Below are 55,855 nucleotides of genomic sequence, written 5' to 3' on the forward strand. Positions count from 1 at the left end.
CGTTGACTTGCTTGAAATGGTCCAGGTCCAGCGCGATGACCGCGAACGGCGTGCCAGCGGCCGCCAGTTCCTCGAATCGCAGTTCAAGGGCGCGCCGGTTCATCAGGCCGGTCATCGGGTCGGTCATGGTCTGGGTGTTCAGGCGTCCGACTTCGTTTCGGTGCTGCGCCAGCGTGGCGATCAGCGCCTCGCGCAGCTTATCGGCTTCGAAATACCAGGTTTTCAGCAGACTGGCCCGCGGGCCTTGCCGGTCGACCGCTTCGGGGCTGCCCATGGCGCTTGTCAGTCGGGCCAAGGGTCGGGCGATGGCGTAAGCCAGCCCGCACACCAGTATCAGCGTGACGATCACGGCGGGAACGGCAAAGCGCAAGGACTCTGCCAATAACGTCTTCAAGGGCGACAAGGCCTGTTCCAGCGGCCGTTGGATGACAACCGCCCATTTTCCTTTCGTGATGGGCGCGTAGCCCGCCAGCACCGGATGGCCCGACGCGTCGCGGACTTGCGCCGAACCCGGCCCGGATGTGGGTGACACATCCGCCTTGACCAGGCTCAACACGCTTTCGTCCGGACCGCCCGCGCCGTGGCTGTACAGCACCCCGCCCTGCACGTTGACCAGGTAGACGGCCGCGCCGTCGTCATAAGGGTGTTCACCAATCAGCCGGTCCAGCCGGCTGCCGCGTTCCAGGACCACGACCGCCGCGACGAAACCGCCCGGCGCGCCGTCCTTGCCAGGCACCGGCTCCACCAGCATCAGCGCGGCCCGTTGGCCGTCGTGCTGGCAACACGGCACGACCCAGTCCGCCGGGCGTCGTTCTTTCATGCCGAGTTCGGCCAGCGTGTTGAAACCAGACAGTTGCGCGGGCGCCTGGTCGGAACGGGCGATGATGACGCCGGCGGCATCCGCGAGCAGCACGGCGGAAACGCCTTGCGCCTGGGCTGCGACGCGGGACAACTCGGCCGTGAGTGCCTGCGGGGTATCGCCGGCGTCGGGCAGGCGGCCGGCGCTGGTCTTCAGTTGGCGATGCAGCGCGTCGATATATAGATTGATGAACTCGGCCAGTTTTTCCGCATAGGCCACATTGGAGGCCAGGGAATTCTTGACGACCTGCGCCTTCTGCACCTGATAGCCGGCGTAGAGGGCGTTGAAAAAGCCGATCGCCACGCTTAACACCGCCAGGGCGATGAGCACCGTGAACAAGCTGACTTTTCTTTTCATCGTTGAAGATCCCGCCCGCTATCGGTCTGCAAAGCAGCATACAGAATCATGCAAAACGGGTCCACACTCGCGGCAACCGCTTACTTGCCGGGTTTGAAGTCCATTGCTGCCATGGCCGGTCCGATGGCCTGGGCCGCATACCCCTCCCAGGGCGTGTTGCCCGCGTCTAGCCGGGAATGGATATTGGCGATGGTCCAGTGCGCACCGCTGCTCAGTTTCGCCAGTTCTTCCCATGCCACGGGCACCGAGACCCCCAGCCCCGGGCGCGCCCGGGCCGACCAGGCGGCGACCGTCGTGGCGCCGAAGCCGTTGCGCAGATAGTCCACGAATACCTTGCCGACCCGGTTTTTCGGGCCGCTCTTGGCTACGAAGATCTGCGGCAGCGTAGCCGCCAGATGCGCGACGATCGTCTGTGAGAACGCCTTGACGGTGTCCCAATCATGTTGCCGTCGTAGCGGAACCACCACATGCAGTCCCTTGCCGCCGCTGGTTTTCAGCCAGGTCGTCAGGCCGATCTCGCTCAGCATCGTCTGTACCAGCTGGGCCGCCTGCTGCAGGGTCGGCCATGCCACGCCTTCCCCCGGATCCAGGTCGAACAACATGCGGTCCGGTTTACCGATGGCCGTCTTGACGGCGTTCCAGGTGTGGAATTCCACCACGTTCATCTGCACGGCGGACATGATGGCCTGGGGCGTCGGCACTTCCAGCAACGGCGGATGGCCGGGGTCCAGGCGGGCGGGCAAGGGCTTGACGCCGGGCATCGCGGCTTCCAGGTGCTTCTGGAAGAACAACTCCCCCTGGATCCCGCCCGGCGCGCGCAGGAACGACACGGGGCGTCCCGTCAGGTGTTCCAGCAATAGCGGCGCGATCAGGCCGTAATAGCGCGCCAGGTCCAGCTTGGTCAAGCCTGTCGACGGGTCGATGACACGCTCGGGGTGGGTCAGCCTGCCGATCTTGCCGGCGGCCTTGGGCGCGCCCGGGATGGCCTTGGTCTGTGTCGCAGCCGCCTTGGAGCGGTCGGCCGCAGCCGAGGCGCGAGGCGCCTGCACTGCCTTTTCGCGTGTGATGTCGCGCGCTGGCTTGTCGGCGCGCAAGCCCCGGAAGACCGAATGGCGGATGTGGCCGCCGGTGGTCCAGCCGGAGAACGACACTTCGGCGATCAATTGCGGCTTTACCCACCGCACGCCCTTGCCCTGCCCGCCTGTCACCGGTTTATCGTCGGTCTCGATGCGGGCGAGCGTTTCCTGAAGCGAAATCAATCCTTCGTTGTCGAACCCGGTGCCCACCTTGCCGGCGTAACGCAATGCCCCGTCGTCCTCGTGGACGGCCAGCAACAGGGCTCCCAGCCCAGCGCGGGCGCCTTGCGGCGCGGTATAGCCCACGATGACGAATTCCTGCCGGCGGCCGCACTTGATCTTCAGCCAGGTATCGGACCGGCGCGCCACGTAGGGCGCGGACTGGCGTTTGGCGATGATGCCTTCCAGCCCCATCTTGCAGGCGGACGCGACCAGGTCGGACGGCGCCTGTTCGAACGTTTCGCTAAAGCGCAGGCGATCGTCGTCGGCCGTCGCCATCAACTGTGCCAGCAAGGCCCGGCGCACGCGCAACGGTTCCCGGCGCAGATCTCGTCCCCCGATGAACGGCAGGTCGAACGCATAGAACACGATGCCGCTGGTCGCATCGCCGTCGAAGGCGTTCTGCAGCGCCTGGAAATCGGGCACGCCGTGCTTGTCCAGCACGACGACCTCGCCGTCCACCCAGGCGCATTTCGCCGGCAACCGGCCAAAGGCCTTGACCAGATGCGGCAGTTTCGTGCTCCAGTCGTGCCCGTTGCGGGTATGAAGGCTGACCCTGTCGCCGTCCAGCCGTGCCAGCAACCGGTAGCCGTCGAACTTCAATTCGTAAAGCCAGTCCGCCGAGTCGGACGGCATGCCGTCCGCCAGCGTGGCCAACTGAGGCGTCAGCGACGCGGGCAATTCGGCCGCTTGCCCCGGCAGTGGCGCTTCCTTCGGTGTGGGCTTGGCTGGCGCGCGTTTTGCGGCTTGCTTGTCGCGCAGAGGCACGACGCTGTCGGGCATTTCATCCACGACGCTGAAATCGCGTTCGGACCTTGCAAACTCATCCTTGTCTTTGATCAGCAGCCAGGGGGGCTGCTTGTCGGACGCCTTGCCCTTCATCCGCACCAGCGCCCATCGGCCTTGCATCTTTCTGCCCTGCAAGTCGAATTTCAGGTGCCCTTCCCGGTAGCCCTTGCGCGCATCCCCAACCGGCATCCAGCGGCCTTCGTCCCAGATGATGACCTTGCCGGCGCCATACTGTCCCGCCGGGATCTGGCCTTCAAACTGGTTGTACGCAATGGGGTGGTCCTCTACCTGCACCGCCATGCGCTTGACGCTGGGATCGTAGCTGGGGCCCTTGGGCACCGCCCAGCTCTTCATCGCCCCGTCCAGCTCCAGCCGAAAGTCATAGTGCAGCCGGCTTGCCCAGTGTTTCTGGATGACGAAGGCCCGGGCCTGTTCGTTGGCTTCGCCGCCTTCGGCGGGTTCTGGCGTGACGGTGAAGTCGCGCTTCTTCCGATAGGTCTTAAGGGTGTCCGCCATGTCACGCCGCCTTGCGGGCGCGCGCCGCCTTGGTGGCCTTGGCCGTTTTCGCCGCCTTTGCCGGGGCCTTTTTTTCCGCAGCTTTCTTTGCAGGGGCCTTGCCGGACGCGGCCTTTTTCGCCGCCGCGGGCGCCTTCCTGTTTCCCTTCAAGCTGCGTTGCAGCAACTCCGTCAGGTCGATCACGTTGTCCGCATAAGCAGGAGTTTCCTCTTGCGGCTCAAAGACGGTTTCGGTCTTGCCCGCCTTCACCTTCCTGGCCACCAGGTCCATCACGGCGGCCTTGAACTCGTCCTTGTACAGCGCCGGGTCCCACTTGCCGGACATGTCTTCCACCAGCATCTTGGCCATCTTCAGTTCGCTGGCGCTTGGCGCCGTGGCTCGGGCGCCGGACTTGGGCAGGTCCAGTTCGTCTTGCGGCTTGACGTCGTCGCCCCACCGCATCAAGTCCAGCACCAGCGCGTCGCCGGACGGAATCAGCGCCGCCAGATGCTGCTTGGTCTGGATGACGACCTTGGCAATGCCGATCTTGCCCGTCTTTGCCAAGGTGTCGCGCAGCAATGCGTAGACCTTCTGGCCCTTGTTGATGGGCGCCACGTAGTAAGGCCGTTCCAGATACACGAACGAGACATCCGCCGCGTCCACGAACTGTTGTATTTCAATGGTTTGCGTGGTGCGGGGATAGGCCTCGGCAATCTCTTCCGGTGAAATGATGACGTACTGGCCGTCTTCATATTCCACGCCCTTGACGATATTGTCCTTATCGATTTCCTTGCCGGTGCGCTTGTTGATGCGCTTGTACCCGACTGGATCCATGGAACGCTTGTCCAGCCAATCGAAGTCCACCCCGGACTCCGTGGTTGCCGTGTGCAGGCCGACGGGGATATGGACCAGACCGAAGGAGATGGCCCCCTTCCAGATGGTTCGTGTTGCCATGATCAGCTCCTCTAGACCGGGAAGTGATCAGCAAATAGTATTCCCGCGCGGGGCAAGGCGTCACCCGCCGGGCCTTGCCGTGTCGGGCGTCAACCGGCGCGCGCCTTCGCGGCGGCCGCTTGCTTGATGGAGCGCCTGCGCCACCATAGCCACACGCCGCTGATTCCCAGGCCGGCCAGCGACAGCCCGCCGAGCGCCACGGCGGTTTCCAGCGCGACGCCGCCCAGCCCGCCGGTATGCAAGGGATAGATCACGACCGTCGCCCGGACGCCCGGATCCAGCGCGTTCCAGCGCTGCACCGCCAGGACGTCGGCGGTGCGGGGATCTATCCAGACGGAGGTCATGCCGTTGGGATGCGGATCGTCGGCCAGCATCATGCGGAAACGCGTGGGCGCGGCGGCATGCGGCGGTACCACGATGTACCCGATGGGCGCGGGTTCCTGGAATTGCGCCACGGCCTTCGCGGCCAATTCGTCCAGCGTCAGCGCAGGCGCAAGGGTGGCGACTTGCCCGGCACCCTTGGCGTTGATCGCGGGCAATGCCGGCGCCTTGACCGGCGTGGCGCCGCTTAACCAGGTTACGGCCTGGCCCAGCGGGCGCCATGCCATATACGCGCCGGTGGCCACCGATACGGCGATCAGCAGGCCCAGCGTAGCGCCGCCGACGCGGTGCAGGTCGAACAGCGAACGCAGCAGGCCGCGGTCCAGCGCCATGTTCCAGCCTTTTGACCAGTGCCGTGGCCACCACAGGATCAAACCCGTGATCAGCAAGAACAGGTAGGTCAGCGCCACCCACGCCAGGATGGCCTTGCCGGTGCCGTCCAGGTAAAGCGCGCTATGCAGTTTGAACAGCACATTCGCCGCCCCCTCGGTTTCACCGCGCCGGCCTTGTTCGACGCCGGTGACGGGGTCCAGGTATAGGGTGCCGCGCCAGGCGGCGCGCACCCGGACTTCAAGCGTTTCGCCGGGAACGCGGGCGGGCCGGAACACTAGGTTCGCGCCGTCGCCGAATTCCTTTCTGGCCGACTGCAGCACGGACTCCAGCGCGACGCCCGCCTGGCCGGGGGCCAGGTCGGAACGGGCCTGGAACAGCTGCGGATTCGCCCACCGGTCCAGCGCCGGCGTGACGACAAGCGCCGCACCGGACAGCCCCGAGAAAATCAGGACCCAGCCGGCGCTGAGCGCCAGCCAGCGGTGCACCCGCAGCCACACGCCGCGCAGGCCTTTCACGAGGTTGATCCGGTAGATGCGAAGCCCACGCGTAGTACATCAGCACTTCGAAATTATTGACGCCGCCATTGTATTTCAACGATCCGCCACGACGCTGGGCGTCGCCCTCACGTTGCCGCACACTCCTTCAATATGCGCACGAAACGCTGCGCGTGGCGGCTGGGGGCATCGAAGCGGGAGCGCACCAGGCTCAATGCCAGTGGAATCGATTCGCGCAGCGGCCGCACTTCCAGGCCGGGCCACCCCTCCTGCCCTACCGAGAACTGGTCCACGATTGCCACGCCCGCGCCGGCCCGTACCAGCGCGCACGCCAGTTCGGCGCGCACGATATCGACTGACGCCGTCCAGGACACGCCCGCCCGTTGGAATGCCGCCGCCACCAATTGGCCGAACGGGATGTTGCGGCTGTACAGCACCAGCCGGTACGCGGCCAATTCGGCCAGCCCCACATCCGCCTGGCCCGCCAATGGATGGCCCGCAGGCAGGATGCAAACCATTTTTCCGGTGGCGAACGGTTCGACGATCAGATTGGGGTGGTCGATGGGCAGCACCGATACCGCCAACTCCGCCTTGCGCCCCAAGAGCTCGTGCGCCATGTCCGCCAGCAGCGTCGTGTGATATTTCAGGCGTACATTCGGATAGCGTTCCAGATAGCGCGCCATGACGGGCGGCAGGAAATTCAGCCCCAGGCTGGGGCTGGAGCAAAGCGTCAGCGCCCCTTCCGGCCGCGCCGCCAGATCCCGGGCGAAGTCGTCGATGCGCAACGCCTCTTCGAACAACGGGCCCACCTCTTCGAACAGCCGATGCGCTTCGGGCGTGGGCGTCAGTTTGCCCTTGTCCCGGTCAAACAAGGTCAGGCCCAGGCTTTGTTCCGTGTGGGCGATCAACCGGCTGACGGCGGGTTGCGACACGAACAGCAGCTTGGCCGCCCCGTTCATCGACCCGGTCAGCATCACCGCCCGAAAGACCTCCATCTGCCTGAGTTTGAAGCGCATCTTGCCGTTCCGATAATCATTGGTTATATCCCCTGGCCAACTTAGCATAAGAGGAAATTCCGCCATATCGGTAGCATCCAGAGTCGTCGCCGGACGCCATTCCGGCTGCTTCGATAAAGGGATTGCATGACGCTGAAATTGGGATTCATCGGCCTGGGCATGATGGGCCTGCCGATGTTGGAGAACCTGGCCCGCGAGGAAACGTTTCACCTCCGTGCTTACGACCGGGATCCGCAGCGGCTGGAGCGCCTGCAGGCGCATCCCGCCTGGGGTCAAACGCTGCGACCCGCCGCGCGCCTGGCCGACCTGGCGGACTGCGACGTGATCATCACGATGCTGCCCAACAGCGCCGTCACCAACTCGGTCATCGAAGGCGAGCCAGGCACGCCCGGCCTGGCCGCGCTGCTGCCGCGCGGCGCCACGCTGATAGACATGGGGTCGTCCAACCCGGCGGACACGCTGCGGCTGGCCCCGCTGCTACACGAGGCCGGCATCACGCTGATTGACGCCCCGGTGTCCGGCGCGGTCGCCAAGGCCGCCAGCGGCACGCTCGCCATCATGGCGGGCGGCGCGGCCGAAGACCTGGCGCGCGTCCAGCCGATCTTGTCCCGCATGGGCGCCACCTTGATCCACACCGGCATGGTCGGTTCGGCCCATGCGATGAAGGCGCTGAACAACTATGTGTACGCAGCGGGCCTGCTCGCGGCCAGCGAAGCCATGCTGATTGCCCAGGCCATGAACCTGGACCCCACGGTCTTCACGCAGGTGCTTAACGCGTCCAGCGGCCGCAACGTCGCCACCGAAACAAAGCTGGCCCAGTTCATCGTGCCGGGTACGTTCAATGGCGGCTTTGCGCTGGCGTTGATGGCGAAAGACCTGCGCACCGCCAACAGCCTGCAGCAATTGACCTGCGTGCCAGCGCCGCAGCTGTCCCTGTGCGCGGGCCTATGGCAAGAAGCGGTGGAAACGCTGCCCGCGACTGCCGACAACACGGAGATCTACCGCTATCTGCAAACGCGGCACAGCGCCGGCTAAGCCCGCATCAAGACACCTATAACAAAGACAAAGGCATACCCGCCATAAGGGAGACAACATCATGCAAAGAACTGCCATTTCCATCGCCTTGACCCTGGGCCTGACCAGCGCGGCGCCGGCGTGGGCGGCATCCCCCTATCCCGAACATCCAATCCGGATGGTCGTGCCCTTCCCGCCCGGCAGCATCACCGACGTGGTGGCGCGCAGCCTGGGCAAGCACATGGCGGCCGACCTGGGGCAACCCGTCGTTGTCGAGAACAAGCCCGGCGCCAACGGCATCATCGGCACCCATGACGTGGCCAGGGCAAAGCCCGACGGCTATACGCTGGTGGTGGTCGGCGTGTCCACGGCGGCCAGCGGTGTCAGCTTGTTCAAGGACCTGCCTTACGACCCGGCGAAAGACCTGTCGCCCATCGGCGCCGTCGCGGAAACGCCGTATCTGCTGGTGGGCTCGCCGAAAACCGCGGGCGCCAACGTCGGCGAACTGTTTGCCTACGGCCGCAAGCACCCCGGAAAACTCACCTACGCCTACGGATCGGGTAGCGCCCAGGTCTTCGGCGCCAAGCTGGCCGCGATGGGCGATATCACCGTCACCGCCGTGCCGTACCGTGGCGGGCCGCAAGCCTTGACAGACGTCATCGGCGGCACCGTCGACCTGACCTTCACGGACCTGGCCAACGGCTTGCAGCAAGCCCGCGCCGGCAAGGTCAAGACGTATGGCGTCAGCACGCCCGACCGCTTCCCGCTGGCGCCAGACATTCCCACGCTGAACGAAACCGGCGCGCCGGGGTTCAACCTGACCGTCTGGTTCGGCCTGATGGGGCCCGCAGGCTTGCCCCAGCCCGTCGCCGACCGGCTGGCCCGCGCGTTGGACGTTGCCTTGGCCAACAAGGAACTGCAAGAAGCCTATGCGCGCCAAGGGCTCAGCGTGAAAACGCAAAGTCCCGCCGAGTTCGGCGCCTTCGTCGTGGCCGAAATCGGCAAATGGGCCGCGATCGTCAAGGAAACCGGTATTGCTCCGCAGTGATTCCGGATCTTGATCCCCGCTCCTGGCTCCATCGTCGAGCCTGTCGTTGATGCCCTCCCAATACGCCTCCTTCCCCTGAAGAGACTTCCATGTCGTTGATTGAAATCCGCAAACGCTGCCTGATCGTTGAAACCACGTTCCACGAAAATGGGCCCGCCCCCGCGCAGCCGTTGAAGCTCGCCGCGTCGTGCGCCGTCGTCAAGAATCCCTACGCGGGCCGCTACGAACCCGATCTGATGCCGTTCATGGCCGAGCTGCGCACATTGGGCACCTTACTGGCGACCGAACTGGTCGACACGTTGGGCAAGGACAAAATCGAGGTCTACAGCAAAGCCGCCATCGTGGGCCTGGACGGCGAAATGGAACACGGCGCCGTTTGGCATGAAGCCGGCGGCTGGGCGATGCGCACGGTGCTGGGCGAACCCAAGGCGATGGTGCCCGCAGTGAAGGCGGTGGCTGTCGCGGGGTACCGGATCATGGTTCCGGTGCATTACATCCACGCCTCTTATGTGCGCAGCCACTTCAATAGCATCGAGATCGGCATTCAGGACGCGCCACGCCCCGGCGAAATCCTGTTCGCCTTGGTTATGGGCACGGGCGGACGAGTCCACTCGAGGCTGGGCGGTTTGACCAAGGACGCCGTGGCGGTTCATGACGGCCAACGCTAGTTGGAAACCGTCATTTCAATGCTTAGAATCTACTTTAACTAATCTACTTTAAGATCGTGCTTAATTACTTGTAAATCAACAGGATAACTCCATGACTTAAAGTCGATTGGCGGTAAAGGTCTGGCGTCGACCCCGCACCGATCCGCATTTTTCGGGAAAACCCGGAGAAACTTTTTCGCTTTCGTATCGGTCGCAAATTGTTCAGGTTGACGTCAGGCGCCCTCTCCGGCACGCGCCGCGCCTGTGACCCGCCGCCCCTGCGAGAGCCCCATGACATCGATCCCTCCGCGCGCCGCCGCATTACCGACCCGTATGCGGCAAGACGAGAAACCGGGGTTATCGGTGATGGACGCCACGGTCGTGCTGGTGGGCGTGGTCATCGGCATCGGCATCTTCGGTTTCCCGCCGCTGGTCGCGCAGCACGCCGCGTCGGACGCCATATACATCGCGCTGTGGTGCGCGGGCGGTCTGGTGATGCTGGTCGGCGCGCTGTGTTATGCGGAGCTGGGCTCGGCCTACCCCGGCGCCGGCGGCGAATACCTGTACCTGACGCGGGCCTGGGGGCCGCGCGTGGGCCTGATGTTCGCGTGGGCGCGTTGCACCGTGATCCAGACCGGCGCCATCGCGGTCGTCGCCTACATCTACGGCGACTATGCGCAACGCCTGATGCCGCTGGGCGCCTACGGCACGGCGGCGCATGCCGCGATCTCGGTCGTGGCGCTGACCGCGCTGAACATGGTGGGCACGCGCTATTCCAAACGCCTGCAATGGGCCTTCACTTTGCTCACCCTGGTGGCGTTGGGAGCAGTCCTGGTGGCCAGCCTGACCGCAACGGGTGACACGGCGGCTCCCCCCGCCGCGCCCTCGCCCCTTGCCGGCAACCCCGCGGGCCTGATGGGAATGGGCATGGTGTTCGTGCTGTTGACCTACGGGGGCTGGAACGAAGCCGCCTATCTCAGCGGCGAACTGCGCGACCCGGGCCGCAATATGAGCCGGGTGCTGCTGATCGGCACAGCGATCGTGACGGGCGCCTATGTGCTGACCAATTTGGCGCTACTGGAGCTGTTCGGCCTGCAAGGCCTGCGCGACACGCCGGCGCTGGGCGCCGACGTCATGCAGACGGCGGCAGGCCCTTACGCCGCCGCCCTGCTCAGCCTGACCATCTGCGCGACCGCGCTCAGCACCATCAACGGCACCATCATCACCGGCGCCCGCGTCTACTACGCCCTGGGCCGCGACGTGCCGCGGCTGCACGCGCTGGCCGGCTGGAGCGCCCGCAGCGAAACGCCGGTCGCCGCCCTATTGGTCCAAGGCGTGATCACCCTGCTTCTGGTGGGCCTGGGCGCCGTCAGCCAGAACAGCGTACAGACGCTGGTCGCCTACACCGCCCCGGTATTCTGGCTATTCATGTTGCTGGTGGCGGCGTCGGTATGGCGCTTGCGGCAACGCGATCCGGATCGGCCCCGGCCGTTTCGCGTGCCCCTCTATCCCCTGCCGCCGCTGCTGCTGGGCCTGACCTGCGCCGGGCTGGTGTATTCCAGCGCCGTCTACGCGGGGGCCGGCGCCCTGATCGGGCTGGCGGTTCTGGCGGCGGGTATTCCCATGCTGCGCTGGGTGAAGCCCGCCCGGATGCCCGACTAGCGCGCGTTGTTCCCGGCGGGCGGCGCTGCGCCCGCGGTTCGTTCCCTGTTGTTGACCTACATGGAGAGCCCATCATGCACCCTTCGACTCAACCCCTTGCCGCCGGCCGCATGCGCCGGTCTTTGGCCCGGACCGCTGCGGCATCCACGGCCCTGGCACTGTGCCTGTCGTTCGCCGCCACGGCCACCGCCCAGCTGGCGACGGCGCCGGGCGCCAAGCCTGAAACTCAGAAAGAGTACGTCCCGGACGTTGGCCAGCAAGGCAAGGACGTGATCTGGGTGCCAACGCCGCAAACATTGGTGGACAAGATGCTGGACATGGCCAAGGTCACGCCAAAAGACCGGCTGATGGACCTGGGATCCGGCGACGGCCGCACTGTCATTACCGCTGCGCAGCGCGGCCTGACCGCGCAAGGTATCGAATACAACCCCGATCTGGTCGAATTGTCGCGCCGCAATGCGCAACGGGCCGGTGTGGCAGACCGTGCCACCTTCGTGGCGGCCGATCTGTTCCAGACCGACCTGTCCAAAGCCGATGTCATCACCATGTTCTTGCTGACGACCATCAACGAAAAGCTGCGCCCCACGCTGCTGCAGCTGCCGCCGGGCACGCGGGTGGTATCCAACACCTTCCGCATGGGCGATTGGGAGCCCGACCAGACCGAGACGGTCACCCAGGACTGCTCCACCTACTGCACGGCGTTGCTGTGGATCGTGCCGGCGAAGGTCGAGGGCAAATGGGACGTGGACGGCCAGACGCTGCATCTGACGCAGAAGTACCAGATGCTGTCGGGCAAGCTGGGCGGCGCCGATATTTCACAGGGACGCGTCAATGGCAAGACGATCTCGTTCAGCGCCAACGGCGTGCGCTACACCGGCGAAATCAACGGCAAGACCATCAGCGGCACGGCAGCGGGCAAAGGCAACTGGACCGCCAAGCGGGTTTGACCCGCCGGGTTCTCATGCAATAGCATGCGTTGCATGAGAAGAGACAGCAAACTATCCGGCGTGCTTCATGTTCTGCTGCATATGGCCGAGGCGCCGGGCCCCATGACGTCCGATGACTTGGGCCGGGTCATGCAGACCAATCCTGTCGTCATTCGCCGCATCATGGCCGGCCTGCGCGACCAAGGGCTGGTGCGTTCCGAAAAAGGCCATGGCGGCGGCTGGACGATCTCGTGCGATTTCAATCGCGTGACGCTGCGCGACATCTACGAAGCGCTGGGCTCGCCCGAGATCTTCGCCATGGGCAACCGCAGCGATGCACCCGGTTGCCTGGTCGAAGCCGCCGTGAACAAGGCGCTGACCGGCGCGTTCGAAGACGCCGAGGCCCTGCTGATGGACCGGTTTGGGGCGGTAACCCTGGCCGCGCTCAGCAAAGACTTCCATGCCGGCATGCTGCGCCAGGGCCGGGGGTTCAACCCCGCCATGGCGCATGCCGAATAGGCTTAGCGCGGCGGGCGCTGCGGAAAGCTGCGTTCGAAGATGCCTTCGGCGATGCGGTTCTTCAGGATTTCGATAGAGCCGCCGGCGATCATCCAGCCGCGGCACCGGCGCACGCAGTACTCCACCAGCGATTCCCGGCTGTAACCCAGGCCCCCCAACACCTGTAGCGCATCGTTGGCCACGTCAAAGCCCACCTGATTGCAATAGGCCTTGGCGATCGCCGTATCCGTGGCCGAGGGGAACCCGGTGTCCGCGCCGCTGGCCGCCCGGTACAGCAACAATTGGGCGGCATCCAGCTTGATCCGCATATCCGCGAATTTCCACTGCAAACCCTGGAATTCGCATAGCAGGCGGCCGAACTGCTTGCGCTGCATCGCCCAGTTGCGCGCTTCTTCATACGCATAGCGGCCCAGCGCCAGCGACCGCGCCGTGTTGCCGATGCGTTCGACGTTGAAACCGGCGATCTGCTTCTTGAAACCGCCCTCGCCCAGGACGACCATGTCGTCCGCCACCAACACGTTGTCGAAGAAGATCTCGACCCATTCCTCGCCGGACATGAATGCAGAGCGCTTGCCCAGCTTCACGCCGGGGGCCTGGGTATCGATCAGCACCGACCCGATGCCGCCCGTGCCCGGGCCGAAGCGCACATAGGTCAGGATCACGCTGGCGTGCGGGCCGTGCGTCGTGAAGATCTTGGTCCCGTTGATGCGCCAGCCCCCCTCGGCGCGGGTCGCGCTGGTCTTGAGTTCGGTCACCGCGGAGCCCGCATCGGGTTCGGTCATGCCGACCGAGATCAGCCCTTCGCCGGCCAATAACGCCGTCAGGTACTTCTGCTTTTGCAATGCGCTGCCGTATTCGGCCAGCACGCGGATGGCGCCGAAGTTGCCTGCCTGCACCACGTCGGCGCTGCGCGGGCATACGGACGCCACGGTTTCGATGGCGATGACGGCGTCCATCAACGAACCGCCGACGCCGCCGTCCTGCTCGGCGATGGTGATGCCCAGCAAGCCTTGTCCGGCCATCTTGCGGGCGACGTCCCAGGGGTAATCGTCGGAATGGGCGCGTTCAACGGCGCCGTCGCGCAATTCGCGGTCCGCGAAACGGCGCACGGCGGTCTGGAAGTCCTGTTGTTCCGGAGTCAGTGTGAAGTCCATCTAGGGTGTTCCCGATGCAAAGGTGAAGGAATGAGGTGAAGGCATGCGCGGGCTCAGGCCAGGCGCACCAGGCCATCGACGGCGACCACGCCATCGGCGCGGACGAACAGTGGGTTGATTTCGGCTTCTTCGACCCGCGCGTCCGACAGGCACGCCAGCCGCGAAAAGGCGGCGACGGCGCGGGCCAACGCGTCGCAATCGCCTTCGGGCAGGCCGCGGAAGCCGCGTATCAGGCGGGTTTGCCGCACTTCAAGAATCATCCGCCGGGCCTCGTCCACGTCCACCGGCGCCAGCCGCAGCGCAAAGTCCGGCGCCAACTCGGCGGCGATGCCGCCCGCGCCCAACAGCACCGTGGGGCCCACCAGGGGGTCATGGCGGTAACCCAGGATCAGTTCGATCAGCCGGCTTTCCATGGGCTGGACCAGGATGCCGTCGATCCGCGCGTCCGGCGCGTGGCGGCTCACCGCCTGCAGCATCTGGCGCACGGCCTCCGCCAATGCCTCGGCATCCGGAATGCCTACCCGAACAGCGCCCAGTTCCGTCTTGTGCGCAAGATCCGGCGAACACACTTTCGCGACCAGCGGGTACGGCACGGCGTGCTGCAGCGCATCCGGGGCCAGCAGCTGGCCGGCCGCCACGGGCACGCCCAGGTGGCGGAACAAGGTTCCCGCCTGGTGTTCGCTAAGCATGCCGTGCCCTGCCAGGCCCTCCGGCCACGGCACGGGGTCGCCCTGGGCGGGCGGCTGGCCCGCGTCGGCGAAGAACACCGACAGCGCGTCGGCGCAGGCTTCCGGCGTGCGGAAGGCGGCAATGCCGCCTGCGCGCAGCAACGCCAGCGATTCCGGAGCCTCGGGCGCCAGGAACACCACCAGCGGTTTATTCGCGGGCTTGTCGGCTTCCAGCAACGGCTTGACCGCCAGCCCCGGATGGAATTGCGCGGAGGATCCCACCACGCTCAGGACCGCATCGCACCAATCGGCGCGCAACAGGTGTTCAAGCAGCATCTTGTATTGCGCGCTGGAAGCCGCCAGGGTCAGGTCGATGACCGGCGTTTCGCGGATGTTCAAGCCCGCCTGCGCGACCATCCGGACGAAATCAGGAGGTGGCGGCACGGCCGCCAAGCCGTGCAGCCCCAGGTTGTCGACCACGGTGGCGGCGCCACCGCCGGTCGTCGTGATCACCGCCACCCGGGCGGCGGCCGCGGCCAAGCCGGCCGACGCGCGCCGCGGCCTGGCATGACGCGAGGCCAGCGGCGCAATCTCGAACAGCGTCTCCAGATGCTGGACGCGCATGACCCCGTGCGCCGTCAAGAATGCGTCGACCGCCGCGTCGTTGCCCGCCATCGCGCCGGTATGGGATTGCGCCAGTGCGTCGCCTTGCTGGGATCGGCCCAGCTTGTAGGCGATCACCGGCTTGCCTTGGCCCCGGGCACGCGTCAGCGCCCGGCTCAGCGCAGGCGCGTCGCGCAAGGTTTCCAGGAAAAGCAGAATGACCTTGCTGCGCGGATCGTCCACCAGCGCCTCGACCACCTCGCCGACCGAAATATCGCTTTCATTGCCGACCGACACCGATTTGGCGAAGCCGAACCCACGGGCGGCGGCGCGCGACAGCAGCGACCCCATCATCGATCCGCTCTGCGACACCATGCTGATGTCGCCGGGCAACAGCGTATCGGCCTCGAACGCGGCGTTCACGGACAGGATTCCGCCGGTATGCAGGTCGGCCAGACCGATGCTGTTCGGCCCCAGCAGGCGCAAACCCAGCGCCCGGGCTTGCGCCACCAGCGCGGCCTGGCGCGCCTGGCCGTCTGGCCCGGTTTCACCGAACCCGTCCGAATAGACCGTCACGACACGGGCGCCCGCCTGGGCGCAAGCCGGCAACAGCGCAGCGACCTCGCTGCCGGGAATCATCACGAAGACGTGGTCCACCGGCCCGGGCAGGCCGGCCAGTGACGGATAGGCCCGTTCGCCCAGGATCTCGGCGCGCGCGGCATTGATGGGGTAGACGGCGCCGGTGTAGCCGTGCTTGCGCATGAACCGCAAGGGGCGAGCGGTGTTCTTGCGCACGTCGCCCGAGGCCCCGACCAACGCAATGGCACGGGGGGAAAGCAGCGCGTCGGCGAAGGACGGCGATAAGGAGGAAGAAGACATGGATGCGGCTAAGGTCATGGGTTCCGGAAAGCGAATAAGGGGTTCAAAGCCGCGGCATGTCGGCGGCCAGGCGCAGCGCGCGCACCGGCATCGCGTCCAGCCGCCAGACGGCGTCGCGCAGCGCACGGACACGCTCGCGGCCCAGCACGGGGCCGGCCAATTCGTCGAACTTGTCATTAAGATCCGCGTCGGACAGCGGCGACTCGGGGTCGCCCTTGCGGTGCGGGGAATGGTGTTCAAGCACCTGTCCACCCGTTGTCGTGACCGACAGCCGTGCGGCGCGCAGGGAAGGAAAGCCCGCGGTGAATGCGGGATCGGCCTGTAGCGTCAACCGTTGCATCAACCCGCGCACCTGCGGGTCTTGCAGGCGTTCGGCGCCGAAGGCGTCCAAGCGAACCGAGCCATGGACCAGCGCGTGCGCCACCACGTAGGGCAAGCTGAACTTCGCTTCGAAGGCGGTGGCGGGGGTGAAGTTGCCCGTGACGTCCAGGGCCGTCTGATAGGCGTCCACGCGCCAGGACGCGACGTCATCCGCGCGCAACCCCTGCTGGCGTAGCGCCAGCGCGGCGTCGATCGCGGCGAAGGTGTGGCCGCAGCAGCCGTGGTTCTTCTGCGTGATCGACAGGATGTTGTAGCGCTGGCCCAGGCCATCGACCGCGGCGGCCCAGTCCGGATCTTGCGCCAACGCTGCGCCGAATCCCACTTTGCCTTCCAGGATGTCTGGCACGCCCGTGATGCCGTGCGCCGCGCCCTGCCCGGCTCGCACGCCCACTGCGGCGGCATGGCCGGCATGCAGCGCCTTGCTCATGGCATCCGAGCGGAACGCTTGCTGCAGGCCGCTGGCCAATGTGCCTGCGGTGGCCAGCGCGTGCCGCATCGCTTGCGCGTCGCCGGGGGCGCACAACGCGGCGGCGGCCGCCGCGCTGCCAAAACAGCCGACGGTGCCCGTCGTATGGAAGTAGCGGTAATGGGACGGCTGCACGGCGACGCCGATGCGTGTCGATATCTCATAACCCACGACGATGGCGTTCAGCAGTGCCTGGCCACTGGCGTCGCCCTCTTCCGCCAGCGCCAGCGCGGCGGCGATGGTCGGGCAGCCGGGGTGGTAGATCGCGTCGCGAAAGATGTCGTCGAATTCCACCGCGTGCGACACGCTGCCGTTGATCCACGCCGCCGTGGCCGCGAAAGCGGTGGTGGCGCAGCCCGGCAAGCTGGACGCGCCCGAGCCCAGTTCCGCCCCGTGCGCGCCCAGCAACTGCAAACAAGGCGCGGTGCGCGTGCCGGGATACAGCGCGGACAGCCAGTCCAGGAACGCCCGCTTGGCGTGGTGGATCACCTCGTCCGGCAATCTGGCCAGCGTGTCCTGCGCGCCGTAGGCGGCAATCGTGTCCAGCAACATGCGTGTGTCTCCCATGGTTGTGCGGCGCGGCAACGGCGTCGCTGATATCTGCCGTCCACTCTAGGCGGCCGGCCCCGGCTCAGGATTGATAAAAAGGAAAACGAGCGTTCTTGATCCGGGGGGGGACGGAATTGGAGATAGTTGCTTTGCCAATTTTTCACACCGCCGCCCGGGGGCCTTCCGTAAGCTGCATGGCAATAGCTAGAAAAACAGACGCCATTCCAAGGAGGCAGTAATGAATGAGACAAAGACCCCGCTGGGCTTCATCGGCCTGGGTGTCATGGGCGAGCCCATGTGCGCCAATCTGGTCCGTAAATCCGGACACCCCGTTTATGTGGCCGATATCAGCCCGGAACCGGTGGCCCGCATCGGGGCATTGGGCGCCCACGCCTGCACGTCGATCGTCGAAGTGGCGCAAACCGCCGAGATCGTGTTCCTGTCGCTACCCAGCATCGTTCAGGTGGAACAGGTATGCACCGGACCGGGCGGCCTGGTGGAAGCCGGCGGCCGCGTGCGCATCGTGGTCGACATGAGCACGAGTGATGTGGGACGCACCCGCCGCCTGGCCGAGGTCCTGCGCGGCCACGGCATCCTGTTGATCGACGCGCCGGTGGCCCGCATGCGCGAAGCGGCCCGGCTGGGCACGCTGATGATCACCGTGGGCGCCACCCGCGAGGACTACGAGACGGTTCTTCCCTACCTGTCGTGCATGGGCACCGACGTGCTGCGCTGCGGCGGCATCGGCAACGGCCAGGTCGTGAAGATCATGAACAACATGGTGGTATTCATGACCGTCCATGCGCTGGCCGAGGCCATCACCATCGGGCGCAGCGCCGGCGTCGACGGCACGCTGCTGCTGGACGCGCTGAGCAAAGGGTCGGCCGACAGCTTCGTGCTTCGCAACCCGGGCCAGAAGGCGCTTGCCGCCCAGACCTTTCCCGAAAAGACCTTTCCGACCGAATACGCCATCAAGGACATCCTGCTGGCACTGGAACTGGCGAACCAGGGGGATGTCGACGCCCGCGCCGCCAAACTGACGCACGACCTGCTAGAGCGCACGCGCGCCGCGGGCTACGTCAAGGAGTACTACCCGGTGATGGTGAAGCTGATCGAACGCGGCTACGCCTGATCCAACGTATTGCCGGCGGCGCCCGCCGTGCCGCGGCCTTCCCTATTCGAGACAACCATGACATCCATGCTTCGCAGGTGGGCGCTGCCCCTGCTCGCCACCGCGCTCGGCTTCAATGCCGCGGCCGCGGACTACCCCGTCAAGCCGATCACGCTGGTGATCGGATTCACCGCCGGCGGCCCGACGGACGCCGTCGGACGCTATCTGGCGCGCGGCCTGGAGGCCGAGCTTGGCCAGACCATCGTGGTCGAAAACCGTCCGGGCGCCAACGGCGTCGTGGCGCTGCAGGCGGTCAAGCGCGCCGCGGCCGACGGCTACACGCTGATGCTCGGCAGTAGCGGCACGCTATCCATCGAGCCCGTCTATAAGCAGAAAGTCGACTATCAGGTGCTGAAGGACTTCCAGCCGGTCGCCCTGGTCGCCAGTTACCCGTACCTGCTGGTCGTGCCCGCCAACTCCCCCTACAAGACGGTGCGCGAGCTGATCGCCGGCGCGCGCCAGAAGCCCGGCGCGCTGACCTTCGCGTCCGCCGGCAGCGGCGCCGTGAATCACCTGGCCGGCGAATGGTTCAAGAGCGCGTCCAACGTGGATATCACCCACATTCCCTACAAGGGTGATTCGGCGGCGATCGCCGACCTGGTCGCGGGACGGGTCGACATGGCGTTCTTGAGCGCAATCGCCGCGATGCCGCAGGTGCAGGCCGGCAAGATGCGCGCGCTTGGCATCGCGGCGGCGCAACCGTCTTCCGTCGCGCCGGGCGTGCCGACCGTGGCCGAATCGGCCGGTATTCCAGGGTTCTCGGCCGAACCGTGGAACGGGGTGCTGGCGCCCGCTGGCGTGCCGCCCGCCGTCACGCAGCGTTTGAACGCCGCAATCAACAAGGTGATGGGCACCGATGCCTCGCGCGACGCGCTGCTGAAACTGGGCCAATACCCGATGCGCGGCAGCCCCGAGGACTTCGCGCGGCACATCGGCACGCAAACCGAACGCTGGGCGCAAGTCATGCAGACCAGCCACATCGCACAGGCGGATTGAATGGAATATCCCGAACTGAACCTGCTGATCGACGGCCGTGCCGTGCCTGCCGGCAACCGCCCGGGCCTGGAAGTGATCGACCCGGCCACGCTGGCCGTGCTGGGGCGCGTGCCGGTGGCCGCGACCGAAGACATCGATGAGGCGCTGGACGCCGCGCGCCGCAGTTTTCCCGGTTGGCGCGATACGCCCGCGCTGGAGCGGGCGGCAATCCTACGCCGCGCCGCCGCGCTCATGCGCGAACGCACGCCCCGCCTAGCGTGGCTGATCACCCGCGAGCTTGGCAAGCCGCTGTCCGAATCCGAAAAGGAAGTGGCGACCGCCGCCGAAATGTTCGAATGGGCCGCCGAAGAGGCGCGGCGCACGTATGGGCGCCTGATCCCCGGGCGCGTCGGCGGCATCCGGCAAATGGCCATCCCCGAACCCGTCGGTCCGGTCGCCGCGTTTTCCGGCTGGAACGCCCCGGCGATCACGCCATCGCGCAAGATCGCTGGCGCGTTGGCCGCCGGCTGCTCCATCGTGATCAAGCCGTCCGAAGAGACGCCCGCGATCGCCTTGGAAATCGCCCGTGCGCTGACGGATGCCGGCCTGCCCGCCGGCGTGCTGAACATGCTGTTTGGCGACCCCGGCGAGATCTCGCGGCGGCTGATCGCCTCGCCCGTGACCCGCATGGTGACCTTTACCGGATCCACGTCCATTGGCCGCGATCTGGCGGTAATGGCCGCCAGCGGCCTGAAGCGCGCCACGCTGGAGCTGGGTGGCCATGCCCCGGTGCTGGTCTTCGACGATGCCGACCCGGAAGCCGCCGCCGATGCGTTGCTGGCCGCCAAGCTGCGCAATAGCGGCCAGATCTGCACGTCGCCCACCCGCATGTACGTCCAGCAAGGCGTCTATGAGCGCTTTGTGCAGCGCCTGGCCGATCGCGCCCGGAATTGGCGCGTGGGCAATGGGCTGGACGCCGCCGTGCAAATGGGGCCGATGGCGAACCCCCGCCGGCTTGCGGCCATGGAATCCATGGTCGCCGATGCCGTGAAGCACGGCGCGCAGCTTGTGGCCGGTGGCGCGCGCCTGGACTTGCCAGGCTGGTTCTGGGCGCCGACCGTGCTGCGCGATGCCGGTCCCGATTGCCTGGCCGCCAACACCGAACCCTTCGGCCCGCTGGCGCTGGTGCAGCCGTTCCGCGATACGGATGAGGCGCTGGCGATGGCAAACCGCCTGCCGTTCGGTTTGGCGTCCTATGTCTTCACGCGTGACGCCGCCACGGCCCGGATCGCGTCGGAGCGCATCGAGAGCGGCGTCGTCTGCATCAATCATTGCCAGGCATCCCTGCCCGAAACGCCCTTTGGCGGCTTCAAGGACAGCGGGCTGGGCAAGGAAGGCGGCGTCGAAGGCCTGCAGGAATTCATGCAGGTCAAGTACGTCAGCCAGATGTAGCTGCACCCCCAAAGGAGAAAACCATGAACAAGAAGATCACCGCCGCGCTTGCTTTGACCGCAAGCGCCGGCTTGGCCCACGTTCCCGCTCAGGCGCAGGCCCCCGACGGCATCTCGGACGGTGTCGTGCGCATCGGCGTGCTGACCGACATGTCCGGCGCCTATTCCGGCAACGTCGGCCCCGGCTCGGTGCTGGCCACCAAGCTTGCCATCGAAGACGTTGGCGGCAAGGTGCTGGGCAAGCCCGTCGAGATGCTGTCCGCCGACCATCTGAACAAAACCGACGTCGCTGCGGGCCGGGCTCGGGAATGGATGGACCGCGAAAAAGTCGACGTGGTGACCGAACTGGGCAACAGCGCGGTGGCGCTGGCGGTCATGAACATTGCCCGCGAGAAAGGCCGGATGACGATGGTGACCGGCGCGGGCGCCACGCGCATCACGGGCGAGGACTGCTCGCCCAACAATGTCCAGTGGGTCTATGACACCTATGCGCTGGCCAAGGTGGGCACGCTGCCGCTCGTCGAGGCCGGCGCGAAAAAATGGTATTTCGTCACAGCCGACTACGCCTTTGGCCATTCACTGGAAAGCGATGGCATGCGTTTCGTGAAAGAAGGCGGCGGCACGGTGGCCGGTTCTGTCCGCTACCCCTTCCCGGGCACGGATTTCGCTTCCTTCCTGCTGTCGGCGCAAGCCAGCAAGGCCGACGCAGTAGGGTTCGCCAGCGCGGGCGCCGACCTGCAGAATGAAATCAAGCAGGCACGCGAGTTCGGCCTGTCCGACCGCCAGAAGCTCGTCGCCATGCTGATGAGCATCACGGACGTGCACGGCGTGGGCCTGGAAGCCGCCCAGGGCATGACGTTCGCCGAGACCTTCTACTGGGACATGGACGACGAAACGCGCGCCTTCGCGCAGCGCTTCTTCAAGGCGGCCAACAAAATGCCGACCGCGCTGCAGGCCGGCCAGTACTCTGCCGTGCTGAACTACCTGCGCGCCGTTGAAAAGGCCGGCACGGACAATGTGGACGCCGTGATGCGCACGCTGCGCGGCATGCCGATCCACGACGCTTTTGCCCGCAACGCCCGCCTGCGCGAAGACGGAAAACTGATCCACGACACCTACGTCGTCCAGGTGAAGGCGCCGAAGGAGTCCAAGGCCGCGTGGGACTATTACAAGATCGTCAAGACGGTGCCGGGCGACCAGGCCTTCATGCCTTTGTCCGAAAGCCAATGCAAGCTGGCCAGGAAATGACCGCGCCGCCGGCTGCTGATGCCACCCTGCCGGTCTACGAGGCCTACGCCATCCGCTACGCCAGCGTGACCCGGCGCGCGATCGACAATTTCCTGTCGCGCGCCGATGTGCACGACGGCCCCATGCCGATGGATTTCTATTGCTGGCTGTTGCGGGGACCGGCCGGCAATGTGCTGGTCGATACCGGCTTCAGCGCGTGTTCGGCGCGCGCGCGGGACCGGGCGTTCACCCTGTACCCCGAAGCGGCGCTGGCCCGGTTGGGCCTGGCGCCGGCCGACATCGACCACGTGATCCTGACGCACTTGCACTATGACCATGCCGGCAATGTCGAGGCGTATCCCCGCGCGCAGGTCCATTTGCAGGACACCGAAATGCAGTACGCCACCGGCCGGTACATGTGCTTTGCGGCCATGCGGCATTTCTTTTCGGTCGACGACGTGCAGGCGGTGGTGCGCCAGGTGTACGCGGGGCGGGTCCGTTTTCACGATGGCGACGCCGTGCTGGCCCCCGGACTCGAGCTGCATCACGTCGGCGGCCATACCCAGGGCCTGCAAGTGGTCCGCGTGCATACGGCTCGCGGCTGGATCGTGCTGGCCTCGGACGCCCTGCACTACACCCGCAACTTCACCGACAGCAACCCGTTTCCCGCTATCTTCCATCTGGGCGACATGCTCGACGGCTATGCCCGCATCCGCGAGCTGGCGGATTCCGACGCGCATATCGTGCCGGGCCATGATCCCATCGTTGCCCGGCAGTATCCGCCCGCCGACGGCGACGCAGGCATCTACCGGCTGGACACGCCGCCCTTGTGACAAGGAAAACCCGATGCAAGACGACGACTTCATCCTTAACCGCCTGGCCGACGCGGTCAACCGGCAGGAACGCCTGGTGTGGCGAGGCCGCCACCTGAACACCGTGTTCCTGCTGGAGCGCGGCACGGACGCCTATCTGATCACCGTGGCTGCGGGCCGTATCCAGGCCGTGCGCCAAGGCCCCTTCGTGATGCCTCGCTGGCAGTTCGCGCTGCGGGCGTCGGCTGAAGACTGGGCGCAGTTCTGGCGCCCGCTGCCCCCGCCGGGTTACCACGACCTGATGGCGCTGGTGAAATTCCGGCGCCTGCGCGCCGAAGGCGATCTTTATCCCCTGATGTCCAATCTGCTGTATTTCAAGGACGTGCTGGCCTGCCCGCGCGCCGAAGGAGCGTCCTCGTGAATCCGCAACAAGCGAATCCGCATCCCGCTGTGTTCGAACCCATCATTGGGCGCTATCTGCATTTGACGCTGGGCGGCCGCGCGCACCGCGTCTATGTCGAGGAAGCGGGCAGCGGCATCCCGCTGCTGTGCCTGCATACCGCAGGCGCCGATACGCGCCAGTATCGCGCGGTGATGAATGACCCGCGGATCCTGCAAACCTTTCGCGTCATCGCCTTCGACCTGCCTTGGCACGGAAAGTCGTCGCCACCCGAAGGCTGGCAGCAGGAAACCTACCGGCTGACGTCCGAGGACTATGCGCAGGCCATCATCGCCGTCGCCGACGCGATGGCGCTGGACAGGCCGCTGGTGATGGGGTGCTCGATTGGCGGGCGCATCGTGCTGCACCTGGCGCTGGAACATGCGCACCGCTTCGGCGGCGCCATCGGATTGCAGTCGGGCGCCCATGTGGACCCGTATTACGACCTGGAATGGCTGAACCGCCCCGACGTGCACGGCGGCGAAGTCTGCGCCGGGATCGTATCGGGCCTGGTCGGCCCGGGCAGCCCGGACAACCACCGTTGGGAAACGCTGTGGCACTACATGCAGAGCGGGCCGGGCGTGTTCAAGGGCGACCTGCATTTCTACACCGCCGACGGAGACATCCGCGACCGTGTGGCCGGGATCGACACACGCCGCTGCCCGCTGTGGCTCTTGACCGGCGAATACGACTATTCCTGCACGCCGCAAGACACCGAGTTCCTGGCCGGGCGCATCGCGGGATCGCATTGGCAGATCATGGAAGGCATGGGCCACTTTCCCATGAGCGAAGACCCCGATCGGTTCCTGGCTTATTTGCGGCCGGTGCTGGCGCAGGCGGCCGAAGCGCGCCTGCGCGAATAGCGCCGCCCCGCCCTGTCGCCGGCGCGGCTACGGTGCCGGCGACTCCGGCGCCGTCAGCGCTTTCAGCAGTTCATCGACGGGACGCGCCAGTTGCGCCGTGTCCCGCACGCAGACGTAGAACTGGCGCTCGGCCCAATCATCGCGCAAGCGCAACAGCACAAGCCCCATCGACGCCAGATAGTGACGCGCGATGCCTTCGGGCACCACGCCAATGCCCAGGCCCTCGCGGATCATCCGGCACCGGGTCTCGAAATTGGAGACTTGCAGCTTGACGTTGGGCGGCCGAGACAGCGTCTGGCCGGCATACGCCAGGAACTGGTCCAGCGAATGGCGGGGGAAGTAGCCCAGCAGGTCGTAGTCCAGCGCGTCTTCCAGGAACAGTTCCGTCCGGTTTGCCAGGGCATGCCCCACGGGCACCACCAGCCCGACGCGATCGCGCCGGAACGGAAACGAGGCCACGCCGGGCACGGGATGATCGGCGTGATAGATGCCGATATCGACCGAGGCCTCGGCCACCATGCGCGGGATGTCGTAGCTGTGGCCTTCCAGCAGATCCACGCTGACATCGCTGCGACCCGCCAGGAACCGCCCCATCACGCCGGGCAGAAATTGCAGGATGGTCGACGGGTTGGAGGCCAGCCGGATCTTCGCCTGCCCGTTCAGGGAATAGCCATTGATCGCCTGTTCGGTCAGCTGGACGCTGCGCAGGATGGCCTTGGCTCGCTGGTACAGCAACGCGCCGGCGGACGTCGGTTCGACACCGCGGCCGTGGCGGTGCAGCAGCGTGCGACCCAGGTGGCGCTCCAGCTCGGCGACCCGTTTGCTGGCGGCCGATGTCACCAGGTTTTCCCGTTCGGCCGCTTTGGACAGGCTCTTTTCTTCGACGGCCGCGACGAAGATCTCCAGGGCAGGAATATCCAGCTTTTTCATACCGGAAATATACCGTGCCGCCACGCCGTCAACGTCGCTTCCACGCGCGCAATTTCCTCGCGAGCCATGCCCGCGCGCGCATAGAATCCGGCACGTTCGGCCACCACGTCCTGGACGCGATCGAGTATCGATTGCGCCGCAGCCTCGGACCGCAAGCCAAATCGCCGGTACTCCGTCAGGCAATTCTGGAATGTGCTGTCGCGCCCTGCCGCGCCGATGTGCAGATAGTGCCTGGCCGATCCTTCCTGCGTAACCACGTCGAACAACGGCGACAGCCGGTACGTGCCCGCGCCCTCGTCCTTCACGAACCCCACGTTCTTCAGATGGTCATCGGTGTTATGCACCGCCACGTTCAAGATCATGCGGGCGTAAAGCTCCTTCAGGTCCTGCACCGGGTTCGACGAGACACGGCGCACCACATCCGCCAGCCGGGCGTACGAATACGTGGCCTTGCCACGCTCGCTGTCCAGCTCGCGCTTGCCAATCTGCGCCGACGGGCTGATCAAGGACGCGCCGCTGAGGAAATGGCGGCGCGCCACGACGGGTTCTGCCCCCCGCTCGGCCGGCAATCGTTCCCGATCGAAACGGCGGGTCAGCAGCACGGCGCCCAGGTGGGTTTCCGTCAGGTGAATCTCGGGCACGGTCAGGCCGATGGCACGGGCCATTTCCAGGTTTGCGAATTCGACCCGTTGCCGGTCATACGAATCGCCTTGGCGCGGAAACTTGGCGATCCACATCTCGCCCTGTTCGTCACGCACGATGGTCTTTGGCCGCGCGCCGCCGATATCCCACGAACTGCCCAGAATGTCCCGGTACACCCCCTTGGGCTTGACGCCCTGGTCGATGTCGGTCAACAAGTCGGCCAGCGATTCAAGCTGGCTGATTTCAGGCAGCCGGTAGGTCTTGCGCATGTTGGGCGTCAATTGGCGTGCGCTGAAAAACAGCGCGCCCACCCCCATGCCCCGGCCGCGCAGCAGCACTTCGTCTTCCGTGACGCGGGCGCCCGCCTTGTCCACGCGCATGACGTTGCGGCCCCAGGCGTCCGGTGCAGCATCGAAGATCGCGCCCAGCGTTTCGTAGCGGCTTTCCGTGCGAAACGTGGTCCGGGCATCGATCAGCGGCAGGTTCAGCGGGTCCAGCGCGAAGGCGCGTGGGTCGCTCACATAGGACTGCACGTAGGTGAACTCGGCAAAAAAATGGTTCTCGTCCGAGTCGTCCAGGGTCAGCACGCCCGCCAGGACCGCCTCGCCGCGGATGTCCACATAGACGAACAACTGGCTTTCGACGGACTTATGTTTCCTGGCGCGCGCCATGGCGGATCCGCCTTACAGCTTGGTGGGATCGATGCGGTTCGGCGGCGCCGCCCCGCCGCCCCGGCTCGGTCGCCGCAAGGCATCTAATCGCTTGCCCACGCCATCCTGTTCCGGGTCCGCCAGCGCGAACAATTGGTCGCCAAAGCCGTATTGCAGCAAGGCCTCGACCGCCAGCGCCAGCGACACGCCGCCGTCGCCGCGTTCCAGCCGCGCAATGGTGGCGCGCGAAACGCCCAGGCGAGCGGCCAGCGCGCTTTCCGATTCGGCGCGGCGCAAACGGGCTGTGCGCACGTTGGCGCCAAGCCGCGCCAGCGCGTCAGCCGCATCAAAACTGGGTTCTATCTTCTTTTTCATGCCCTGATAATAGGGCTTTAACGGCGATTTTGCACGATTAATGGTGCAATCCGGATGTAAATTATGCGCTATTAATGATTCATAACCGGATTTAATGACCCATTAATAGATCAAAATTCCCTTATTACTGCGACAAACGGCGTGAAATAAGCGTGCGCCGCCTAGATCACTACCGCTTGATCCAATCTCAGCGCGCCCCGGCCGGTATCCAGGGTGACGCGCGCACCCAGCGGCAATGTCAGGTTCGGGTCGCCATGGCCGCTGGGCCATCCGCCCAGCACCGGAATCCCCCGCGACCGGAACTGATCCAGGATCAGCGGGTACAGCAGCCCTTGCGCCTGCGCGTCATCCATCGGCACGCCCAAGCGGGTGAAGGTGCCCACCAGCACGCCCTTTACCCCGTCGAACTTGCCGGCGGCCGCCAATTGGCCCAGCAATCGGTCAACGCGCGGCACGGCTTCGTTGACGTCTTCAATGAACAGGATGGCGTCGCGCGTATCGATCTCGTTGCGCGTGCCGGTCAGTGCGGCGATCAGCGCCAGGTTGCCGCCGATGAGCCGCCCGCTGGCCACGCCCGGCACCAATTCGGTGGGCAGCGCGTCTTGCGGCGGCGCGATCCAGGACCCGTTGCCCATCTGGCCGGTGATCATCGCCAGCAGATTCGATTCGGTGGGCTCGCGTTTGCCGGCCAGCAAGTCCTGCCCCAGCATCGGGCCATGGAACGTGACGAAACCGGCATGGCGTTGCATGGCCAGATGTAGCGCGGTGATGTCGCTATAGCCGATGAAAGGCTTGGCGTGCTTGCGCAGCAGTGCGTAATCCAATTGGTCCAGCAGGCGCCATGATCCGAAGCCGCCTTGCAGGCACCACACCGCGCCAATGTCTGGCGCGGCGAAAGCCGCGTGCAGGTCGGCCAGGCGGTCGGCATCGCTGCCCGCCAGATAGTCATACGGAGCATCCAGGCGCGTCCGGCTGGCTGGCATGACCTGGGCGGCAAAGCCGCGGGCCTCCAGCCATTCGGCGGCATCGTCGCTGGCGCCGGGTGCGGCGGACGCCGGCGCCACGATGGCGACGCGCGCGCCGGGCCGCAACGCGGGCACCGGGGCCGCGCCTTTGCCGTGCGCGGGCGCGGGCGGCGTCGTGGTGGCGATGGCCGGCTGGCGGGCGCCCGGCGTCCGGGTCGCGCAGCCGCTCAGCGCCAGCGCCGTCAGGCACAGCGCGCCCGTCTGTTTAAGAAAGCCACGGCGGCCCGGGTTCTGCTTCTGCGCAAGCTCGGCGGGCAGGTTCATGGTCGTGGTCGGTGGTGTCAATGTGGCGTCAGGAATGTGGTGTCAAAACCGTTCGTAGTCCAGCCGATAGCGCCATTGGCCCACGGCCAGCCCCGCCATCGGCAGCCGGCCGATGCGGAGGCGGCGCAGGGCCTGCAGCCGCAGGCCCGCGGTGTCGCACACGAATTCAATAAAACCCAGCGGCGGCGTCTTCAGCGCAAAGCGCAGGTGCGTTTCGTTCTGCCAGCTGACCTTCATCGGCATGGCGGGACGGCCTTCGAAGGCCAGACCCCGTTGCAACCGGGCCAGGTCGCCTTCGCTTAATTGGCCGGTGACCTGCGCCACGTATTCCTGCTCCACAAGCTTGCCCTCTTCCACCAGCTTGCGTGACACCGGATATTCCTGCGTGTACACCACCAGGCCGCTGGCCGCGCGTTCCAGCGGCGTGACAAGCTTCAGGCCGTTGAACATGCGCTTGAGGTAACGCTGGCCGGACCGGTCGCCCGGCATCAGGTTCTTGGGCACGATCAGGTCGCGGGCCGACCCCGGTTCGTTGTCGGCGTACATGCCCTCGGGCTTGTGCACCAGCACGGTCACGGGTCGCATGTCCTCAAGCTTGGCGCCGGGCAGCAGGCTGACCGTCTGCCCGGGCGCGACGCGGAAGCCGGGCTCTTCGACCGTCTTGCCGTCAACGGCGACCCAGCCGCCTTCGATATAGCGTTCGGCATCGCCGCGGGAGCAGGACTGTTCCGTGGCCAAGCGCTTGGCCAGTCTTACGCTTTCGCTCATCGCGCCACCGCCTGGCATGCGGGCGTGGCCGGTTGGGAAAGCGATTCAGGCGTGCTGTCAGCCAGCACAAATGGGTGCATCGTCATTAAGTATTGCCGGGGTGTTGCAAAACGCGGGCAAAGCGCCCGCGGCGTCAGGCAGATGTTACGCCTTTTCCGGGGGCGGCTCGGGCAGCTTGCCGGCTGCCGTCTCCGGAATTTCCGCTGGCGCGGCGGGGGGCGGCACATCGGCGATCCACGCATTCACGAGCGTCGACGTCACCGCCAGAATCACCGGCCCGATGAACAAACCGACGATGCCGAAAGCGAACATGCCGCCCAGCACGCCGGACAGGATCAGCAGCAACGACAGGTTCACGCCGCGCTTGATCAACATGGGGCGCAGCAGGTTGTCCAGCATCGCGACCAGCACCGCCCAGATCAACAGCAGGATCGCGGCCACCTTCATATCGTTCTGGAACAGCCAGATGACACCGCCCAGCATCGGCAGGAACGGGCCCAATTGCGCCAGGCACAGCATCACCATCAAGGCGGTCAGGATGCCCGCCGCAGGCACGCCCGCGATCCACAGCCCCACGCCACCCAGCACCGACTGCACCACGGCGGTCACCACGATGCCCAGCGCAACCGCCCGGATGGCCGCACCGGCCAGGCGGACCGCCGCCACGCCGCGCTGGCCGGCCAGCCGGTTCGCGAAACGCTTGACGAAGTCAGCCGCCGCCTCGCCCTGGCTATACAGGATGCCGGCAATGACGATGGTGATGAGCATGTGCATGACGAACACGCCGACGATTGCCGCGTGGCTCAACAGCCAATGCGCCGCGATGGTGAGATAGGGTTCCAGCCGGGCCAGCAGGCCGCCCGCGCCTGCGTCGGACAAGGTTTGCCATTCCTGCGCGACCCGGGGGCCGGCCAGGGGAATGGCGCGCACCCAGCTTGGCGGCGCCAGCAGCGCGTAATCGGGCAGGCTTTTCACCGCCGCCATGATGGCCCCGCCATGTTCGGCCAGGGTGGATATCACCTGATAAAGGGGTAGCACGATCACGAACAGCAGGATCAGCAGCATCACCCCAGTTGCCGCCCAGCGGCGGCCGCCAAGCCGCTGCTGGATGGCCAGCAGCACGGGCCAGGTCGCCACCACGATCGTGGTCGCCCAGATCAGTCCCGGCAGGAACGGCCTCAGGATGTAAAGGCTGCCCACCATCAAGGCGGACAAAATCACGATGACAAGCAGGACTCGGGCAAGATCGACTGTAGGACGTGTATTCACCCGCTGCTCCCGGCAGGGCGGATCGCCCTGCGTGATGGCGCATCGCGGCCCGTGTGCGGCTGCTCGGGATGCGCATCGATGCGATTCTCGGCAATTTATCCGAAATTCACCCGCACTTGTATCTTGTCGTGAAATGCGTTGGGCACGCCGCTTGCTCGGCGAACCGATGCCGCCCGAATTTGGAGGGCGATGGCGCCGGACGCTCCGGTCGCCGCCCGTCGGACGGCGTCCATATCTTCAGGAGGTACCCCCATGAAACTCTTGCCCACCGCCGGCATATTGCTGGCCCTGGCGCTAGCCGGCTGCACCGCGCCCACTTCTTACAGTTCCAGCCCGCCGCGTAGCGACAGCACGACCCAGGATCACGCCAACTACCATTCGGAAAACTTCGGGGAGCCTGACAACACCCCCTTCCAAGGCGTCTACCCTGGGCGTTAGGGCTGCCGTTGTCGCGGCGCGGTGGTTGCCGCCTAGTCGGTCGCCGCGACGGCGCTGGCGGCCGCGGCGGCGGCTTTTTCGTTGGCCAGCGCCATCAAATGGCGCGTCAGTTCGGCCAGTTGCGCGTCTTTTTGCTCCAGCTGGCCCAGCAGCGATGCCGCCTGGGCGTCCACCGTGCCCAGCCGGGATTCCAGCGCCGCCTCGCGCTGCCGAGCCGCCGCCAAGGCATCGCCCGCGGCCCGCTCGCTGGCCAGCAGCCGTTGCTGGACTGTAGCGACGTCGCTGCGCAAGGTCTGCGCGCCCTGCTCCGCCACGCGCTTGGCCTCTTGCGCGTCGGCCAATGCCGCCTGCCATTGCGCCGCTTGCCGCTGGTTGACGGCCTGGGCCTCGTCCAGCCGCGCCTGTAGCTTCTTGACTGCCCCGCGCTCTGCGTCCAGCTCGTTCAGCCAACGCCGCTCGTGTGCGGCATGGCGCGTCTCTGTCGTCTCAAGCGCCTGGGCATGCAGGCTGCGCTGCTTTTCGGCCTCGGTCAGCAACGTTTGGACGGCGCTTCGCGCATCTTCCAGTTGCAAGTGGTTCTGCTTGAGTTGATCGTCGCGCTGGCGCAGCTGGTGTTCCGCCGCCCGCAAGCGGTCTTCCGTGGCCGCCAATTGGGCGGTGGCCACTCTAAGGCTTTCTTGCAGATCTCTTTCCCGGTTGGCCAGCTGGATTTCGCGTTGCTGCAATTGCTCGGCGTCGGCGGCCAGGCGTTCCCCTTCTTGCGCCAGTTCGCCCCACCGCTGCCGATATGCCTCGGCTTGGTCGGCGCGCGCCTCGGCCAACGCGGTTTCCCAGAAATGCGCGGCAGCCTGCGCGATCGGGTCCGGCACGGCCGGCGACGCCGCGAATGCACCCGGGTCTTTGATGCGGGCGCCCAGCGCCCGGAACCACGTTTCCAGATGCGGGCTGACGGTGTTGGGCGACCCGCGGCCGATCTTCTGCCGCACCCGTTCGATCGTGGGCCGGGCGCCTTCCAACAACAGCGCGTCGGCGGCGGTCCAGACGTCGGTTTCGGTAATTCCTGTGGCCATGGCCCGCGTGCTCCGTGATTGGCTGGCGCCTTGATGTCTAATTAGTCACGATAATGGAACCTTATCGCGAGTTAAATCTCATATATGTAAGATATCATACAGCATACGTATGTTTTATGTAATAAAAAAGAAAACCGCCAATGGCGCATGCGACGGCGGGCACCGCCGCGCAAAAAGCGCCCTCGCCAATCCGCCACCGCTTGACCTTGACCGCATGGCAGGCCGGAAGCTGCAAGCTGGTTTCAACGGACAGGAGGTCACATGAACCACCGTATTTCCCCCTTGCAGGCACATTCCTTCCCCGCTCGGCCAGCGCCCGCCGGAAACGAGCCTCGATGGGCAATCGAAGAGGTCACGGCGCGCGCCGATGTCTCGGAACGGCTGGTACGTTATTGCGACGTGCAAGGCTTGCTTGGCAGCGCTAAGCGCACCGGCGCCACCGGGCGGCGCTACACCCCCGACGACATCTCCGTACTACGCTTTATCCGGCGAACCCATGTTCTGGGATTCGGCATAAACGAGATTGCCCAATTACTGGCGTTGTGGCGCGGCGGTCAGGCGCCGCAGCGCGTGCTGCAACGCCTGGTGAACGCGTATCCCGATGCGCAACACCCCTCCTGCCCTATCCTGGAAGCACTGATACACGCAGGGCAAACCCGGTCGAGCCCTGCGCCTTTGCCATAAAATCACGGTGCCCATGACACGTATCCAAGCCCTTCCCTCATGCAGCTGACCCTGCCCGCCTCGCTGCCCTTGCTGGATCCGCACGCGCTGGATGCCCAGGCCGATGCCGCGGTCCGCAGCCTGATGCGGGAAGGCAGTTCCGCCAACACCGCCGCCAGTTACCGCGCGGCCATCCGATACTGGACGGCGTGGTTCGAACTGCGCTATGGGCAGCCGTTCACGTTGCCTTTGCCGGAAACGGCCGTAATTCAATTCGTCGTGGACCACGTCCAACGGACGACCGACCAGGGCCTGAAATGGGAATTGCCGTTGGCGCTGGACCAGGAGCTCGTGCGCCTGAAGGCCAAAGGCAAGCTGGGCGCGCCCAGCCTGAACACGGTGCTGCAACGCTTGTCCGTGCTGTCAAAGGCCCATGAACTGCTGGGCCACGCCAACCCCTGCCGCGCGGCGCCTATGCGCGAGCTGCTGGCCAAGACCCGCCGCGCCTATGCCCGGCGGGGCGTCACGCCCGCCAAGAAAGAAGCGCTGACCCGCGAACCCTTGCAGGCGATGCTGGCCACCTGCGACGACACCCTGCGGGGCGTGCGCGACCGCGCCTTGCTGCTGTTCGCCTGGGCAAGCGGCGGCCGCCGCCGCTCGGAAGTCGTGCGGGCAACGATTGAAAACACGACGCGCACGGGCGAAGGCTTTCTTTATACGTTGGCGCATTCCAAGACCAATCAAGCGGGCGTGACGCGCGCGGACGACCAGAAGCCCATCGCCGGATCCGCCGCGCAGGCGCTGGACGCGTGGCTTGCCGCCAGCGGCATCCGCCAGGGCCCGATCTTTCGCCGCGTGCGTCGCGGCGACATCATCGGCGAACCCTTGGCGGCCGCCGCGGTCCGCGACATCGTGCGGCAACGCTGTAGACAGGCTGGCCTGGAAGGCGACTTTTCGGCGCACAGCCTGCGCTCGGGTTTCGTTACCGAGGCCGGCCGGCGCAATGTGCCGCTGGGCGACACGATGGCCATGACCGGGCACGCCAGCGTGGCCACGGTGATGGGCTATTTCCGTGCGGGCGCGGCGGCACGATCTCCCGCGGCGCGGCTATTGGACGAGCCCGACACAAACGGCCTATAGATCCGTGTCCGCGTTGTCGTAATAGTGGGAGTCGGCCGCCGCAAGGATCTTTGTCGTGTTTACAATCAGCGGAACTCGCACGCGGCCATGCCTGCCGGCATTCCGCTCCCCGCTTTTTCCACCAGCAGCCTGGCGCCGCGCCTGCCCCGTTCCCTCGTCCGCTCCGACTCATGCGAATCAACCTACGCGGGCTTGTGCTTGCGCTTACCGTATTTAGTGCCGCCGCTGCGACGGCCAACGCCCTGTATGCCAGCTACCGCGTGCAACGCGACCTGCTCATCACCAACACGCTGGAGTCGAACCGGGTGTATGCGGCCAAGCTGGCCGAAAGCGCCGGCAACTTCCTGAAGGCGGCACAGCAGCAGCTGGCCTACAGCGCACGACATATGGCCGTGCAAGTCGATGCGCCTGACGTCCTGGCCGCCGAAGTCGCGCGCGTACAGGAACAGACCGAGAGCTTCAACTCCGTGGGCATTGTCGGCGCCGACGGCGTCATTCTGGCCACGACGCACAACTTCCGGAACTTCCTCGGCACGCGGGTCGACAGCCCGGGCAGCCGCGAGGCGTTTCAGGCCCGCCAGCCGGTGATCAGCAAGCCCTATGTGTCGATCGCCGGCAACATGCTCATCAACCTGTCGCACCCGATCTATTCCAATGACGGCCGCTATTTGGGCTATATCGCCGGCTCGATCTATCTGCGCAATGAAAGCGCTTTGCAGGAGTTGCTGGGCAAGCACCACTATCAAGACGGCTCGTATCTCTTCGTGGTGGACGGCGACGGCCAGTTGATCTATCACGTGGACCCCACCCGGGTGGGCGAAAACGTCTTGCGCAATCCGGTGGTCGCGGCGGTGACCAAAGGCCGGTCCGGCGCGCAGCGCGTGGTCAACACCAAGGGCGTGGATATGCTTGCGGGCTACGCGGCTGAACCGATCAGCGGCTGGGGCATCATCGCGCAGCGGCCGGCCGACGTCACCTTGAAACCGATAAACGCACTGATCTGGACGCTGATCGGCTATGCAACGCCGCTGGCGCTGGTGTTTCTTGCGGCCATCTGGTGGTGTGCCCGGCTGATCTCGCGTCCTTTGTCCCAACTGGCCACCAACGTCGAGCATCAAGACGTGGCGGTGGCGATGCAGCGCGTGCAGTCGGTCAAGGCCTGGTATTTCGAGGCCGAGCGCTTGAAGCGCGCGGTGATCTGGAGCTTCACCGCGCTGCAAGACAAGATTGGCAAGCTGAACCTGGCCAGCATCACCGACCCGTTGACCGGCCTGCGCAACCGGCGCGGCACGCAGGATGCCGTCCAGGATCTGCAAGCCTCGGGCACGCCGTTCACGGTCGTTGCGCTGGATATCGACCACTTCAAGCGGGTGAACGACACGTACGGCCATGCCACGGGTGACGAGGTCATCCGCGGCATGGCGCAGTTGATGCGCGACTGCTCACGCCCCTCGGACATCCTTTGCCGCAACGGCGGCGAAGAGTTTCTGATCCTGCTGCCCAACGTTGGCGTCAAGGAAGCCAGCCAGATCGCCGAGCGGCTGCGCGCGCGCCTGGCCGATCGTCCCGTGCATGGGGTAAGCGACATTACGGTGTCGGCCGGCGTAGCGCAATGGCCGTCATGCGGTCCGGACATCGGGCAGGTGTTCGAAGCGGCGGATGAAGCGCTGTATGCCGCCAAACAACAAGGCAGAAACCGCGTCGTCGTGCACGGCGCATGATGGCCACGCCTGTGGCGGCCACCCATCATTCGCCAATTCTTGCGGTACGCGCCCCGCAATATCAGTTAGACGGTCAAACCGTCTGATTCCCGCTTGGGCCCTCCGGCCGGGCACCTAGACTCCCCTTACCTCGCGCAACCCGCCTCTCACGGCGGCCACCGAGGATTCTTGTGCGCCTCGACGCGCACTGGTCTTTCAAAGGGGAATCTCATGATCGCAGCAAGAACGACATGCCGCGCGCTGGTCGCGGTATTGGCGGCGCTATCCGCAGGCGGCGCCGTGGCGCAGGCGGCTACCACCGGCGTCACGCTCTATGGCCTGATCGACCTGGGATTGGGCTACGAGCGCCAGCGCCAGGCCGCTAGCACTGGCACCGGCAGCGCATCCTCGCGCCTGTCCATGAAAGACGGCACGCGTTCCGGTTCGCGCTGGGGGTTGCGCGCCGTGGAAGACCTGGGCAATGGGTACAGCGTCGTGTTCCGGCTGGAGAGCGGGTTCCAGGCCTCGGACGGCACGCAAGGACAAGGCCGATTGTTCGGCAGATGGGCTTACCTGGGCCTGGCGGGGCCATTCGGCGAAATGCGCGCCGGCCGCCAACAGGTATTGAGCGACAGCTGGGGAGGCATCGCATCGCCTTTCGGCACCAGCTGGAGCGGCGCCGCGGCCTCCGTCACGCTGGGCTACAACGACGGCGACTTCGGGTCCAGCGGACGGGTCAATAATGCGTTGATCTACCGAACCCCCGTCTTGCAAGGCTGGCAGGCTGGCTTGGGCTACAGCTTTTCCGCGCACGACGAAGACCGGTTCGCCACCGCCGACCATGACCGCGTATGGACCGCCGGCTTGCGCTATCGGAATGGGCCGCTATCCACGGCCTTCACCTACGAGCGATTGAACCCGAACGCCCGGGATCCCAACGCCAAGCGAGCCGCCAACCTTCAGCTGGGCGCCATGTATGACTTCGAATGGATGCAATTGCACGCGGGCTATGGCCGTTTGCGCGATCCCAACACGGGTCCGTCGGCGGGATTCAGCCGCATCAACACGTTCGTGGGCGGGGCCAGCCTTCCCGTCAACCGTCGCGGCCGCGTGCTGGCGGCCTACCAGCGTGCCACGGCATCGCGCATCAAGGGATGGGGCCTGGGCTATCAGCACGACCTGTCCAAGCGCACCAACCTTTACGCCCTGCTGGACCGCGTGGACAGGCGGCAGTCGCACATGCTGCAAACCGTGATGGGAATAAGGCACCACTTCTAGGCCGCGCGCCCGGCCAGGGGGCTACACCAGCATCGGCCAAAACGTGGGCGCCAGCCGCAGCCACATTTCGGTGCTCATCGCATCTGGCCGGCGCTTTGGCAAGCCGGTGCTGTGCTTCAGCCTGTCTCCCTGGCAGGCGAAGACGATGCGGTGCGCGTGTGAAAGGTCGTTGACCACCAGCACCGACCCGGCAAAACGCTGTTTGATCCGGCTTAGATAACCGTCGTACCCGGGGTTCGACGCATGGAAGTTGCACACCATCATGCCGTCTGGCGCCATCGCATTGAAGCAGCCGTCGTAAAAGGCATCCGTCGTCAATTGCCGCGGCAGGCCATTGATGTCGTAGCCGTCCACCAGCAGGGCGTCGTACTCGTTCCGGTACTGCTGGATCAATGCCGCGCCATCGCCTTGCAGGACGGCGAAACGATGATCGTCCCGTGGCACCTGAAACGAATCCCGCAACGCAATGACGTGGGGGTTGATCTCGAACACGTCGATGTGGGCGGACGGCAGTTGTTGGTAGCAGAATTTGGCCAGCGACCCTCCTCCCAGTCCGACCATCGCAATACGCCGCGGCTCGGGGTTGAAGAGCAGGAACGCCATCATGAGGCGCGTGTATTCCAGGTTCAGCGCAGACGGGTCTTTCGTCCACATGCGGCTCTGGATTTCGGCATGGGAAAACATGAGCGACCGCGACGTCGCCGTGGCATAGATGAATGGCCTAACCTGTTGATGGTTTGATGTGTTTTCAGGCATTCCGAATACTCGCCAGGGTCAAATTGAGGGTGCCCGGCCGCCGCCCAAGGATGCGTCCGCCCGCCGCTCGCGCAGTCAAAGCGCCGCCAGCATGCGACATACCGCATGCGACATACGGCATGCCGGCGGAAAGCGCGGGGTCGGGAAAGCGTAAGGGGCAAGGCCGGCGCGTTCGAACGGCGCCACGACGGGGCGTAAGCGAACGACATAATCAAACGGCGCGCACCAGGCGCGCCGTTCGAAATCGGTCAATCAGGATTGAATCAGCCTGGCAGTACAGGCCGGACGCCAAGCGTCAGGGGAAGGGATCAGGCGGATAGACGCGGCTTATCGGCGTCTTCTGAAGCCTCGGTGTCGGCGGGTGCCGCGTCGACTTCGGATTCCTTGTTGGCGTCGGGGGCTTTCCACTCCAGGGGCGGAATTTCAAAGCGCCACTTTTTACCAATCAGTTGATGCGACATGAGCGTTCTCCTGTGCAAGGCGCATGGCCTCCCCCGCGTAAGCAAAGTACCTGCCGGGATTCAAGCGTGCCAGGAATGCCGTATGGGGATGCGGGGGAAGGCATTCGGAAAAAGCAGCGCTGAGGGTTCGCTGTAGCTGTACCTGTCTATGTACCTGCGTAGTGCACTACTTATTGCACTACCTAGTGCCTACCTAGACCAGCACAGCCGTTGTTTTTTGCTGTTGTTATTTATGCGAATTAAGTGATATTAGCATAATTTTGACAGAAATAGCAAGCAGATCGGCCTCGCTGGCTGCTGGATTGGGGGCGCGGACAAACGCATTGACGGCAGAGAACGATCGTTCTACCATGCGTTCTGACTGATAGAGAATGATCGTTCTCAAAGGCTCCATCGATGGCTTCCAACACAAGCGCCCTTCCCCCCGCCGCCCTCGACGACACGCAGGTCCGCTTGCTCCGGGCCACCGAGAATCTCATCTATCAAGGCGGCATCAACGCCACCGGCATGGACCTGATCGTGAAGACCTCGGGGGTTGCGCGCAAAGGCCTCTACAAGTACTACCCCACCAAGGAAGCCTTGGTGGCGGCCGCCCTGCAAGCGCGCGACGAGCGCCGGATGGAGTGGTTCATCGCCGCCACGACGCAAGCGGCGACGCCCCATGCGCGCTTGATGTCCATCTTCGACGCCTTGCGGGAATGGTTTGCGTCGGAAGGATTTCGCGGCTGCGCATTCATTAACGCCGCCGGAGAAATCGGCGACCCTGCGAATCCGATACGCGAAGTTTCCCGCCTGCACAAGGCTCGTTTGCTGGCCCATGTGCTGACGCTGACGCAAGCCGCGGGCGTGCCTGATCCCGATGACACGGCGCGTCAGCTATTGGTGCTGATCGACGGCGCCATCGCGGTTGCCCTCGTGACGGGCGACCTGTCGATTACCGATAGCGCCGAACGCGCCGCCGCGGCGCTGCTGGCCGCCCGCCCCTGAACTGCTTTCTTCCCACGCACGAGGCTTTTCCCATGACGTCCACCCCTGAAGTCCGTCCGCCCCTGCCGCCGTTCACCCACCAAAGCGCTATCCAGAAGGTTCGGCTGGCCGAAGATGGCTGGAACAGCCGCGATCCCGACAAGGTCGCGCTGGCCTACAGCCTGGACACGCATTGGCGCAACCGCGCCGAATTCGTGAAGAACCGGGACGAAGCCCGCGCCTTCCTGGCACGCAAATGGGCCAAGGAACTGGATTACCGGCTGATCAAGGAACTTTGGGCCTACACGGATCATCGCATCGCCGTGCGCTACGCCTATGAATGGCACGACGACTCGGGCAATTGGTTCCGCTCCTACGGCAACGAAAACTGGGAATTTGGCGAAGACGGCCTGATGGTGAACCGCTATGCCTGCATCAACGACCTGCCCATCAAGGAAGCCGACCGCAAGTTCCACTGGCCGTTGGGCCGACGCCCCGACGATCACCCGGGGTTGTCGGCGTTAGGCTTGTAGGCCATCGCCACGCCAGGCGCGTCGGGTCTCATTGCCAAGCCTTCAACAACTATTCATAGGCCTTCAACAGCTTGCCGAGCAGGCGGCTTAATTGCTCCTGCTCGGTCGCGCTTAATGGCGACAGCACGTCGGCCTGGTTGCGCAGGTGCGCCACCACGGCTTCGTCGATGAGCTTTTGCCCCGGTTTCGTCAACATCACCAGTGTGGCTCGCCCGTCATCGGGGCTAGGCGTGCGCACCACCAGACCGGCCTTTTCCAGCCGATCGATGCGATGGGTCATGCTGCCGGACGAAATCATGGCGTCTTCGTATAGCGCCGTGGGCGTCAACGCATACGGCTTGCCGCCGCGCCGCAGCGTGGCCAGCACATCGAATTCGCCGGGCTGCAAGCCGAACTCGGCAAACAGCGGGTTGATTCGGTCGCGCGTGATCACCAGCGCGCATTCGCCCAACCTGCCCAGCACGCGCATCGTCGACACATCCAGGTCGGGACGTTCGCGGTTCCACTGTTCCACTGCCCGGCTTGCCCTATCCACGGTCTGCCTCCAATTATCTTGACGTAAAGATAAAATACAAATATCTTGATGCCAAGATAGTTTACCGGAACGTGCCGCATAGGGCAGCGTTTCCGGGTTTGGAGTCACCGTGTCTGCCCCCCGTTTCAACGCTTGGCGCATCGCCGCCATCATCCTTGTTGGCCTGAACCTGCGTCCCGTCCTGGCATCCGTTCCCCCATTGCTGGACTGGGTGCAAGCCGCCACCCGCATGTCGGACGCCGTGGCCGGGCTGCTGACCGCGTTGCCCGTCTTCGTCATGGGATTGGGCGCCTTGAGCGTGGCGCCGCTACGCCGCTTGATCGGCGAACCACTCGGCGTGGCCGCCGGTATCGCGTTGGTCACGGCCGCCACCGCGGGCCGCTTCTGGGCGGACCACACCAGCCTGATGCTGGCAAGCGGCGTCGTCGCGGGCCTGGGCATCGCCGTGACGCAAGCCTTGCTGCCCAGCTACATCAAGGCCCGCTTCGCAGCGGGCGGCAGCGCCATCATGGGCGTCTATTCAACCGCGATCATGGGCGGCGCCGCCGTGGCCAGCGTGGCATCGCCCATCGTGGCGCAGCGCGCGGGCTGGCTGCAGGCGCTGGCGGTGTGGGCCGTGCCGGCCGCCATCGCGTTGGCGGCGTGGTTGCTGGTGAACCGTGCGTCGCCCACGCCCATCGCCAGCCAAGGCACGTCCAGCCCCCTGCGTACTCCGCGCCAGCGCGCCTGGCTGCTGGCGGTGTTCTTCGGCCTGGGCACTGGCGCCTACACTCTGGTCCTGGCATGGCTGCCGCCCTACTACACCGCACTGGGCTGGTCGGCGATTTCAGCGGGCCAGCTGCTTGGCGCCGTGACGGCGGCCGAGATCGCCGCGGGTCTGCTCGTCTCGTTGTGCATTGGCCGTTTGCCTGATCGGCGGCCCGCGCTGTTCGTGGCGATCGGCGCGCTGTTCCTGGGACTGGCCGGCTGGATCGCGGCGCCCGCCGCGTTGGCGTGGCCCGCCGCCATCTTGGCGGGGCTGGGCATCGGCGCGCTCTTTCCGTTGTCGCTGATCGTGGCCATGGATCACGCCGCGACGCCGTCGGAAGCCGGCCGGCTGGCGTCGTTCGTGCAAGGCGTGGGGTATTTGATCGCCGCGCTCTTTCCGTTTGCCGCCGGCCTGATCCGGCAGCACCTGGCCGACCTGACGCCAGCGTGGATCTTGATGACGCTGATTTGCCTGGTGCTTTTCGCCATGGCGATCCGCTTCCGTCCGCCATCCGCCCCGCATCTGGCCTAGGGATTTCCCGCAATTTCCCGCCTAATCCACGCCCTCGGCGCGATTCTCCGTTTGCCTGAAAGGTGAACGGAAGTTTGGATTTTTAGACTCCCGCATTCATTGCAATGTCAGTTTTTGTTCAGACCACAGTCAGACAAAAGCACAACAACGGGAGACGAGATCAATGCAATCGAAACGCAGCGCCGTCCGGCGCGAAGCGTGGGCGGCCGGCACGATGATCGTGCTGGGCCTGGGCGCCATCGCGCAGGCATCCACCTACACCTTGGGCAGCCTTGCCCGCATGGGGCCGGGCATGTTCCCGGCGATATTGGGCGCCCTGCTGGTCATGCTGGGCCTCGTCATCGCGAAGATGGCCGCGTCCCCAGCCGTCGCCGAAGAAGACGCCGAAGAGGTTTCGCCGCCCGAATGGCGCGGCTGGGGCTGCATCATCGGCGGCTTGCTGGCCTTCATCCTGATCGGCAAGTTCGGCGGCCTGGTGCCTGCCACGTTCGTCCTGGTGTTTCTCTCGGCGATGGGCGACCGTCAGCACACGTGGCGCACCGCGGCCCTGCTCGCCACCGGCGTGACGATCCTGGGCGTGGCTGTGTTTTCGTGGGCGCTGCAACTGCAGTTTCCGCTTTTCCGCTGGGGCTGAACGATGGATATCTTCAATAACCTGATGCACGGGTTTTCAGTCGCCTTCGCGCTGGACAACCTGATGTGGGCCGTGTTCGGCGTGTTCATGGGCAACCTGATCGGCGTGCTGCCGGGCATGGGCGTGCTGGCCGCCATCTCCATCCTGCTACCGCTTACCTACACCATGACGCCGACCGCCGCGCTGGTGATGCTGTCCGGCATCTATTACGGCTCGCAGTATGGCGGCGGCATCACCTCCATCATGCTGAACCTGCCGGGCACGGCTTCGCACGCCGTGGCCTGCCTGGACGGCAATCCGCTGGCGCGCAACGGCAAGGCCGGGTCCGCGTTGTTCATGCTGATGTTCTCGTCGTTCTGCGGCGCGTCGGTGGGCATCCTGGCCATGATCCTGTTTTCCCCGTTGCTGGTGGACGTGGCCTTCAAGTTCGGCCCGGCCGAGTATTTCTCCATGATGATGCTGGGCTTGCTGGCCGGCGCCACCTTGGCGAAGGGTTCGGCGATCAAGGGCGTGGCGATGGTGGTCGTGGGGCTGCTGCTGGGCGTGGTCGGCACCGACGTCAACACGGGCACGATGCGCTTTCACTTCGGCATCCTGGAACTGTCCGACGGATTGCAGATCGTGGCGCTGGCCATGGGCCTGTTCGGCGTGGCGGATTTCCTGAAGAACATCAACCGCATCGGCGGCGACAGCAAGGTCATCTCGGCGAAGGTCGGCATGAAGTCCATGCGGCCGGAAGCTGGCGACATCAAGCAATCGCGCGGCGCCCTGGTGCGCGGCACGGCCATCGGCGCGGCGTTCGGCATCTTGCCTGGCACCGGCCCGACGATCGCGTCGTTCATCTCTTATGCGGTGGAAAAGAAGGTGGCGCGCGAACCGCGCCGCTTCGGCCGCGGCGCGATCGAAGGGATCGCGGGCCCGGAGGCGGCCACCAGCGCGTCGACGCAGACGAGCTTCATTCCGACGATGAGCCTGGGCATTCCCGGTGATCCGGTAATGGCCCTGATGTTGGGCGCGCTGATCATCCACGGCATCCAGCCGGGTCCGCAGATGATGATCGAACACGCCGACATGTTCTGGGGGCTGATCGCCAGCTTCTGGGTGGGCAACGTGCTGCTGTTGCTGCTGAACCTGCCGCTTATCGGGATGTGGGTGCGGTTGCTGACGGTGCCGTTCCGCTACTTGTTCCCGGCCGCCCTGTTCTTTGTCTGCGTGGGCGTCTACAGCACCAACAACAACCTGTTCGACGTCGGCATGGTGACGGTATTCGGGGCGGCGGGCTATGCGCTGATCCGGTTGCGGTTCGAGCCCGCGCCGCTGCTGCTGGGCTTTGTGCTGGGGCCGATGGTGGAAGAGAACTTCCGCCGCGCCTTGCTGTTGTCGCGCGGCGAGCTGTCGATCTTCGTGTCGCGCCCGATCAGCCTGGGTTTCATCCTGGCCTGCGTCGCGCTGATCGCGCTGCTGGTTGCGTCGGCGGTCCGCCAACGCAACAAGGGACGTGCGGCGCTGCAGGAATCGGAATCGGCGGCGTAGCCGTCAGTCGTCCGGAGGCGCTGCCAGCGGGCCGGCGGTATGACCGTCGATATGGCCTAGCGGGCGCCCCGGATCCAGCCGGTCGCGCACGCGCTGCTTCAGCACCTTGGCTTCCGGGAAGCCGCCGTCGCTCTTGCGGTCCCAGATCAGGTCACCGTTGTAGGTGATTTGGAATATGCCGCCAGTGCCAGGCTGCAGGACCACTTCGCCCAGATCGGTCGAAAACGTGGACAGTAGCTCTTGCGCCATCCAGCCAGCGCGCAGCAGCCACTGGCACTGGGTGCAGTAGAGAATGACGATGCGAGGACGAAAGGCGGGCGTGTTCATGCCAAATATTCTACTGCGCCCGTCGCGGCTGCGCCCTGCTCCGGAGCCGCCACGCATTGGTGGATAATGTCGGGTTTTCCCGGGTGCGCAATGCGCCCAGAGCCTGCCATGAAGTCTGCTGCATCCTCCCGAAGCCAACGCTGGCTGATCGGTCTCTTGATGGGACTGGTCACGCTGACGCCGATGGGCATCGACATCTACCTGCCTTCCCTGCCCGCGATGGCGCAGGACTTCGGCCAGCCCGTCAGCGCGCTGCAGGCCAGCATCACGTTGTTCATCTTCGCGGTGGGCGTGGGCCAGATGCTGATCGGCCCGCTGGCCGACCGCTATGGCCGCCGGCCCGTCGCACTGGGCGGTGCGTTGGCCTACCTGGCCGGCTCGGCGCTCGGCGCCGCGGCGACATCGCTCGAGATGTTCTATGCCGCCCGCATCATCCAGGGACTGGGCGCGTGTTCGGCCTCGCTGGTGGCGTTTGCCGCGGTGCGCGACCGATTCAGCCCGGCGGTCGGCGCGCGCGTCTATAGCTATCTGAATGGCGCATTGTGTTCCGTGCCCGCGCTGGCGCCCATGCTGGGCGGCATCCTGGCGGTGCAGGCCGGCTGGCGCAGCACGTTCGTGTTCATGGTCGGGTTCGCGCTGGCCTTGGCCGTGCTGCTGGCCAAGCGCTTCGAGGAGACCCGCGCGGCGCCGACCCAGCCCCGGGGCGCGCTCTACAGCCTGCGCCGCTACCTGCCCATCATCGCCAGCGGCAGGTTCCTGTATTTTGCGATGTTCGGCACGGCGGGCATGGCGATGATCCTGGTGTTCGTCTCGGCGGCGCCCGTCGTACTGGTGCAGCAGCTGGGGTATTCCGAACTGGGTTTCTCCGCATGGTTCGGCGGCAACGCCGCCATCAACATCGCCGCCTTCTTCCTGGCGCCCACGTTCATCTCGCGCTATGGCCGCCACGCCATGGTGCGGGTCGGGTTGGCGGCGCTGCTGCTGGCGTCGGCCATGCATGCCGCGGCCTGGTGGTGGGCGCCGTTGTCGGCATGGATCTTCATGTTGCCGGTCGCCGTGCTGACGGTCGGCTTTTCGCTGGCGCTGGGATCAGGCCTGAGCCTGGCGCTGGAGCCATTCGCCGAACGCGCTGGCACGGCCGCGGCAGTGTATGGCCTCTTCCAGATGAGCGGTTCCGCCGTCATCGCGACCTTGCTGCTGGACAGCGGCGTGGCGCCCCAGGCCGCGATGGCCCTGATCGGCGCCGTGATCGTCGCACCGCTGCTATGCCTGTCGTCCGGCATGGCGCGCCGCCTGGCGGGCTGAGCGGCTGACTGAAACTTGGGCTGAGCGGTTGGCTGAATCGCGGCGCCGCTTGCGCTAGTATCCAGGAACCCCCTTTCCTGGAGACGACATGGCCCTGGACACTTCGGCGCAACCGCCGCTGCTTGAACGCACCACGGAAAACGGCGTGGTGACGCTGCGCATGAACCGCCCTTCGCAATTCAACGCCTTGTCCGAAGGTTTGCTTGGCGCGTTGCAGCAAGAGATCGACGCCCTGGAGCGTGATACCAACGTGCGCTGCGTCGTGCTGGAGTCGGCGGGCCGCGCGTTTTGCGCCGGCCACGACCTGCGCGAAATGCGCAGCCAGCCCTCGCTGGACTACTACCGCGCGTTGTTCCGCAAGTGCGGCAGCGTCATGCAAGGCTTGCAAGCTTTGCCGGTGCCTGTCATCGCCAAGGTGCAAGGCATCGCTACCGCCGCGGGATGTCAACTGGTCGCCAGCTGCGACTTGGCGGTGGCCGCTGACAATGCGCGCTTTGCCGTGTCCGGCATCAATGTCGGCCTGTTCTGCTCGACCCCCGCCGTGGCGCTCAGCCGCAACGTGTCGGCCAAGCGCGCCTTCGAAATGCTGGTGACTGCGCGGTTCATCGACGCGACCCAGGCCGCCGATTGGGGCCTGATCAACGACGCGGTGCCCGAGGCGGAGCTGGATGCGCGGGTGCGCGCCCTGACCACCGAGATCCTGGTGAAAAGCCCGTCGGCCATCCGCTATGGCAAACGCATGTTCTACAAGCAACGGCAGATGGCGCTGGCCGACGCGTACGACTACGCGGGCGACGTCATGGCGCGCAACATGATGGAGGCCGACGCCTGCGAAGGCATCGACGCGTTTCTGGAAAAGCGCGCGCCGCGCTGGCAGGCGTAGATCCGTCAGGACGAGAAGGCGGTCTGCCCAGGCCCTAGTCCTAGTTCAACCAGGCCAGGGCCCAGCCGCCGGCGGCGGCTGCCAGCACGACCCAGACGGGCGACCAGCGCGCATAGACCAGCAACGCGAATAGCGACAGCGCCAGCGCAAAATCGGCCTTGGTCAGGATTGAGGTGGTCCAGACGGGGTCATAGAGCGCGGCCAGCAGTATGCCGACCACGGCGGCGTTCACGCCTGCTGCCATGTTGCGCACGCCGGGCCGCCGCCGCAGGGTCTCCCAGAATGGCAATGCCCCGGCAACCAGCAATGCGCCGGGCAGGAAGACAATCGCCAGGAACGCCAACCCGCCGGCCCAGCCCGCCAACGGGCCTGCGGACGAGGCGCCCAGGAAGGCGGCGAACGCAAACACCGGCCCTGGCATCGCCTGCGCCGCGCCGTAGCCGGCCAGGAAATCGGCGTCGGACACCATGCCCCCTGATACCGCGGTGGCCTCCAGCAAAGGCAGCACCACGTGGCCGCCGCCGAATACCAGCGCACCGGCCCGATAAAAGCCCGCGACCTGCGCCGCCAGCGGGGAATCGGACAGCGCCGCCCACGCGGGCAGGCCCGCCAGCAGCGCGACAAACAGCGCAATCGCGATGTAGCCCGCGCGGCGCGAAGCGCCTTGTGCGCGGTTGGCCAGGAGGGGCCGGGGCGGCACCTGCAACGCGGCAGCGCCCACGACGATACCGAGCAAGACCGCGCCAAGCTGTCCCCACGCGGTCGGCAGCGCGGCCGTGATCAGCGCCGCTGCCACCGCCAATGCCGCCCGCGGGCGGTCCGGACATAGTGTCCGGCCCATGCCCCAGACGGCCTGGGCGATGATCGCCACCGCCGCCACTTTCAATCCGTGTATGGCGCCGGACTGCGACAGCCAGCCAAAATGCGCCAGCCCCAATGCAAAGCCGATCAGCGCCAGCGCGGTCGGCAAGGTGAAGGCCAGCCACGCGGCCGCCATGCCCGGCCAGCCCGCGCGTCGTAGCCCGATCGCCATGCCCACCTGGCTGCTTGCCGGGCCGGGCAGGAACTGGCACAGCGCCACCAGGTCGGAATAGGCGTAGTCATCTAGCCAGCGGCGTTTATCGACGAATTCCGTGCGGAAATAAGCCAGATGGGCGACCGGTCCGCCAAACGAAGTCAACCCCAGCCGCAGGAACACAAGGAATACTTCCAAACAGGAACCCCGGCCACTGTCCACGCGTTCGTGCGTGGCGGGCCGGCTGGCGACGTGCTCGTCGTGGGGAGGCGGGTGCGGCATCTTGCTGAAGCGATCAATGGCAGGCGGGGCGCCGAATGTTCGCCCCTTCTCCATGCTTATAGCCGGGGCGCACGGCAGTTTCAATCGGGTCTGACGGCCCTGCCGCCGCGATGGGCCCGTGCGCGGCGGGCGCGCACTGCACGAATCTTCACAATTGACACACAATTCCAGAGAATTCTGGCGCGTGCGCGCCACTAGCATGCGCGATTAGCTCGCCGTCGCCGCATGATTTCGCCGCCCTTCCCAACATCCGCTTCGCGCCGCAGCCGGGCTTGCCGAGCCGCAGGAAAGGCCTCTGATGCTTAAATTCGCGATGCGCATCGTCATCATCGCCACGATCGGCTATGCCGTGGCGACGCAACTGGTCAACCTCAGCTTCGGCTATTTGCTGGATTCGTTTAGCGCCGACCTGTCGTACCGCGCGGTGCGCGGGCAGATTTACGCGCTGCACAAAGACCTGGACGCCATCGCGCCGGAGGCCCGCGCCAGCTATATCCTGGAAGAACTGCTGCCCCACTACGGCCTTGTCCTGACCCTGCTGCCCGACAGCAAGGTGCACCCCACGCCGGCAGAGCAGCAACAGCTGGACCGTACCGGCCTGATCATGCGCGACGACTACAACACGTACCTGACCCGCCTGCCGGGCGAGCCCGTGCAGTGGCTGGACGTGCGGCTGCCGCTGGAACCCGCGATGGAGCGCTGGATCACCTGGTCCGCATGGGCGGCGCTGAGCATGGTGCTGGGGATCGTCCTGCTGCTGGGTTGGGCCCTGCCGATCTGGCGCGACCTGGACGCCTTGCGCAAGGCGACGCTGCGGATGGGCCATGGCGACATGAGCGTGCGCGTGCGGCTGTCCCGCATTTCGGGTATCCGCCATGTGGGCGAGAGCTTCAACCACATGGCCGAACGCATCGCGGTGCTGATCGATAACCAGCGCAGCCTTACCAACGCCGTGTCGCACGAACTGCGCACCCCGCTTGCCCGCCTGTCATTTGAAGTGGATATGCTGGGCCATGACCGCTACCTGCCGCGCCGCCGGCAGATCCTGCAAGACATGCGCACCGACATCCTGGAGTTGGAAGCGATGGTTGCCGAATTGCTGGTCTACGCGCGGCTGGAACGGCCCGCCGACGACACCGTGAAACAAGAGACCGTGGACGTGTGCGACTGGCTGGGCGAAGCGTTGGCGCAGGTGGCGCACCAGGCCGACGCCCGAGGCATCCAGTGCCGGGTGCGCGACGGCCATCCCGCCCACGTCGAATTGCACCCGCGCTACATGAGCCGCGCATTGCTGAACCTGGTGCAGAACGCGGTCCGCTACGCCAGCCAGCGCGTCGACATCGAGCTGAAGGAAATCCCCGGCGATGGCTACGAACTTCTGGTGGACGACGACGGCGGCGGCATCGCCGAAGCAGACCGTGAACGCGTGTTCGAGCCCTTCATCCGGCTGGACGAAAGCCGCGACCGCGGCACGGGCGGCGCGGGCCTGGGACTGGCCATCGTCAAGCGGGTGGCAGCGAACCACGGCGGCACGATCGAGATCCAGAGCAGCCCGCTAGGCGGCGCGCGGTTCGTGTTGCGCTGGCCTGGCTTGGGCGGCGGAACGTCACATGGCCTATAACAAAACACGCTTTATGGCACTTTTTGCCTGGTCCAATTCGACGCATGATTCGAACTCGCAACCTCAATTCGAAAACAGCGCTTCAGAAAGGTAGGCAAATGAGCCAACGATTGAATTACTTCCAGGGGTCGGCGGAGCTGTCCAAGAAATACATGGACTTCAGCGCGGCGATGAAAAAGGTGCCAATCATTGAAGAATTCGGCGACCTGATCGATATCCGCGCATCGCAGATCAATGGCTGCGGCTTCTGCCTGGACATGCACGTCAAGCAAGCCAAGTTGCACGGCGAACGTGAATTGCGCCTGCACCACATCGCGGTCTGGCGCGAATCTCCGCTTTTCTCGGCTCGCGAACGGGCCGCGCTGGCGTGGACGGAAGCACTGACCACGTTGCCCGCGCATGGCGTGCCCAATGATGTCTACGAGCAGGCGCGTGAGCAGTTCACCGAAGCCGAGATATCCGACCTGACATTCCGCGTGGTCGCCATCAACGGCTGGAACCGCCTGAACGTGGCCTTCCGAACCGTGCCGGGCTCGGCGGATGCCGCCTTCGGCCTGGACAAGGCCGGATTGAACTAAGGCCTACATCAACGCCTTGATCCGCAGGCCCAGCGCATGGGCTTGCGTTTCCGAGGCGATGTTCGTGAAGCCGAGCAACAGGCCCTCGTGGGGATTCGGCAGCGAGGACCAGCGCGACAGCGCGTGCGCATACATGCCCTGCTCCCGCATCCGCGCCGCCAGCGGCTGATCCCATTGCCGCCCGTCCATACGCGCCACCAGGTGCATGCCGCCGGGCTGCGGATCGATACGCATGCCCGGCCCGAGCGCGGCGGCCAGGCCAGCGGCCGTGGCGTTGCGCCGTTCGCCGTACAAGCGCCGCATGCGCTGGATGTGCCGGCCGAAGTGGCCTTCGGTCATGAAGGCCGTGAGAATGGACTGGGTCAAGCCCGGCGCGGTGCCCGACAGCAGCCGGCAGATCCGGTCGAAACGCGCCACCTGCGCCGCCGGCACCACCAGGTACGCCAGCCGCATTCCCGGAAACAGCACCTTGCTGAACGAGCCGGCATACAGCACGCGCCCTTGCGCATCCAGGCTTTTCAATGCGGGCAAGGGCCGGCTGGCATAGCGGTATTCGCCGTCATAATCGTCTTCGACGATCCAGGCTTGCTGCCGTTCGGCCCATTCCAACAAGGCTTGCCGGCGTGGCAGCGACAAGGACATCGACAGCGGGCTTTGATGCGCCGGCGTCACCACGGCCGCCTTCGCGTCGGCGCACCGCGCAATTCCCTCGGCCACCATCATGCCGTCCTGATCCACCGGCACGGGCGCCGCCTGCATGCGGGCCTGCGCCAGCAAGGCGCGCGTGGGCGGGTAACCCGGGTCTTCCACCCACACGCGGTCGCCCGGGGCAAGCAGCGCCTGCATGACCAACTGCATCGAATGGTTGTAGCCCGAGGTGATGAACACCTCGGATGGCTGACAGTGGATACCGCGCGCCACTTGCAAATAGGCAGCGACGGCGGTCCGCAATCCCATCAACCCGTTGGACGGCGGATAGGACAGGTCTGGCGCCTGCAGGCCGCGCAACTGCCGGGCGCCCAGCCGCGCCCACAGCTTGCGGGGAAATTCGTCCAGGGCAGGAACTCCCATCTGGAACGGCAGGATGACCGCCGGGCGATGCCAGCCGTGCCCGTCGTCAGGCGTTTCCGGCACTGGCAAGACCGCGGCCGGTGGCGCTTGCGGCTGCAGGTCGGGCGCGACGATCGTGCCCGCCTGCCCACGCGCCTGGATGTAGCCTTCGGCGACCAACAACGAATACGCCACTTCGACCGTGCCACGCGCCACGCCCATTTCCTTGGCCAATGCGCGGGCGGAAGGAACGCGATCACCCGGCGCCAGCGTGCCTTGCGCGATCGCGCCGCGAAACCGGTCGTAGATCTGGCGATAGAGCGGATTCCCGTTGTCGGGGGCCAGCGGCGGCATCCCGTCCTTCGGGCGTTGGTCAGTCATGGCATAGTCCAAAGTTCAATTTATGGCCCTTTAAATTATGTCATGGTCTTTCTACGATGACGTCTCGTCCTCCTTGAATCACTCATGAATGCCTCTATGACCGACTTCGTCTTAAAACCTATCGACACCGATGACGAATTGCGCGCCTGCTTGCCGCTGATGCGCGAACTGCGGCCGCATCTTTCCGGCGCGGACGACTTCGTTGCGCGCATCACCCGCATGCGCGCCGACCGTTACCGGCTGCTGGCCGCCGTCGACGCCGGTCAGGTCGTGGCGTTGGCCGGCTACCGCTATCAGGAAAACCTGATCTACGGCCGCTTCATGTATGTAGACGACCTTGTCGTGGACAGCACGCGGCGCGGGGGCCGTTGGGGCGCCCGCTTGCTCCAGGCGCTGGACGGGATGGCCCGCGATGCGGGTTGTGCCAGGTTCGTTCTGGATACGGGCTTGTCCAATGCGTTGGCCCAGCGCTTCTACTTCCGTCAAGGCCTGTTGACCAGCGCCATCCGTTTCAGCAAGTCTTTGGACGCCTCCGCCGCATGAGCATTCTTCACATCACCTGCAGCCCGCGCGGCCGCGAATCCGAAAGCCACCGCCTATCGCAACGCATCCTGGACCGCTTGATCGCGGCCGCGGGCCCCCAGGCGCCCCGGATCGTTGAAATTGACGCCACCGCCCTGCCCCATGTGGATCACGACTACGCCGCGGCGTTGAGCGCGCCCGCGGACCCGGCGGACGCGACACTGGGACGCGGCGCGCTGCGGCAGTCGGCGCAATTGATCCAGGCATTGCAAGACGCCACGCATATCGTCATTGCCACGCCGATGCACAACTTCACGGTGCCGTCGTCCTTGAAGGTGTGGATCGACCATGTCGTGCGCGTGCGCAGCACCTTCCGCATTACCGCCGAAGGCAAGATCGGCAACCTGCCGGACCGGCCCGTGTACGTCGCCATCTCGTCAGGCGGCGAATTCTCGGGCGGGGCCGCGCGCCAGCCCGACTTCCTGACGCCTTATCTCAAGCATGTGCTGGGCACGATCGGCCTGCGGACCGTGACGTTCTTTTCCGTGGAGGGCACGGCGCGCGGCCCAGATGCGCTGCAAGCGGCCCGCCGCCGCGCCGACGCCGACATCGCCGCGCATCCGGCACTGGCGGGCGGATCGCCCGCGTCTGGTGATTCCTGATCCTTGCTGGCTTACCGGACACTTCAGGCACATCCGGCCCGACGGCGGAAACTAATCCGCCGCCGGCCATCCTATTTAAGCGTGTCGCATTGACACCATGAAAACCGGCGCACTACGCTAGGCCGCAAAAGCCCGCGCGATCAGGCGGGCGGCGTATTCCCCCCAACCCGCATCAATAGGCCGGAGACGCATGTGATGACCCTGTACCGGGCAGCGCTTTCCGCATTCATATTTTGCGCCGCGTTCAGCGCCTTTCCGTCCCCTGCCCATGCCGCGTGCAGCGACAAAAAAATACTGTCGATGTCGGACGAAGGAAAATCGGTGAAGTCCATTGCGAAGGCATGCAACATGCCGGCCGCGAAAGTGCGGGCGGTGGTCGACAGCGACGACGGCGACGAGGCCGCGGCGGCGTCTTCCCAGGCCCCTGCCACGACAGTGAAAAAGCTGCCGTCGGGCGCGGGGGTCGCCACGTGCGATTGCCAGGGCACCGTGCCGTATGGCGACAAGGCGCCCGAACTCCGGTGCCAAAGCGGCGTGTCCATCGCGACGCCCTGCGCCGGCTACTGCCCGCCGCGCGGCGTCGCGCCCTGGCGGCGCGTGTGCAGCTGATCGCCGCGGCGCTCGCCCGCCCGCCCGATTCACACGATTATTCGCACTGATTTTGGCGTCAGAACACCAGGGTGGCGGTGCCCATGAACGTGCTGGTGCTGTCGAGCCGGTTCGTGCTGCTGATGGTGGGGACCCAGCGCAGGCTGAGGGACAGCGAGCGCTTGTCGGCCAGCTTCGTATCGTAAGTGACGATCGGGCCCAGCGCCCAGTCGCGGCCTTTGAAGCCGTTGAGCCGATCCGCCGTGGGCCCCTTGTCGCTGCCCAACTGCTGAATGGTGCCCAGGACAAGCCCCGCGCTGACGCCATTGCTGAAGGTCTTGCGACCCATCACGTCCAGGCTGAACAGAGGCGCATTGCGATAGTCGGTGGCGTTGTTGTGTGTGTAGAACTGCACCCCCGCCACCGTGTCCAGCTGGAAGCCGGACTCTGGAAATATCTTGGTATAGGCCACCTGGGGAATGAAGGTCCAGTTGTTCAAACTGGGGTTGGCCATGTCCCGGGCGTTGTACTTGCCGGTGGGCGCCCAGATGTTCAGGCTGACCGCCATGTGCGAGGTTTCTGAAAAATGGTAGCCGGCAATAATCGGCGAAAAGTACAGGTCGAACAGATTCGACGCGGTATCGCTTTGCCCGATCGTGCGGCCGCCCGGGCCGCTGAGCCTGGAATCCACTTTCGTCCAGACGTAGGGCAAGGTAAAGCTTGAGGCGAAGTTCCAGCGTCCCGGTCCGGTGTCCCAGGTTTTGAGCACGGTGGCCAGCGTGAACGCGACTTGCCCGTCCAGCCCCAGCGAGGTGCGCCCGCCCACCGGCACTTCGCGGCTGCCGCCGACCGTGCCGTCCAGATAGATCTGGGCGAAATTCACGGCCCAGATCGGTTCGGGCGAAACGATGCCCGCGTTCGGCTGCACATTGGTGCCCGTGATCTGGCGGCCCAAGGCGCCTTCCGTTGCCATGGACGCCGTCGGCGCGGTCAGCGCCGCCAACGTGATCCATGGCGCCATCGCATTGCGCAAGCGGGGCCGGCGCGCGCGGTTCGACGTCATTGCTTCCCCTTTTTCGTGTGCCTCAAGGCGCCAATTCGGCCTGGGGCAGCTTCCACGTACCGTTCAGAACCTGGGGCTTCGGGCCGTAAAACCGGGCCACGATGTTGAAGCGCCCTTCCGGCGCCGGCAACCAATTCGACTCTTTGTCCTTGCCCGGGCTTGCATGCTGCACGTAAAGCGTCAGCGACCCGTCCTTGCCCCGTTTCAGCCCTGGGGTGCGGTCGCCAATCGCGTAGCGCTGGATCGGGTTGTCGACCAGGTGGCGGCCCGGCAAGTCGTACATCGTCATGGACCAGAAGAACTGGACCGGGGGCAACTGGCCTGGTTCAAAGCGAATCTGATAGGACTTGCCGCCCTCAAGCGGGCGTCCCTGCGCGTCTTCCTCATAGCCCAGGTAAACGGCCTCTTCGGACGAATTGCCGTAAATGCCCATGGCGGCGGCGACCGCCCGCTTCGTATAGTCGTTGCCCAACGCCGCGCGCGAACCGAACAGGCCGATGGACGAACGCGTCTGCTTTTCGGCCTGCAAGAGCGCCGCCTTGCCATCCGCCACACCCTGCTCGATCGCGGCGCGCGTGGTGACGTCGAGCCTGGCGGCGTCGAAGGGCTTGCCCGGCCCGATGCCGATCAGCGCGAAACGCCGCATCATCTCCTGCTCTGCCGCCGGCTGCGGTTGCGTGAACGCCAGCAACGCGTTCAGGTAGGCAATGAAGTCCACGGAGGTGGCTCGCTGTTCATCCCACGGCAGCCAATCCACATGGGCGGGCGCCGCGGCGGGCGGCGGATGCCGCAAGAACTCGCTTAGCGGACGCAATTGGTATTTGGCTTGCAGCGCCTTCACGTTCTTGACATCCGACGGCCCGTTCAGGCTAGTGCGCCCCAGGATACCGATGAAGTCCGTCTCGGACGAGAGCACCTTCGTGATGCCCTTCGGCTTACCGCCATCCCAACGCGGCCCGGCGATCAGGTAATTGCCCGCGCCGAAACCCGTGGCGCGCACGCCAGCGTACGCGAAGTTGTAGGTGTACAGATCCACCATCTGGAAGACGTTGTACCGGTCTTTCGGCGTGGCGGGCAGGCTCAACACCCAGGGTTCGGCGCGCAAGTCCAGCCAGGCCCACGAGTAAGGCGTGTCGTTGTTCGGCGTGACGATTTCGCGATTTTCCGGCGTGTACGGTTGCGAATAATGGCGAAACTTGCCGAAGCCGCCCACGTAGTTCTTGCTGCCGCGATCAATCGCCTGCCCGTACATCGTCTTGTAGTTGTAGAGCATGGGGTAGGCATAGAGGTATGCCTCCTTGGCGATGCTGCGCAACGACTCGTCGTGAATCGGCGCTGGCCGGGTGGCGCAGCCCGCCAAGAGCGCCAGCACCGACAAACCGCAAACGGCCAGCGTGCTACGAAGGGTTGCCACAGGATCAAACGGACGAGCGGTTCCTGCCCTGCTTGCTGCGATAGACCTCGTACTGCCCATGCTTGCTCTCCACGTAGGAATCACAAAATGCAAAGACACGCTGTCGAGCCGAAGCCCCTGTTTTTGAATCAGCCGCAAGAGAAAGAGGCGTTACATCAGCTGCAATATTCGCACAGAGTCTTGCGTTCCCAAAGCAGGACGCAAGCACAAGGGTCCCGTCCCCGCCCTTAGTGGGGCTTGGCATGCGCCTGCGTGTGAGATGCGGGGCGTGCATGCATCTGGTCCACGCGCAGGCCGTCCCGCCGGGTTACCTCGAACGCCCAGCCATGCAGAGGGATGGTGTCTCCGGCGTCAGGGATCCGGCCGACGGCGCGCAACAGGCAACCTGCCAGCGTGGCGTCGGGATAGTCCTCGGCCAGCGCCGGGGCATTCAACAGCCTCGCCGCCTCCCCGATCGACAAACGCCCTTCCAGCAGCCACGAACCGTCCGACAATTGCAGGGCTTCCGGCTGGTCGTCGCTATGCTCGGGCAAGTCGCCCGCCACCGCCGTCAGCACGTCCATCGGCGTCACGAGACCTTCGCAGACGCCGTGTTCGTCCACCACGATCAGCATGTGGTCGCGCGAGGCGCGCAGCTCATCCAGCACTTTCAGCACCGGCGTCGTTTCCATGACATAGCGCGGTTCACGCGCCAGCTCAACCAAGTCGATCGGACCCGGGTTCTGCAGCAACGGCAGCACTTCCTTGAAATGCACCACGCCCAGCACGTTGGACGCCTCGCCGGCGCACAGCGGCAGGCGTGAGTGGCCGGTGGCGAACTTGCGCAC

Annotated in this window: 55 protein-coding genes (2 of these 55 only partly in view); 30 read left to right on the forward strand and 25 right to left on the reverse strand. The window is 65.6% G+C overall.

Annotated features, from left to right (window positions below; all coding sequences use genetic code 11):
- The 5 genes from CQ050_RS20160 to CQ050_RS20180 all read right to left on the reverse strand — a co-directional run.
- Positions 1–1,216: the 5' portion of a sensor domain-containing diguanylate cyclase gene (locus CQ050_RS20160; RefSeq protein ID WP_233214181.1), read on the reverse strand. The gene continues 359 nt to the left of window position 1, outside the view; only the first 1,216 of its 1,575 coding nucleotides appear in the window; it begins with the start codon at positions 1,214–1,216; its stop codon lies beyond the left edge, outside the window.
- Positions 1,217–1,296: 80 nt separating this feature from the next.
- Entirely contained in the window at positions 1,297–3,816 is a 2,520-nt protein-coding gene (ligD, locus tag CQ050_RS20165; protein ID WP_105558602.1) for a DNA ligase D, read from the reverse strand.
- 1 nt (position 3,817) lies between these two features.
- Positions 3,818–4,750 carry a Ku protein gene (locus CQ050_RS20170; RefSeq protein WP_105558603.1) on the reverse strand — a complete coding sequence of 311 codons (933 nt, stop codon included), beginning with the start codon at positions 4,748–4,750 and terminating at the stop codon, positions 3,818–3,820.
- 89 nt (positions 4,751–4,839) lie between these two features.
- On the reverse strand, positions 4,840–5,979 hold the full coding sequence (locus tag CQ050_RS20175) for a PepSY domain-containing protein (protein WP_105558604.1): 1,140 nt from the start codon (positions 5,977–5,979) through the stop codon (positions 4,840–4,842).
- Positions 5,980–6,086: 107 nt separating this feature from the next.
- Positions 6,087–6,974, reverse strand: a complete 888-nt coding sequence (locus tag CQ050_RS20180) for a LysR family transcriptional regulator (RefSeq protein WP_105558605.1) — start codon at positions 6,972–6,974, stop codon at positions 6,087–6,089.
- 126 nt (positions 6,975–7,100) lie between these two features.
- Between CQ050_RS20180 and CQ050_RS20185 the strand changes: the two genes are divergently transcribed.
- The 6 genes from CQ050_RS20185 (at position 7,101) to CQ050_RS20210 (ending at position 12,790) form a co-directional block, all read left to right on the forward strand.
- Positions 7,101–8,009, forward strand: coding sequence for an NAD(P)-dependent oxidoreductase (locus tag CQ050_RS20185; protein ID WP_105558606.1), 909 nt, complete (start codon positions 7,101–7,103; stop codon positions 8,007–8,009).
- A gap of 61 nt (positions 8,010–8,070) precedes the next feature.
- The gene (locus CQ050_RS20190) at positions 8,071–9,036 is read left to right on the forward strand and encodes a tripartite tricarboxylate transporter substrate binding protein (protein ID WP_105558607.1); all 966 of its coding nucleotides are present in this window, start codon (positions 8,071–8,073) and stop codon (positions 9,034–9,036) included.
- A gap of 89 nt (positions 9,037–9,125) precedes the next feature.
- The gene (locus CQ050_RS20195; protein ID WP_105558608.1) at positions 9,126–9,704 is read left to right on the forward strand and encodes an amino acid synthesis family protein; all 579 of its coding nucleotides are present in this window, start codon (positions 9,126–9,128) and stop codon (positions 9,702–9,704) included.
- Positions 9,705–10,049: 345 nt separating this feature from the next.
- Complete coding sequence (locus CQ050_RS20200) at positions 10,050–11,345, forward strand: APC family permease (RefSeq protein ID WP_105558609.1); 1,296 nt, start codon at positions 10,050–10,052, stop codon at positions 11,343–11,345.
- Positions 11,346–11,419: 74 nt separating this feature from the next.
- Positions 11,420–12,292, forward strand: a complete 873-nt coding sequence (locus CQ050_RS20205; RefSeq protein ID WP_369868539.1) for a cyclopropane-fatty-acyl-phospholipid synthase family protein — start codon at positions 11,420–11,422, stop codon at positions 12,290–12,292.
- A gap of 33 nt (positions 12,293–12,325) precedes the next feature.
- Positions 12,326–12,790, forward strand: coding sequence for an Rrf2 family transcriptional regulator (locus tag CQ050_RS20210; protein ID WP_105558610.1), 465 nt, complete (start codon positions 12,326–12,328; stop codon positions 12,788–12,790).
- Positions 12,791–12,792: 2 nt separating this feature from the next.
- On the opposite strand, the gene CQ050_RS20215 is transcribed toward CQ050_RS20210, so the two are convergent.
- From CQ050_RS20215 to CQ050_RS20225, 3 genes are read right to left on the reverse strand one after another with little or no spacing between them, the layout of a single operon-like run.
- Complete coding sequence (locus CQ050_RS20215) at positions 12,793–13,944, reverse strand: acyl-CoA dehydrogenase family protein (protein WP_105558611.1); 1,152 nt, start codon at positions 13,942–13,944, stop codon at positions 12,793–12,795.
- Between the two features lie 53 nt (positions 13,945–13,997).
- Complete coding sequence (locus CQ050_RS20220) at positions 13,998–16,094, reverse strand: acetate--CoA ligase family protein (protein ID WP_105558612.1); 2,097 nt, start codon at positions 16,092–16,094, stop codon at positions 13,998–14,000.
- Between the two features lie 43 nt (positions 16,095–16,137).
- Positions 16,138–17,493, reverse strand: a complete 1,356-nt coding sequence (locus tag CQ050_RS20225; RefSeq protein ID WP_105558613.1) for an MmgE/PrpD family protein — start codon at positions 17,491–17,493, stop codon at positions 16,138–16,140.
- Between the two features lie 235 nt (positions 17,494–17,728).
- On the opposite strand from CQ050_RS20225, the gene CQ050_RS20230 reads away from it, so the two are divergent.
- Genes CQ050_RS20230 through CQ050_RS20260 form a run of 7 tightly spaced genes read left to right on the forward strand, consistent with a single transcriptional unit; the run spans position 17,729 to position 24,428 of the window.
- Positions 17,729–18,622, forward strand: a complete 894-nt coding sequence (locus tag CQ050_RS20230) for an NAD(P)-dependent oxidoreductase (protein ID WP_105558614.1) — start codon at positions 17,729–17,731, stop codon at positions 18,620–18,622.
- Positions 18,623–18,679: 57 nt separating this feature from the next.
- A complete protein-coding gene (locus CQ050_RS20235; RefSeq protein ID WP_105558615.1) occupies positions 18,680–19,657 on the forward strand; it encodes a tripartite tricarboxylate transporter substrate binding protein in 978 nt (325 codons plus the stop codon).
- Positions 19,658–21,088, forward strand: coding sequence for an NAD-dependent succinate-semialdehyde dehydrogenase (locus tag CQ050_RS20240; protein WP_105558616.1), 1,431 nt, complete (start codon positions 19,658–19,660; stop codon positions 21,086–21,088).
- A gap of 23 nt (positions 21,089–21,111) precedes the next feature.
- Positions 21,112–22,335 (forward strand): ABC transporter substrate-binding protein, encoded by a 1,224-nt coding sequence (locus CQ050_RS20245; RefSeq protein WP_105558617.1) that lies wholly within the window; start codon positions 21,112–21,114, stop codon positions 22,333–22,335.
- The gene (locus CQ050_RS20250) at positions 22,314–23,147 is read left to right on the forward strand and encodes an N-acyl homoserine lactonase family protein (protein WP_233214182.1); all 834 of its coding nucleotides are present in this window, start codon (positions 22,314–22,316) and stop codon (positions 23,145–23,147) included. Before CQ050_RS20245 ends, CQ050_RS20250 begins: the two co-directional genes overlap by 22 nt.
- 13 nt (positions 23,148–23,160) lie before the next feature.
- Positions 23,161–23,547 carry a hypothetical protein gene (locus CQ050_RS20255; protein ID WP_105558618.1) on the forward strand — a complete coding sequence of 129 codons (387 nt, stop codon included), beginning with the start codon at positions 23,161–23,163 and terminating at the stop codon, positions 23,545–23,547.
- Complete coding sequence (locus tag CQ050_RS20260) at positions 23,544–24,428, forward strand: alpha/beta fold hydrolase (RefSeq protein ID WP_199196879.1); 885 nt, start codon at positions 23,544–23,546, stop codon at positions 24,426–24,428. The genes CQ050_RS20255 and CQ050_RS20260 overlap by 4 nt, the downstream gene beginning before the upstream one ends.
- Positions 24,429–24,455: 27 nt before the next feature.
- Here the strand turns inward: CQ050_RS20260 and CQ050_RS20265 are convergent, their stop codons facing one another.
- From CQ050_RS20265 to ydiK, 6 genes are all read right to left on the reverse strand, one after another.
- Complete coding sequence (locus tag CQ050_RS20265) at positions 24,456–25,358, reverse strand: LysR family transcriptional regulator (protein ID WP_105558619.1); 903 nt, start codon at positions 25,356–25,358, stop codon at positions 24,456–24,458.
- Positions 25,355–26,671, reverse strand: a complete 1,317-nt coding sequence (locus CQ050_RS20270; RefSeq protein ID WP_105558620.1) for a type II toxin-antitoxin system HipA family toxin — start codon at positions 26,669–26,671, stop codon at positions 25,355–25,357. The genes CQ050_RS20265 and CQ050_RS20270 overlap by 4 nt, the downstream gene beginning before the upstream one ends.
- A gap of 12 nt (positions 26,672–26,683) precedes the next feature.
- Complete coding sequence (locus CQ050_RS20275; RefSeq protein ID WP_105558621.1) at positions 26,684–27,025, reverse strand: helix-turn-helix transcriptional regulator; 342 nt, start codon at positions 27,023–27,025, stop codon at positions 26,684–26,686.
- Between the two features lie 161 nt (positions 27,026–27,186).
- The gene (locus CQ050_RS20280) at positions 27,187–28,125 is read right to left on the reverse strand and encodes an LD-carboxypeptidase (protein ID WP_105558689.1); all 939 of its coding nucleotides are present in this window, start codon (positions 28,123–28,125) and stop codon (positions 27,187–27,189) included.
- 231 nt (positions 28,126–28,356) lie between these two features.
- Positions 28,357–29,082, reverse strand: a complete 726-nt coding sequence (locus CQ050_RS20285; RefSeq protein WP_105558622.1) for an RNA pseudouridine synthase — start codon at positions 29,080–29,082, stop codon at positions 28,357–28,359.
- A 144-nt stretch (positions 29,083–29,226) separates the two neighbouring features.
- Positions 29,227–30,351 carry an AI-2E family transporter YdiK gene (ydiK, locus tag CQ050_RS20290; protein WP_105558623.1) on the reverse strand — a complete coding sequence of 375 codons (1,125 nt, stop codon included), beginning with the start codon at positions 30,349–30,351 and terminating at the stop codon, positions 29,227–29,229.
- Positions 30,352–30,603: 252 nt separating this feature from the next.
- On the opposite strand from ydiK, the gene CQ050_RS20295 reads away from it, so the two are divergent.
- On the forward strand, positions 30,604–30,789 hold the full coding sequence (locus CQ050_RS20295; protein ID WP_105558624.1) for a hypothetical protein: 186 nt from the start codon (positions 30,604–30,606) through the stop codon (positions 30,787–30,789).
- 32 nt (positions 30,790–30,821) lie between these two features.
- On the opposite strand, the gene CQ050_RS20300 is transcribed toward CQ050_RS20295, so the two are convergent.
- Positions 30,822–31,859: a DNA-binding protein gene (locus CQ050_RS20300; protein WP_105558625.1), complete on the reverse strand. Its 1,038-nt coding sequence runs from the start codon at positions 31,857–31,859 to the stop codon at positions 30,822–30,824.
- 261 nt (positions 31,860–32,120) lie between these two features.
- Here CQ050_RS20300 and CQ050_RS20305 point away from each other — a divergent pair, with 261 nt between their 5' ends.
- The 4 genes from CQ050_RS20305 to CQ050_RS20320 all read left to right on the forward strand — a co-directional run bounded on the left by CQ050_RS20305 (position 32,121) and on the right by CQ050_RS20320 (position 36,640).
- Entirely contained in the window at positions 32,121–32,543 is a 423-nt protein-coding gene (locus CQ050_RS20305) for a MerR family transcriptional regulator (RefSeq protein WP_105558626.1), read from the forward strand.
- 39 nt (positions 32,544–32,582) lie between these two features.
- Entirely contained in the window at positions 32,583–33,662 is a 1,080-nt protein-coding gene (locus tag CQ050_RS20310; protein WP_105558627.1) for a site-specific integrase, read from the forward strand.
- A gap of 170 nt (positions 33,663–33,832) precedes the next feature.
- Positions 33,833–35,383 (forward strand): diguanylate cyclase domain-containing protein, encoded by a 1,551-nt coding sequence (locus CQ050_RS20315; protein ID WP_105558628.1) that lies wholly within the window; start codon positions 33,833–33,835, stop codon positions 35,381–35,383.
- A gap of 210 nt (positions 35,384–35,593) precedes the next feature.
- The gene (locus CQ050_RS20320) at positions 35,594–36,640 is read left to right on the forward strand and encodes a porin (protein ID WP_105558629.1); all 1,047 of its coding nucleotides are present in this window, start codon (positions 35,594–35,596) and stop codon (positions 36,638–36,640) included.
- Positions 36,641–36,661: 21 nt separating this feature from the next.
- Here CQ050_RS20320 and CQ050_RS20325 read toward each other — a convergent pair whose 3' ends face one another.
- Together CQ050_RS20325 and CQ050_RS31005 are read right to left on the reverse strand one after the other, a co-directional pair.
- Positions 36,662–37,324 (reverse strand): transferase, encoded by a 663-nt coding sequence (locus tag CQ050_RS20325; RefSeq protein WP_233214184.1) that lies wholly within the window; start codon positions 37,322–37,324, stop codon positions 36,662–36,664.
- A gap of 380 nt (positions 37,325–37,704) precedes the next feature.
- On the reverse strand, positions 37,705–37,857 hold the full coding sequence (locus CQ050_RS31005) for a hypothetical protein (RefSeq protein ID WP_199196880.1): 153 nt from the start codon (positions 37,855–37,857) through the stop codon (positions 37,705–37,707).
- A 396-nt stretch (positions 37,858–38,253) separates the two neighbouring features.
- Here CQ050_RS31005 and CQ050_RS20330 point away from each other — a divergent pair, with 396 nt between their 5' ends.
- Positions 38,254–38,844 (forward strand): TetR/AcrR family transcriptional regulator, encoded by a 591-nt coding sequence (locus CQ050_RS20330; protein ID WP_105558631.1) that lies wholly within the window; start codon positions 38,254–38,256, stop codon positions 38,842–38,844.
- Positions 38,845–38,876: 32 nt separating this feature from the next.
- A complete protein-coding gene (locus CQ050_RS20335; protein ID WP_105558632.1) occupies positions 38,877–39,356 on the forward strand; it encodes a nuclear transport factor 2 family protein in 480 nt (159 codons plus the stop codon).
- A 49-nt stretch (positions 39,357–39,405) separates the two neighbouring features.
- On the opposite strand, the gene CQ050_RS20340 is transcribed toward CQ050_RS20335, so the two are convergent.
- Positions 39,406–39,891 carry a MarR family winged helix-turn-helix transcriptional regulator gene (locus CQ050_RS20340; protein WP_105558633.1) on the reverse strand — a complete coding sequence of 162 codons (486 nt, stop codon included), beginning with the start codon at positions 39,889–39,891 and terminating at the stop codon, positions 39,406–39,408.
- 109 nt (positions 39,892–40,000) lie between these two features.
- On the opposite strand from CQ050_RS20340, the gene CQ050_RS20345 reads away from it, so the two are divergent.
- From CQ050_RS20345 to CQ050_RS20355, 3 genes are all read left to right on the forward strand, one after another.
- Complete coding sequence (locus CQ050_RS20345) at positions 40,001–41,170, forward strand: MFS transporter (RefSeq protein WP_105558634.1); 1,170 nt, start codon at positions 40,001–40,003, stop codon at positions 41,168–41,170.
- A 163-nt stretch (positions 41,171–41,333) separates the two neighbouring features.
- A complete protein-coding gene (locus CQ050_RS20350) occupies positions 41,334–41,804 on the forward strand; it encodes a tripartite tricarboxylate transporter TctB family protein (RefSeq protein WP_105558635.1) in 471 nt (156 codons plus the stop codon).
- A 3-nt stretch (positions 41,805–41,807) separates the two neighbouring features.
- A complete protein-coding gene (locus tag CQ050_RS20355; RefSeq protein ID WP_105558636.1) occupies positions 41,808–43,337 on the forward strand; it encodes a tripartite tricarboxylate transporter permease in 1,530 nt (509 codons plus the stop codon).
- A 3-nt stretch (positions 43,338–43,340) separates the two neighbouring features.
- On the opposite strand, the gene CQ050_RS20360 is transcribed toward CQ050_RS20355, so the two are convergent.
- Entirely contained in the window at positions 43,341–43,664 is a 324-nt protein-coding gene (locus CQ050_RS20360; protein WP_105558637.1) for a SelT/SelW/SelH family protein, read from the reverse strand.
- A 108-nt stretch (positions 43,665–43,772) separates the two neighbouring features.
- On the opposite strand from CQ050_RS20360, the gene CQ050_RS20365 reads away from it, so the two are divergent.
- The gene (locus CQ050_RS20365; RefSeq protein ID WP_105558638.1) at positions 43,773–44,969 is read left to right on the forward strand and encodes a multidrug effflux MFS transporter; all 1,197 of its coding nucleotides are present in this window, start codon (positions 43,773–43,775) and stop codon (positions 44,967–44,969) included.
- Positions 44,970–45,057: 88 nt separating this feature from the next.
- Positions 45,058–45,852, forward strand: a complete 795-nt coding sequence (locus tag CQ050_RS20370) for an enoyl-CoA hydratase (protein WP_105558639.1) — start codon at positions 45,058–45,060, stop codon at positions 45,850–45,852.
- A gap of 40 nt (positions 45,853–45,892) precedes the next feature.
- Here CQ050_RS20370 and chrA read toward each other — a convergent pair whose 3' ends face one another.
- Complete coding sequence (chrA, locus tag CQ050_RS20375) at positions 45,893–47,149, reverse strand: chromate efflux transporter (RefSeq protein WP_105558690.1); 1,257 nt, start codon at positions 47,147–47,149, stop codon at positions 45,893–45,895.
- 298 nt (positions 47,150–47,447) lie between these two features.
- Between chrA and CQ050_RS20380 the strand changes: the two genes are divergently transcribed.
- Positions 47,448–48,770, forward strand: a complete 1,323-nt coding sequence (locus CQ050_RS20380) for an ATP-binding protein (protein WP_105558640.1) — start codon at positions 47,448–47,450, stop codon at positions 48,768–48,770.
- Between the two features lie 98 nt (positions 48,771–48,868).
- Entirely contained in the window at positions 48,869–49,348 is a 480-nt protein-coding gene (locus CQ050_RS20385) for a carboxymuconolactone decarboxylase family protein (RefSeq protein ID WP_105558641.1), read from the forward strand.
- Positions 49,349–49,351: 3 nt separating this feature from the next.
- Here the strand turns inward: CQ050_RS20385 and CQ050_RS20390 are convergent, their stop codons facing one another.
- A complete protein-coding gene (locus CQ050_RS20390; RefSeq protein ID WP_233214186.1) occupies positions 49,352–50,779 on the reverse strand; it encodes a PLP-dependent aminotransferase family protein in 1,428 nt (475 codons plus the stop codon).
- An 84-nt stretch (positions 50,780–50,863) separates the two neighbouring features.
- Between CQ050_RS20390 and CQ050_RS20395 the strand changes: the two genes are divergently transcribed.
- Complete coding sequence (locus CQ050_RS20395) at positions 50,864–51,322, forward strand: N-acetyltransferase family protein (RefSeq protein ID WP_369868549.1); 459 nt, start codon at positions 50,864–50,866, stop codon at positions 51,320–51,322.
- Entirely contained in the window at positions 51,319–51,963 is a 645-nt protein-coding gene (locus CQ050_RS20400; RefSeq protein WP_105558643.1) for an FMN-dependent NADH-azoreductase, read from the forward strand. Before CQ050_RS20395 ends, CQ050_RS20400 begins: the two co-directional genes overlap by 4 nt.
- Before the next feature lie 140 nt (positions 51,964–52,103).
- On the opposite strand, the gene CQ050_RS31155 is transcribed toward CQ050_RS20400, so the two are convergent.
- Positions 52,104–52,295: a hypothetical protein gene (locus CQ050_RS31155; RefSeq protein ID WP_233214187.1), complete on the reverse strand. Its 192-nt coding sequence runs from the start codon at positions 52,293–52,295 to the stop codon at positions 52,104–52,106.
- A gap of 16 nt (positions 52,296–52,311) precedes the next feature.
- Between CQ050_RS31155 and CQ050_RS31160 the strand changes: the two genes are divergently transcribed.
- Complete coding sequence (locus tag CQ050_RS31160; RefSeq protein WP_233214188.1) at positions 52,312–52,572, forward strand: hypothetical protein; 261 nt, start codon at positions 52,312–52,314, stop codon at positions 52,570–52,572.
- A gap of 58 nt (positions 52,573–52,630) precedes the next feature.
- Here CQ050_RS31160 and CQ050_RS20410 read toward each other — a convergent pair whose 3' ends face one another.
- The 3 genes from CQ050_RS20410 to CQ050_RS20420 all read right to left on the reverse strand — a co-directional run.
- A complete protein-coding gene (locus CQ050_RS20410) occupies positions 52,631–53,614 on the reverse strand; it encodes a transporter (RefSeq protein WP_369868550.1) in 984 nt (327 codons plus the stop codon).
- A gap of 22 nt (positions 53,615–53,636) precedes the next feature.
- Positions 53,637–55,028: a DUF1254 domain-containing protein gene (locus tag CQ050_RS20415; RefSeq protein WP_199196881.1), complete on the reverse strand. Its 1,392-nt coding sequence runs from the start codon at positions 55,026–55,028 to the stop codon at positions 53,637–53,639.
- Positions 55,029–55,255: 227 nt separating this feature from the next.
- Positions 55,256–55,855, reverse strand: the final stretch of a protein-coding gene (locus CQ050_RS20420; protein WP_105558646.1) for a TerC family protein. The gene runs 984 nt beyond the window's last position; 600 of the gene's 1,584 nt are visible here — the last part of the coding sequence; the start codon falls outside the window, past its right edge; the stop codon is at positions 55,256–55,258.

The sequence above is a fragment of the Achromobacter sp. MYb9 genome, assembly GCF_002975275.1.
GTDB lineage: Bacteria > Pseudomonadota > Gammaproteobacteria > Burkholderiales > Burkholderiaceae_B > Achromobacter.

Bases quoted from the DNA above. Each gene is read 5' to 3' on its own strand.
- CQ050_RS20170 (WP_105558603.1), bottom strand. From the start codon at position 4,750: ATGGCAACACGAACCATCTGGAAGGGGGCCATCTCCTTCGGTCTGGTC.
- CQ050_RS20265 (WP_105558619.1), bottom strand. From the start codon at position 25,358: ATGAAAAAGCTGGATATTCCTGCCCTGGAGATCTTCGTCGCGGCCGTC.
- CQ050_RS20210 (WP_105558610.1), top strand. From the start codon at position 12,326: ATGAGAAGAGACAGCAAACTATCCGGCGTGCTTCATGTTCTGCTGCAT.
- CQ050_RS20235 (WP_105558615.1), top strand. From the start codon at position 18,680: ATGACATCCATGCTTCGCAGGTGGGCGCTGCCCCTGCTCGCCACCGCG.
- ligD (WP_105558602.1), bottom strand. From the start codon at position 3,816: ATGGCGGACACCCTTAAGACCTATCGGAAGAAGCGCGACTTCACCGTC.
- CQ050_RS20190 (WP_105558607.1), top strand. From the start codon at position 8,071: ATGCAAAGAACTGCCATTTCCATCGCCTTGACCCTGGGCCTGACCAGC.
- CQ050_RS20410 (WP_369868550.1), bottom strand. From the start codon at position 53,614: ATGACGTCGAACCGCGCGCGCCGGCCCCGCTTGCGCAATGCGATGGCG.
- CQ050_RS20315 (WP_105558628.1), top strand. From the start codon at position 33,833: ATGCGAATCAACCTACGCGGGCTTGTGCTTGCGCTTACCGTATTTAGT.
- CQ050_RS20350 (WP_105558635.1), top strand. From the start codon at position 41,334: ATGCAATCGAAACGCAGCGCCGTCCGGCGCGAAGCGTGGGCGGCCGGC.
- CQ050_RS20360 (WP_105558637.1), bottom strand. From the start codon at position 43,664: ATGAACACGCCCGCCTTTCGTCCTCGCATCGTCATTCTCTACTGCACC.
- CQ050_RS20285 (WP_105558622.1), bottom strand. From the start codon at position 29,082: ATGAGCGAAAGCGTAAGACTGGCCAAGCGCTTGGCCACGGAACAGTCC.
- CQ050_RS20225 (WP_105558613.1), bottom strand. From the start codon at position 17,493: ATGTTGCTGGACACGATTGCCGCCTACGGCGCGCAGGACACGCTGGCC.
- CQ050_RS20335 (WP_105558632.1), top strand. From the start codon at position 38,877: ATGACGTCCACCCCTGAAGTCCGTCCGCCCCTGCCGCCGTTCACCCAC.
- CQ050_RS20320 (WP_105558629.1), top strand. From the start codon at position 35,594: ATGATCGCAGCAAGAACGACATGCCGCGCGCTGGTCGCGGTATTGGCG.
- CQ050_RS20250 (WP_233214182.1), top strand. From the start codon at position 22,314: ATGCAAGCTGGCCAGGAAATGACCGCGCCGCCGGCTGCTGATGCCACC.
- CQ050_RS20310 (WP_105558627.1), top strand. From the start codon at position 32,583: ATGCAGCTGACCCTGCCCGCCTCGCTGCCCTTGCTGGATCCGCACGCG.
- CQ050_RS20275 (WP_105558621.1), bottom strand. From the start codon at position 27,025: ATGAAAAAGAAGATAGAACCCAGTTTTGATGCGGCTGACGCGCTGGCG.
- CQ050_RS20330 (WP_105558631.1), top strand. From the start codon at position 38,254: ATGGCTTCCAACACAAGCGCCCTTCCCCCCGCCGCCCTCGACGACACG.
- CQ050_RS20245 (WP_105558617.1), top strand. From the start codon at position 21,112: ATGAACAAGAAGATCACCGCCGCGCTTGCTTTGACCGCAAGCGCCGGC.
- CQ050_RS20370 (WP_105558639.1), top strand. From the start codon at position 45,058: ATGGCCCTGGACACTTCGGCGCAACCGCCGCTGCTTGAACGCACCACG.
- CQ050_RS20270 (WP_105558620.1), bottom strand. From the start codon at position 26,671: ATGGCGCGCGCCAGGAAACATAAGTCCGTCGAAAGCCAGTTGTTCGTC.
- CQ050_RS20305 (WP_105558626.1), top strand. From the start codon at position 32,121: ATGAACCACCGTATTTCCCCCTTGCAGGCACATTCCTTCCCCGCTCGG.
- CQ050_RS20325 (WP_233214184.1), bottom strand. From the start codon at position 37,324: ATGTTTTCCCATGCCGAAATCCAGAGCCGCATGTGGACGAAAGACCCG.
- CQ050_RS20230 (WP_105558614.1), top strand. From the start codon at position 17,729: ATGAATGAGACAAAGACCCCGCTGGGCTTCATCGGCCTGGGTGTCATG.
- CQ050_RS20240 (WP_105558616.1), top strand. From the start codon at position 19,658: ATGGAATATCCCGAACTGAACCTGCTGATCGACGGCCGTGCCGTGCCT.
- CQ050_RS20295 (WP_105558624.1), top strand. From the start codon at position 30,604: ATGAAACTCTTGCCCACCGCCGGCATATTGCTGGCCCTGGCGCTAGCC.
- CQ050_RS20215 (WP_105558611.1), bottom strand. From the start codon at position 13,944: ATGGACTTCACACTGACTCCGGAACAACAGGACTTCCAGACCGCCGTG.
- CQ050_RS20385 (WP_105558641.1), top strand. From the start codon at position 48,869: ATGAGCCAACGATTGAATTACTTCCAGGGGTCGGCGGAGCTGTCCAAG.
- chrA (WP_105558690.1), bottom strand. From the start codon at position 47,149: ATGCCGCACCCGCCTCCCCACGACGAGCACGTCGCCAGCCGGCCCGCC.
- CQ050_RS20300 (WP_105558625.1), bottom strand. From the start codon at position 31,859: ATGGCCACAGGAATTACCGAAACCGACGTCTGGACCGCCGCCGACGCG.
- CQ050_RS31155 (WP_233214187.1), bottom strand. From the start codon at position 52,295: ATGGACTTCACCGATTTTCCTTCGTCCGACATCGACAGTATTTTTTTG.
- CQ050_RS20255 (WP_105558618.1), top strand. From the start codon at position 23,161: ATGCAAGACGACGACTTCATCCTTAACCGCCTGGCCGACGCGGTCAAC.
- CQ050_RS20380 (WP_105558640.1), top strand. From the start codon at position 47,448: ATGCTTAAATTCGCGATGCGCATCGTCATCATCGCCACGATCGGCTAT.
- CQ050_RS20395 (WP_369868549.1), top strand. From the start codon at position 50,864: ATGAATGCCTCTATGACCGACTTCGTCTTAAAACCTATCGACACCGAT.
- CQ050_RS20180 (WP_105558605.1), bottom strand. From the start codon at position 6,974: ATGCGCTTCAAACTCAGGCAGATGGAGGTCTTTCGGGCGGTGATGCTG.
- CQ050_RS20400 (WP_105558643.1), top strand. From the start codon at position 51,319: ATGAGCATTCTTCACATCACCTGCAGCCCGCGCGGCCGCGAATCCGAA.
- CQ050_RS20185 (WP_105558606.1), top strand. From the start codon at position 7,101: ATGACGCTGAAATTGGGATTCATCGGCCTGGGCATGATGGGCCTGCCG.
- CQ050_RS20200 (WP_105558609.1), top strand. From the start codon at position 10,050: ATGGACGCCACGGTCGTGCTGGTGGGCGTGGTCATCGGCATCGGCATC.
- CQ050_RS20365 (WP_105558638.1), top strand. From the start codon at position 43,773: ATGAAGTCTGCTGCATCCTCCCGAAGCCAACGCTGGCTGATCGGTCTC.
- CQ050_RS20355 (WP_105558636.1), top strand. From the start codon at position 41,808: ATGGATATCTTCAATAACCTGATGCACGGGTTTTCAGTCGCCTTCGCG.
- CQ050_RS31005 (WP_199196880.1), bottom strand. From the start codon at position 37,857: ATGTCGCATCAACTGATTGGTAAAAAGTGGCGCTTTGAAATTCCGCCC.
- CQ050_RS20205 (WP_369868539.1), top strand. From the start codon at position 11,420: ATGCACCCTTCGACTCAACCCCTTGCCGCCGGCCGCATGCGCCGGTCT.
- CQ050_RS20390 (WP_233214186.1), bottom strand. From the start codon at position 50,779: ATGACTGACCAACGCCCGAAGGACGGGATGCCGCCGCTGGCCCCCGAC.
- CQ050_RS20220 (WP_105558612.1), bottom strand. From the start codon at position 16,094: ATGTCTTCTTCCTCCTTATCGCCGTCCTTCGCCGACGCGCTGCTTTCC.
- CQ050_RS31160 (WP_233214188.1), top strand. From the start codon at position 52,312: ATGCCGGCCGCGAAAGTGCGGGCGGTGGTCGACAGCGACGACGGCGAC.
- CQ050_RS20195 (WP_105558608.1), top strand. From the start codon at position 9,126: ATGTCGTTGATTGAAATCCGCAAACGCTGCCTGATCGTTGAAACCACG.